General features: G+C 65.9%; 42 protein-coding genes and 5 pseudogenes. 20 read left to right on the top strand and 27 right to left on the bottom strand.

Annotation, left to right across the window (positions count from 1 at the left end; translation table 11 throughout):
• Window positions 1-13: 13 nt before the first annotated feature.
• Window positions 14-1093 carry an anti-sigma-D factor RsdA gene (locus tag ACNJ7E_RS32705; protein WP_418341862.1) on the top strand — a complete coding sequence of 360 codons (1080 nt, stop codon included), beginning with the start codon at window positions 14-16 and terminating at the stop codon, window positions 1091-1093.
• A 130-nt stretch (window positions 1094-1223) separates the two neighbouring features.
• Here the strand turns inward: ACNJ7E_RS32705 and ACNJ7E_RS32700 are convergent, their stop codons facing one another.
• Complete coding sequence (locus tag ACNJ7E_RS32700; protein ID WP_280780117.1) at window positions 1224-1526, bottom strand: hypothetical protein; 303 nt, start codon at window positions 1524-1526, stop codon at window positions 1224-1226.
• A gap of 286 nt (window positions 1527-1812) precedes the next feature.
• Between ACNJ7E_RS32700 and ACNJ7E_RS32695 the strand changes: the two genes are divergently transcribed.
• Window positions 1813-2457 carry a dihydrofolate reductase family protein gene (locus tag ACNJ7E_RS32695; protein ID WP_280780116.1) on the top strand — a complete coding sequence of 215 codons (645 nt, stop codon included), beginning with the start codon at window positions 1813-1815 and terminating at the stop codon, window positions 2455-2457.
• Window positions 2458-2743: 286 nt separating this feature from the next.
• Here ACNJ7E_RS32695 and ACNJ7E_RS32690 read toward each other — a convergent pair whose 3' ends face one another.
• From ACNJ7E_RS32690 to ACNJ7E_RS32680, 3 genes are all read right to left on the bottom strand, one after another.
• A complete protein-coding gene (locus ACNJ7E_RS32690) occupies window positions 2744-3298 on the bottom strand; it encodes a TIGR03086 family metal-binding protein (protein WP_280780115.1) in 555 nt (184 codons plus the stop codon).
• 308 nt (window positions 3299-3606) lie between these two features.
• Complete coding sequence (locus ACNJ7E_RS32685) at window positions 3607-4299, bottom strand: MFS transporter (protein WP_280780114.1); 693 nt, start codon at window positions 4297-4299, stop codon at window positions 3607-3609.
• Window positions 4300-4454: 155 nt separating this feature from the next.
• Window positions 4455-5282 (bottom strand): NADPH-dependent oxidoreductase, encoded by an 828-nt coding sequence (locus ACNJ7E_RS32680; RefSeq protein ID WP_418341861.1) that lies wholly within the window; start codon window positions 5280-5282, stop codon window positions 4455-4457.
• 181 nt (window positions 5283-5463) lie between these two features.
• Between ACNJ7E_RS32680 and ACNJ7E_RS32675 the strand changes: the two genes are divergently transcribed.
• Both ACNJ7E_RS32675 and tnpB read left to right on the top strand, forming a co-directional pair.
• The gene (locus tag ACNJ7E_RS32675; RefSeq protein WP_418341860.1) at window positions 5464-6210 is read left to right on the top strand and encodes an SDR family oxidoreductase; all 747 of its coding nucleotides are present in this window, start codon (window positions 5464-5466) and stop codon (window positions 6208-6210) included.
• A 647-nt stretch (window positions 6211-6857) separates the two neighbouring features.
• On the top strand, window positions 6858-8372 hold the full coding sequence (gene tnpB / locus ACNJ7E_RS32670; protein WP_418341859.1) for an IS607 family element RNA-guided endonuclease TnpB: 1515 nt from the start codon (window positions 6858-6860) through the stop codon (window positions 8370-8372).
• Between the two features lie 163 nt (window positions 8373-8535).
• Here the strand turns inward: tnpB and ACNJ7E_RS32665 are convergent, their stop codons facing one another.
• Genes ACNJ7E_RS32665 through ACNJ7E_RS32645 form a run of 5 tightly spaced genes read right to left on the bottom strand, consistent with a single transcriptional unit; the run spans window position 8536 to window position 12904 of the window.
• The gene (locus ACNJ7E_RS32665; protein ID WP_418341858.1) at window positions 8536-8919 is read right to left on the bottom strand and encodes a RidA family protein; all 384 of its coding nucleotides are present in this window, start codon (window positions 8917-8919) and stop codon (window positions 8536-8538) included.
• A gap of 58 nt (window positions 8920-8977) precedes the next feature.
• Window positions 8978-9742 carry an amino acid ABC transporter ATP-binding protein gene (locus ACNJ7E_RS32660; protein WP_418341857.1) on the bottom strand — a complete coding sequence of 255 codons (765 nt, stop codon included), beginning with the start codon at window positions 9740-9742 and terminating at the stop codon, window positions 8978-8980.
• Entirely contained in the window at window positions 9739-10674 is a 936-nt protein-coding gene (locus tag ACNJ7E_RS32655) for an amino acid ABC transporter permease (RefSeq protein WP_418341856.1), read from the bottom strand. The genes ACNJ7E_RS32660 and ACNJ7E_RS32655 overlap by 4 nt, the downstream gene beginning before the upstream one ends.
• An 11-nt stretch (window positions 10675-10685) precedes the next feature.
• On the bottom strand, window positions 10686-11609 hold the full coding sequence (locus tag ACNJ7E_RS32650; RefSeq protein WP_418341855.1) for a transporter substrate-binding domain-containing protein: 924 nt from the start codon (window positions 11607-11609) through the stop codon (window positions 10686-10688).
• Window positions 11606-12904 (bottom strand): alpha-hydroxy acid oxidase, encoded by a 1299-nt coding sequence (locus tag ACNJ7E_RS32645; RefSeq protein WP_280780107.1) that lies wholly within the window; start codon window positions 12902-12904, stop codon window positions 11606-11608. Before ACNJ7E_RS32645 ends, ACNJ7E_RS32650 begins: the two co-directional genes overlap by 4 nt.
• Before the next feature lie 123 nt (window positions 12905-13027).
• On the opposite strand from ACNJ7E_RS32645, the gene ACNJ7E_RS32640 reads away from it, so the two are divergent.
• Window positions 13028-14680 carry a PucR family transcriptional regulator gene (locus tag ACNJ7E_RS32640; RefSeq protein WP_418341854.1) on the top strand — a complete coding sequence of 551 codons (1653 nt, stop codon included), beginning with the start codon at window positions 13028-13030 and terminating at the stop codon, window positions 14678-14680.
• 53 nt (window positions 14681-14733) lie between these two features.
• On the opposite strand, the gene ACNJ7E_RS32635 is transcribed toward ACNJ7E_RS32640, so the two are convergent.
• From ACNJ7E_RS32635 to ACNJ7E_RS32625, 3 genes and pseudogenes are all read right to left on the bottom strand, one after another.
• Window positions 14734-15924 carry a YbfB/YjiJ family MFS transporter gene (locus ACNJ7E_RS32635; protein WP_418341853.1) on the bottom strand — a complete coding sequence of 397 codons (1191 nt, stop codon included), beginning with the start codon at window positions 15922-15924 and terminating at the stop codon, window positions 14734-14736.
• 41 nt (window positions 15925-15965) lie between these two features.
• Window positions 15966-16872 (bottom strand): annotated as a pseudogene (locus ACNJ7E_RS32630) (LysR substrate-binding domain-containing protein).
• A gap of 5 nt (window positions 16873-16877) precedes the next feature.
• A pseudogene (locus ACNJ7E_RS32625) lies at window positions 16878-17862 on the bottom strand (nitronate monooxygenase).
• 104 nt (window positions 17863-17966) lie between these two features.
• Here ACNJ7E_RS32625 and ACNJ7E_RS32620 point away from each other — a divergent pair.
• The 4 genes from ACNJ7E_RS32620 (at window position 17967) to ACNJ7E_RS32605 (ending at window position 22269) form a co-directional block, all read left to right on the top strand.
• Entirely contained in the window at window positions 17967-18836 is an 870-nt protein-coding gene (locus tag ACNJ7E_RS32620) for a LysR family transcriptional regulator (protein WP_280780103.1), read from the top strand.
• 840 nt (window positions 18837-19676) lie between these two features.
• A complete protein-coding gene (locus ACNJ7E_RS32615) occupies window positions 19677-19925 on the top strand; it encodes a hypothetical protein (RefSeq protein ID WP_418341852.1) in 249 nt (82 codons plus the stop codon).
• The gene (locus ACNJ7E_RS32610) at window positions 19922-21325 is read left to right on the top strand and encodes a sugar porter family MFS transporter (RefSeq protein ID WP_418341851.1); all 1404 of its coding nucleotides are present in this window, start codon (window positions 19922-19924) and stop codon (window positions 21323-21325) included. Before ACNJ7E_RS32615 ends, ACNJ7E_RS32610 begins: the two co-directional genes overlap by 4 nt.
• Window positions 21325-22269, top strand: a complete 945-nt coding sequence (locus ACNJ7E_RS32605; RefSeq protein WP_418341850.1) for a carbohydrate kinase family protein — start codon at window positions 21325-21327, stop codon at window positions 22267-22269. The genes ACNJ7E_RS32610 and ACNJ7E_RS32605 overlap by 1 nt, the downstream gene beginning before the upstream one ends.
• Window positions 22270-22946: 677 nt before the next feature.
• On the opposite strand, the gene ACNJ7E_RS32600 is transcribed toward ACNJ7E_RS32605, so the two are convergent.
• The 8 genes from ACNJ7E_RS32600 to ACNJ7E_RS32565 are packed head-to-tail and all read right to left on the bottom strand — an operon-like array spanning window position 22947 to window position 30632.
• The gene (locus ACNJ7E_RS32600) at window positions 22947-23888 is read right to left on the bottom strand and encodes an ABC transporter substrate-binding protein (protein ID WP_418341849.1); all 942 of its coding nucleotides are present in this window, start codon (window positions 23886-23888) and stop codon (window positions 22947-22949) included.
• A 51-nt stretch (window positions 23889-23939) separates the two neighbouring features.
• Window positions 23940-24647, bottom strand: a complete 708-nt coding sequence (locus ACNJ7E_RS32595; RefSeq protein WP_418341848.1) for a class II aldolase/adducin family protein — start codon at window positions 24645-24647, stop codon at window positions 23940-23942.
• Window positions 24644-25798: an LLM class flavin-dependent oxidoreductase gene (locus ACNJ7E_RS32590; protein WP_418341847.1), complete on the bottom strand. Its 1155-nt coding sequence runs from the start codon at window positions 25796-25798 to the stop codon at window positions 24644-24646. The genes ACNJ7E_RS32595 and ACNJ7E_RS32590 overlap by 4 nt, the downstream gene beginning before the upstream one ends.
• Window positions 25795-26901 carry an LLM class flavin-dependent oxidoreductase gene (locus tag ACNJ7E_RS32585; protein ID WP_280780096.1) on the bottom strand — a complete coding sequence of 369 codons (1107 nt, stop codon included), beginning with the start codon at window positions 26899-26901 and terminating at the stop codon, window positions 25795-25797. The genes ACNJ7E_RS32590 and ACNJ7E_RS32585 overlap by 4 nt, the downstream gene beginning before the upstream one ends.
• Window positions 26898-27941 carry an ABC transporter substrate-binding protein gene (locus ACNJ7E_RS32580; protein WP_418341846.1) on the bottom strand — a complete coding sequence of 348 codons (1044 nt, stop codon included), beginning with the start codon at window positions 27939-27941 and terminating at the stop codon, window positions 26898-26900. The genes ACNJ7E_RS32585 and ACNJ7E_RS32580 overlap by 4 nt, the downstream gene beginning before the upstream one ends.
• On the bottom strand, window positions 27938-28744 hold the full coding sequence (locus ACNJ7E_RS32575; protein ID WP_280780094.1) for an ABC transporter ATP-binding protein: 807 nt from the start codon (window positions 28742-28744) through the stop codon (window positions 27938-27940). Before ACNJ7E_RS32575 ends, ACNJ7E_RS32580 begins: the two co-directional genes overlap by 4 nt.
• Complete coding sequence (locus ACNJ7E_RS32570; RefSeq protein ID WP_418341845.1) at window positions 28741-29601, bottom strand: ABC transporter permease; 861 nt, start codon at window positions 29599-29601, stop codon at window positions 28741-28743. Before ACNJ7E_RS32570 ends, ACNJ7E_RS32575 begins: the two co-directional genes overlap by 4 nt.
• Window positions 29598-30632 (bottom strand): NrtA/SsuA/CpmA family ABC transporter substrate-binding protein, encoded by a 1035-nt coding sequence (locus ACNJ7E_RS32565; RefSeq protein WP_280780093.1) that lies wholly within the window; start codon window positions 30630-30632, stop codon window positions 29598-29600. The genes ACNJ7E_RS32570 and ACNJ7E_RS32565 overlap by 4 nt, the downstream gene beginning before the upstream one ends.
• A 258-nt stretch (window positions 30633-30890) precedes the next feature.
• On the opposite strand from ACNJ7E_RS32565, the gene ACNJ7E_RS32560 reads away from it, so the two are divergent.
• Together ACNJ7E_RS32560 and ACNJ7E_RS32555 are read left to right on the top strand one after the other, a co-directional pair.
• On the top strand, window positions 30891-31640 hold the full coding sequence (locus ACNJ7E_RS32560; RefSeq protein WP_418341844.1) for an IclR family transcriptional regulator: 750 nt from the start codon (window positions 30891-30893) through the stop codon (window positions 31638-31640).
• A 752-nt stretch (window positions 31641-32392) separates the two neighbouring features.
• Window positions 32393-33397: pseudogene (locus tag ACNJ7E_RS32555) on the top strand (ATP-binding protein); the annotation flags it as partial.
• Window positions 33398-33401: 4 nt separating this feature from the next.
• On the opposite strand, the gene ACNJ7E_RS32550 reads toward ACNJ7E_RS32555, so the two are convergent.
• Window positions 33402-33977 (bottom strand): TetR/AcrR family transcriptional regulator, encoded by a 576-nt coding sequence (locus ACNJ7E_RS32550; protein WP_280780091.1) that lies wholly within the window; start codon window positions 33975-33977, stop codon window positions 33402-33404.
• A gap of 134 nt (window positions 33978-34111) precedes the next feature.
• On the opposite strand from ACNJ7E_RS32550, the gene ACNJ7E_RS32545 reads away from it, so the two are divergent.
• The 5 genes and pseudogenes from ACNJ7E_RS32545 to ACNJ7E_RS32525 all read left to right on the top strand — a co-directional run.
• On the top strand, window positions 34112-35026 hold the full coding sequence (locus tag ACNJ7E_RS32545; RefSeq protein WP_280780090.1) for an alpha/beta fold hydrolase: 915 nt from the start codon (window positions 34112-34114) through the stop codon (window positions 35024-35026).
• Window positions 35023-36024 carry an NADP-dependent oxidoreductase gene (locus ACNJ7E_RS32540; protein ID WP_418341843.1) on the top strand — a complete coding sequence of 334 codons (1002 nt, stop codon included), beginning with the start codon at window positions 35023-35025 and terminating at the stop codon, window positions 36022-36024. The genes ACNJ7E_RS32545 and ACNJ7E_RS32540 overlap by 4 nt, the downstream gene beginning before the upstream one ends.
• 28 nt (window positions 36025-36052) lie before the next feature.
• Window positions 36053-36904 carry an alpha/beta fold hydrolase gene (locus tag ACNJ7E_RS32535; RefSeq protein ID WP_280780088.1) on the top strand — a complete coding sequence of 284 codons (852 nt, stop codon included), beginning with the start codon at window positions 36053-36055 and terminating at the stop codon, window positions 36902-36904.
• A gap of 43 nt (window positions 36905-36947) precedes the next feature.
• Window positions 36948-37766 carry an SDR family oxidoreductase gene (locus ACNJ7E_RS32530; RefSeq protein ID WP_418341842.1) on the top strand — a complete coding sequence of 273 codons (819 nt, stop codon included), beginning with the start codon at window positions 36948-36950 and terminating at the stop codon, window positions 37764-37766.
• Window positions 37751-38416: pseudogene (locus tag ACNJ7E_RS32525) on the top strand (NAD(P)/FAD-dependent oxidoreductase); the annotation flags it as partial. The gene ACNJ7E_RS32530 and the pseudogene ACNJ7E_RS32525, both read left to right, overlap by 16 nt.
• A 36-nt stretch (window positions 38417-38452) precedes the next feature.
• Here ACNJ7E_RS32525 and ACNJ7E_RS32520 read toward each other — a convergent pair.
• The 6 genes from ACNJ7E_RS32520 to ACNJ7E_RS32495 form a co-directional block, all read right to left on the bottom strand.
• A complete protein-coding gene (locus ACNJ7E_RS32520; protein WP_418341863.1) occupies window positions 38453-38866 on the bottom strand; it encodes a leucine zipper domain-containing protein in 414 nt (137 codons plus the stop codon).
• Window positions 38867-39063: 197 nt separating this feature from the next.
• Window positions 39064-40527 carry a benzaldehyde dehydrogenase gene (locus tag ACNJ7E_RS32515; protein WP_418341841.1) on the bottom strand — a complete coding sequence of 488 codons (1464 nt, stop codon included), beginning with the start codon at window positions 40525-40527 and terminating at the stop codon, window positions 39064-39066.
• Entirely contained in the window at window positions 40524-41915 is a 1392-nt protein-coding gene (locus ACNJ7E_RS32510) for an MFS transporter (protein WP_280780084.1), read from the bottom strand. The genes ACNJ7E_RS32515 and ACNJ7E_RS32510 overlap by 4 nt, the downstream gene beginning before the upstream one ends.
• A gap of 2 nt (window positions 41916-41917) precedes the next feature.
• Complete coding sequence (locus ACNJ7E_RS32505) at window positions 41918-43000, bottom strand: amidohydrolase family protein (protein ID WP_280780083.1); 1083 nt, start codon at window positions 42998-43000, stop codon at window positions 41918-41920.
• Window positions 42997-44583: an aldehyde dehydrogenase family protein gene (locus ACNJ7E_RS32500; RefSeq protein ID WP_418341840.1), complete on the bottom strand. Its 1587-nt coding sequence runs from the start codon at window positions 44581-44583 to the stop codon at window positions 42997-42999. The genes ACNJ7E_RS32505 and ACNJ7E_RS32500 overlap by 4 nt, the downstream gene beginning before the upstream one ends.
• On the bottom strand, window positions 44580-45284 hold the full coding sequence (locus ACNJ7E_RS32495; RefSeq protein WP_280780081.1) for a nuclear transport factor 2 family protein: 705 nt from the start codon (window positions 45282-45284) through the stop codon (window positions 44580-44582). The genes ACNJ7E_RS32500 and ACNJ7E_RS32495 overlap by 4 nt, the downstream gene beginning before the upstream one ends.
• Before the next feature lie 164 nt (window positions 45285-45448).
• On the opposite strand from ACNJ7E_RS32495, the gene ACNJ7E_RS32490 reads away from it, so the two are divergent.
• From ACNJ7E_RS32490 to ACNJ7E_RS32475, 4 genes and pseudogenes are all read left to right on the top strand, one after another.
• Window positions 45449-46222 (top strand): IclR family transcriptional regulator, encoded by a 774-nt coding sequence (locus ACNJ7E_RS32490; RefSeq protein WP_280780080.1) that lies wholly within the window; start codon window positions 45449-45451, stop codon window positions 46220-46222.
• A gap of 128 nt (window positions 46223-46350) precedes the next feature.
• A complete protein-coding gene (locus ACNJ7E_RS32485) occupies window positions 46351-47799 on the top strand; it encodes a carotenoid oxygenase family protein (RefSeq protein ID WP_418341839.1) in 1449 nt (482 codons plus the stop codon).
• A 147-nt stretch (window positions 47800-47946) separates the two neighbouring features.
• A pseudogene (locus tag ACNJ7E_RS32480) lies at window positions 47947-49176 on the top strand (aldehyde dehydrogenase family protein); the annotation flags it as partial.
• A 314-nt stretch (window positions 49177-49490) separates the two neighbouring features.
• A partial coding sequence (locus ACNJ7E_RS32475; protein WP_418341092.1) for an aromatic ring-hydroxylating oxygenase subunit alpha occupies window positions 49491-50541 on the top strand: 1051 nt, incomplete at its 3' end.

Here is a 50541-nt window from a genome sequence, read left to right as displayed (position 1 = left end):
GTGACGAGGGCAGGTGAGAGGTTTGGCTAGGGGCATCAAGCGCAACGGCAATCCCGATGCCGATCTCCCAGGAGACGACGCACCGGTGGACGTCGCGGCAGTGCGCCGCGACGACGCTTTGATCGACGCGATCGCCGGCGGCGGTCCCGTCGCAACGGATTCGCCGGAGCAGTACGAGCTCGCGCTTCTGCTGACCAATTGGCGCGCCGACATCGTGGCGACGCCGATGCCGACCGGGCCGCTGCTGGACGACGTGATCGCGGCGATCGACGCCTCGGACGCCCGTTCCGCACGCAGCGCTGCCCGCAGCAAGCTCCGCTTGTTGCGACCCATCGCAGGCGCTGCCGCCGCGATCGCGGTCGTCATGGGTGGCGCCACCATCTTCTCGTACAACGCCGCACCCGGCGATCCGCTGTGGAGCGTCAAGTCGGTCGTGTTCAGCCAGCAGGCCGATTCGACCGTCGCGCAGATCGACACCACGTCGCAGCTGCAGGAGGCCGAGCGGCTGATCGCCGCGGGCGACGCGGAGGCGGCGAAGAACCTGCTCGAGGGCGCCGCCGACCGTTCCGGCGGGGTACGCGACGCCGACATGCGCAACGAACTCGACGTGTGGCGGGCGAAGCTCGCCGCGGAACTCGAGAAGATCGCTCCCACCACGCCGCCTGCGACGACGACGCCCGGTACCACCACCACCGACACGCCGACGCAGACCATCGAACTGCCGGCCACACCCGGTTCCACGACGGCGCCGGGAATCGAGCCGTTGCCGGGAACCCTGCCGCCGGATTTGCAGCTTCCGGGACTGCCGCCCACGTCACTGCCGCCGCTACCCACGACGACGCTCACGGTCCCGCCCGAGACGTTGCCGCCCACCAGCCCTGATCCCACCATCACGATGGTCCCGCCTCCGCAGCCGCCCCTGCCTGTTCCGTCGGACAACCCGACCACGCAACCGCCCCCGCCGTCCGACATCCCGACCACACAGCCACCTCCGCCTCCGCCGTCAGACGACCCGACCACGCAACCGCCCATCCAGCAGCTGCCGCAGGAGCCTTCCTTTGCGCCGCTCCCGCCGCCCGCCCCGACCAGCTGAGACGGGCAGCATCACGCTGACCCACATCCTGATCGTCTGAGGCCTGGGCGACGAGTACCAGCTGTTCGTGTACCCCACCGCCCAGGGTCGGGGACAACGGCTGTTTCCCTACCGGCGGCGGATCGATTTCCTACTTATGTCGGCGTTCGGCGATCCGCGCCTGAGCAAGCGCGGTCATCACCCGCTCGGTCATCTCCGGCCATGGCGGTCGCCGCAACACCGCGATCGTGCCGATGACGGCCGCCGCGAAACCCGTGCAGACCCCGATCAACGCGTGCAAGCTCGCATCGACGGCAGGCGTCCACGTAGCACCCTCCGCACCGACTGTGTACATGCCGACCGGACGCTCACCTCGTCGACCCCAAGCTGTCCGCGACACAGTAATGATCACCGTGCCGTTACTCGCCTCGTACGGCTCGCCGAAGACCAGCATCGAGTCCTCCTTGTCGGGGCCGTCAGTCTACTGCGCGAACCGCGGCGATCGCCCCGATCAGCGCTGTCGATGTCGATGTCGAACTAGGCTGCGACTGTTTGGTGCGTAGTGGTGTCATCCATGAGTGCAGGAATGCCAGACTGGACTACTGCCTTTGGCAGCACTGCACCATTCGGAAGCGGATCGGCCAACGGAACACGATTTTCGACGTTCGCGATGAGTCCAGCCATCTCTTCCGGTCTGTCTATTTGTATCCCGGTCCATCCGATCATTGGAGGAGGCGCCCATGCCCCGCACCCGCATCCACAACATGAACATCTCCCTCGACGGCTACGCCGCCGGTGAGCACGTGACGTTCGACGCCCCGATCGGCGGTGCGCAACGGCTATTCGACTGGTTCGACGGACGCGTCATCCACGGGGTCGACCGGGTAGACGCCCCGATCACTCTGGACCGCGCCGTGACCAGCCTGTGGGGCCAGGGCATCGGCGCGGAGATCATGGGGCGCCGCAAGTTCGGGCCCCACAGCGGCGATTGGCCCGACGACGGGTGGCGGGGCTGGTGGGGCGACGAACCGCCATTTCACACACCAGTGTTCGTCATGAGCCACTACCCACACCCGAGCATCGACTTTGCCAACGGAACCAGCTTCCACTTCGTCGACGCGCCACCCCGTGAGGTGCTGCGCATGGCCCAGGAAGCAGCGAACGGCCAGGACGTCCGTATCGGCGGAGGACCCTCGACCGTGCGGCAGTTTCTGCAAGCCGACCTGATCGACTTCATGCACCTGGTGATCGTGCCCATCACCCTCGGGCGCGGCGTATCCCTCTGGGAGGGATTGAACGGCATCGAAGACCGCTTCACCGTCGAGACCGTCACCTCACCCAGCGGTCTCACCCATCAGCTCTGGAACAAGAACGGCCATGACTGAACCCGGTTCTTCGGCCAGTCGGGGATCCACCTACTACGGGATCGAGGTGGAGCGGCACGGAGTCGAACACAAGGAGCACGGCAGGAGCCGTTGACGAGCAAGGTGTTCGAGGATCGCTGGGTAGTTGGCGAAGACGTCACCGAAGTTGCAGGTCTGACCCTCAGCGGTCCCGGTGTAGATCGACGATGAGGACGGGGACGCGTTGGAGTAGCCGACAGCGCGCCGAGGGACGGGCGGTTCCGCAAGCGGATCCCCGGCGGGAGGCCCTCGATCGCTTGGCGTTGCGCTAGGGCCGCCGTCCGAACCAGTCGAGGAGTCGGGCCTGCTGCGAAGCGTCGGGAGGCAATGTGCCACTCGGGCCCTCGCCATACGCACCGAAGGCGAGCATGTCCTCCAGAAATGGTTCGACCACGCGCGACAGCCCGGCGACCACAGGCGGATCAAGAGTTTCATCGAGACCCGCCGCGCGGAGGAGGTCCCACGCGTGGACCACCAGGTCGACGAGCCGGAAGCGTAGGAACGCCTCGGCGGGGACGTCGCCGTTCGGGCCGGGAACCGGCTGTTCCGGTGGTGCGGCGGCGAAGGCCTCGGCCTGGTGTCGTGACGATTCGGCCACCGCGGCAACCGGGTCGACTCCGAGCTGGTCATCCGAGAGCATGTTCCGGGCCTGCTCACGACCGACGCCGGCAAGCAGGAGCGCAGTGAAGCGGTTTCCCACCACGACGTGCTCGACCAGGTCGCGCACCGAAATCTGTGACGGCGTGGGCAGGTCCCATGAGTCCACCGGCAGTTGGCGCACCACGCGCTCGAATTCGGCCGAGGCAGCGAGAATGAGTTCCACCTCTCGCACGGTAGCGGTCGTGGACTGGCTCCGGACAGGTACGTCGTGGCGGATGCCCTTCTCGGGAACGGCGTACGGCGATTCTCCTCACCAGGGCGGTGACCGAGTCTCTCGCGACGGGCATGTCGTGGGCGCAGATCGCCGAGCGTTCCCGGCCACGGCCCCCACGACATACTGAATCTGTCGACACGCGCGCCCGTCCTGCAGCGCCCGGATCACTGATCCAGACTCGTCCGTTGAGCGGAACGGGAAGCGCCGGTGGCTTCCCGCTGTCGATCGAAATTCTCTGGCTCCCGCTCACGCACGTCTCAGGCGCGAGAGCGTCGTTCGAGCATCAGAACGCTGATACTCGCCACGACCAGAACCACCGCCAGCGCGAAGAAGAAGTCGCGTGGGAGGAAGCCGGCGCCGAGGGCAGTCCCGACGATCAACGGGCCTGCGATTCCACCGAGGCGCCCGATCCCGAGGGCCCAGCCGACTCCGGTGGACCGCCTGCCGGGTGGATACAGCACAGTCGCCAGGGCGATGACGCTCATCTGCCCGCCCGTCACACACGTGCCCGTCCGGAATGCAGTTCCGAGAAGCGCCCAGGTGCTGCCGCCACCGATCACCCACCCCAATGCCGCGACGAAGGCCGCACCGCCGAGATAGACAATGCCGAGAGTGCGGAACGGGTTGGTCTTGTCCACCGCGGGACCGATGATGATTGCTGCCAGAATCCCGCCGATCGTGGTCAAGCCGGTCGAGGCGATAACGACGCGTGACGGTGCTCCCAGCAAGCCGACGATCGTCGGAACCCAGCTTTTGAATTGATCCCACGGGCAGCGGGTCGAGCAGTGCCACCGAGCCGACTCGCTCGGGCGTCTCCAGCGCAAGCTGGAGCGCGACGAGCGTGGGTCGTACCACGAGACGAAGGCACTGGCGGGTACGAGCACGACGCGCTCACCGCCCTCGCGCAGCTGATAGGTCAGTTCGACGTCACCGAACCGGGCACTGTCCACGGCGTCCCCTATGGATCCGCTCCATGAAGTCAGTTCCAGTGGAAGCGCTCACGAAGGGCCTCCGCGGCAGAAGACCCGGTGGGTGGTCCCGCAGAGCCACTCACCGGGTTTCGGACTTCGAACGGCCACCGTGCACCGGTGGCCGCGTCACACCTCTAGCGAAGGGGGAACCCGAGACGGACGAGCGATTCCTTCAGCCGATCCCGCCCGTTCAACCGTGTCGCGGACGCGAGTCGGTCCAGAACCCTGTCGATCCAGGAATGTTCGAGCTGCTGCGCCGAGTAGAAGGCAGCGATCCGCCCCTCGTAGGCGTCGACGTGGTCGCGCTGGGCAGGCAGGTCGTACTTCTCGTGGTGCAATACCGCAGCTCGGGGCAGGCGCGGCTTGATCTGGGCGTCGGCGTCCGGATGCGGCTGCCCGACGACGAGCCCGAACACCGCGAACACGTGGGGCGGCAGGCCGAGTTCCGCCGCGACTTCCTCGGGCTTGTTGCGCAGCGCCCCGATGAACACCGTTCCCAGCCCGAGCGACTCCGCCGCGGTCACGGCGTTCTGCGCCGCCAGGGCGGCATCGATGAACCCGATATAGCTGCTCTCGAGATAGTCGGCGCCCTCGATCGGCGCGCCGCGGTCGCCGGCGAGCTGGCGGACACGGGCGAAGTCGGCGAGCCAGACCAGCAGGACGGGGGCCTCGATGATGTGGGCCTGGTCGCCCGCCAGTGCGGCCAGACGAGCCTTGCTGTCAGCGTCGCGGACCGCGACGACACTCCACGCCTGGAGGTTCGACGACGTGGCGGCCGACTGCGCAGCCGACACGAGCACGTCGAGTGTCTCGTCGGTCAGCGGATCGGGCAGGTAGCGGCGGACCGACCGGTGCGAGTGCAGGGCTTCCAGAACCGGATTCCACTGCGCGGGTTCGGTGAGGGCGGGGTCCCAGTAGCGCTGCTGCAGCGCCGTGCGGGGTGCGATGTCTGCGATGGTCACCCGGACAGGAAAGCCGACCACCGTCCCCCACTCCAGTGTTAGGCGCACCGTGATTCCTGAGATCTCCCCGCGTTCTCGTCGACGCCCGCGAACGGAACGGGTGAACAGCCGCAACGACGCCGCCGATCGGCGACAATTCGGGGGCCTCCGACAGCTGTTCGGAACTACGTGATGCAAGGGAGTGGACGTGACGGAACGGGTGATCGTGGTGACGGGTGCCGGCTCGGGAATCGGGCGGTCGATCGCGACCGGACTGCTCGACGCCGGGCATCACGTGGTGCTGACTGGGCGGGCGCGGGAAAAGCTGGACGAGACAGCGCACGGTCACGAACACGCAGTCGTGGTGCCGGCCGACGTCTCGTCGCCGCAGTCGGTGCACAGCCTCTTCGCCGCCGTGGCCGAACGTCTCGGCCGCCTCGACGTACTCGTCAACAATGCCGGCACCTTCGGCCCCTCCGGCGCGGTGGACGAAATCGAACCGGCGGACTGGGACCGGACAGTCGCCACAAATCTGACCGGCGTCTTCCTCTGCTCCCGGGAGGCCGTGCGGATGATGAAAGCCCAGACACCGCGCGGCGGACGCATCATCAACAACGGCTCACTGTCCGCCCACACGCCGCGACCCGCGAGCGTCGCCTACACGGCAACCAAACACGGGGTGTCGGGGTTGACCAAGTCGATCGCGCTCGACGGACGCGACCACGACATCTGCTGCACCCAGATCGACATCGGGAACGCCGCAACCGCCATGACCGAAGGCATCGGCCACTCCGCCCGCCAACCGGACGGATCAATGCGAGCGGAACCCACCTTCGACCCGCGGTACGTCGCGGACGCAGTGACCCGACTGGTCGAACTCCCCTTGGACGTCACCGTGCCGACGATGACCATCATGGCCACCGGCATGCCGTACATCGGCCGCGGCTGACCGCGCGGCCGATCAGCGACGCGGGTCTGCCCAGTCGACCCGGGCGGCCAGTGCGTGTAGCGACCGTCTCCTGTTCGCGTTGGATTCCCCGACCCAGGCGATGCGTCCGTAGACGTATTCACGGAATTGCGGTCTGCCGGTTCATGCAGGGGCGCTGCCGGTCCAGGCTCGGCAGTTGCCGTCGGGCACGATTCTGGTGGGGTACCCGAGCGGTCGGCACCGTGTCTGCGGCTTCCTGTGGGTGCGGTGGTGGTGTATTGCCGGGTGACGTCCCCTGATGAGAGCCGACCTGGAAAACCAGGGCAGATGTGGCGACCGAACGCGAAGAACGTGGTCTGAGTGCGTCGAAGACGGTCATCGAGACCGGTTCCGGCCTGAACTGGAAACGCACCATGCTTCGCAGGCCGGTAACTGATCCGAGTGTGTAGACGATCGCCCCATCGAGCATCGGGACCGCCTCGCCGGTTTCGAGTTCGGGTTCGTCGAGGCAGTGCTGTCGGTGCACTGTCGTATCCTGCTCGTGTTTCAACGACGACGGGGGCCGATGAACTGGTGCGCGATATGACCGCGTTGTGCGCTCGCCAGCGTGGGTGGCGTGGTGCATGTCGCCGTGCCGCAGCTGACGTGACCGCTGCGGAGGACTTGGCGTGACCCCCACAGCGCTGCTCGCCGATCCCGGTGACGAGGTCACGGCGCTCGACCACGCTGCAGACCCGTCTCGATCGGTGATCCGTGCTTTCGTGGACGTTCTCGATCCCACCCCGGGGCAGATCGAGGCGTTGCGGTCGCATTGCGGGGCGCAGCGTTTCGCCTACAACTGGGCGCTGTCGCAGGTCAAGGCGAACCTCGACCAACGAACCGCAGAACGCTCCTATGGTGTTCCCGACGCGGAGCTGACCCCGTCGATGTCGTGGTCCGCGTACAGTCTGCGCAAACACTGGAACACCGTGAAAAACGACGTCACGATCAACTCCGAGACCGGGCAGCCGTGGTGGCCGGAGAACTCGAAAGAGGCCTACAGTTCCGGACTCGCGAACTGCGCGGCCGCCCTATCGAACTGGTCCGACGCCCGGTCCGGAAAACGTACAGGCTCGATGGGGTTTCCGCGGTTCCGAAGCAAACGGGCGTTGCTGTCCTGCCGGTTCACCACCGGCAGTTTCGGGTTGGTCACCGCCGGCGGTGACCGCCGTCATGTGCAGTTGCCTCGGATCGGGGCGATCCGGACGGGCGAATCGACCCGCAAACTGGCTCGCAAGGCGATCGCCGGGTCGGCTCGGATCCGGTCGGCGACCCTGTCGTATCGTCGGGGCCGGTGGCAGGTGTCTTTCTCCGTCGAAATCACTCTCCCCGTCAGGGCACTCCCACCCGCTGCCGCTGATCCTGGGTCGGTCGTGGGGGTGGATGTGGGGGTCAAGCACCTCGCGGTCCTCTCGACCGGTGAGAAGATCGAGAACCCGAAACATGCCCGCAAGCACGCGAAGAGATTGCGTCGTCTCGAGCGCCGTGCGTGCCGCCGGGTCGGCCCGGATCGTCGCACCGGCCGGCAGCCGTCCAGGCGTTGGCTACGCACCCAGGACCAGATCCGGGCAGTACACCCCCGCATCGCGGCCGGACGCCGCGATCACCTGCACAAACTCACCACCCGACTGGTGCGGGACTTCGACACCGTCGTCGTCGAAGACCTCAACATTGCCGGAATGACCCGCTCCGGTGGCGCCTACAAACGCGGGCTGAACCGGGCTCTGCAGGATGCGGGGCTCGCCGAGATCCGGCGACAACTGACGTACAAGACCGAGTGGACCGGCACCGGCCTGCACGTGGCGGATCGGTGGTGTCCGTCGAGTAAGACCTGCTCGAACTGTCAGGTAGTGAAAGCCAAGCTACCTCTGAATGTTCGGGTGTTCACCTGCGATGCGTGCGGATTCCGCGCGGATCGTGATCACAACGCTGCCCTCAACCTCGCTGCCCTCGCAGCGGTTGTTGACGGTGGTGCGTCTTCGGCGAGTTGCGGACGAGACGTAAACGAAGCCCGACAGAAACCAACCATACGACCCGCCGCCCGGCGGGCAGACGGTATCGCTGCGGGAACACCACCGAGTGGTGAACGTGACCGGGGTAACCCGGACACTCATGCAGAGTGCACTAAACGACACTCAGTATGAACGGTTTCCCCTGACGTGGTCGCGGCCGGCGAACCGGCCACACCACTCTCACCTTGCACCGTCGCACCTCGTGAGAATGCCACAGGATCTCTGCCGTGCGGGGCCCTATCGTCTTGATTTCGAATCGAGCGACTCCGTCAGTCGGAGTGTGCAATCGACCCAGTCAGCGGAGGCACAGGGCGACCACGTCGATTTCGACCAGGAAGTCACCGAGATGCGATCCGACGGTGGTCCGCGCCGGGTACGGGTGCGAGACGAACTGCTGATACGTCTCGTTGAAACCGGTGAAGTCTCGCGCTGGATCCTGCAGGTGGACGGTCGCTTTGACCACGTGCGAGAAGTCCGAGCCGCACGATTCGAGTACGGCTGCCAGATTTCGCATCGCCTGTTCCGTTTGTTCTTCGATGGTGGTGCCGACGAGTTCCCACGTCTCCGGGTGGTGGGGCGTCTGGCCCGCCGTGTACAGGACCCCGTCGGCAAGGATCGCCTGGGAGTAGTGCCCTGCAGGGCTGGGTGCGTGTTCTGTGCTGACCTGTTGCCTGTTCATGTGGTCCCTCAGTTCTGAATGTTCGTTGTTCTCGATCTCGGGCGGGCGGGTGAGGTGCTCACAGCACCTTCGAGAGAAACGCGCGGGTCCTCTCCTGCTGCGGGTTCCCCAGAACCTCGGACGGCGGGCCTGCCTCGACGACGACACCCTGGTCCATGAAGACGATCTGATCGCTGACCTCGCGGGCGAACCCCAGCTCGTGAGTGACCACGACCATGGTCATACCGGCTTCCGCAAGGGACTTCATCACGTCCAGTACCTCACCGACGAGTTCCGGGTCGAGCGCTGAGGTCGGCTCGTCGAAGAGCAGCAACTTGGGCTTCATCGCCAGTGCGCGGGCAATCGCGATCCGCTGTTGCTGTCCCCCGGAGAGCTCCCGCGGGTATGCCTGACCTCGGTTGCCCAGTCCGACACGATCGAGCAGCACGTGCGCCTCCGCTGTCACCTCGTCGCGGGGTCTGCCGAGAACGTGGATCGGGGCTTCGACGATGTTCTCGAGAACGGTCATGTGCGGAAACAGGTTGAAGCGCTGAAACACCATCCCGGCATTCAGCCTGGACCGTGCCGTCTGCCGTGGCTTCATCTCGTGAAGCCGGCCATTGCGTTCCGAGTAGCCGATCAACTGTTGATCCACGTACAGGCGGCCCGCATCAACCTTCTCGAGGTGATTGATGCAGCGCAGGAACGTTGTCTTCCCGGATCCGGACGGTCCGATGAGGCAGGTCACCGAGCCGCGTTCGACACTGAGGCCGATGCCCTTGAGGATCTCGGTGGCACCGAATCGCTTCCGGACGCCCTGTGCTTTCACCATGACGGTGTTCATCTCGCCCTTCCCAGTGCAAATCGACGGCGTGCGGGGGCTATCGACGCGGTGAACCCGCGCGCGTAGTGTTTCTCGAGCTTGTCCTGGAAGAAGCTCAGGATGGTGGTCATCAGGAGATACCACAGGCTCGCGACGATGAGCAGCGGAATCGTCTGGTAGTTCAGCGAATAGATGATCTGCGCGGAGTACAGCAGGTCGGAGATCGCCAGAACGCTGACGAGGGTTGTCCCTTTCAGCATCGAGATCACCTGGTTCCCCGTCGGCGGTAGCACCACACGCATGGCCTGGGGAAGAATGACCCGGCGCATCAGCTGAGTCTTGTTCATTCCCAGCGCCTGAGCCGCGTCGTACTGGCCGTTGTCCACCGATCCGATGCCACCGCGGATGATCTCTGCCATGTAGGCCGCTTCGTTCAGAGACAACCCGAGGAGGGCGGCCCCGAGTGGCGTGATCAGCGTATTGACGGAACCGATCATGAATTCGGGTCCCCCGAACGGAATTCCGACCGAGATGGTGGGATACAGGGCTGCGATGTTGTACCAGAAGATCAGTTGGACGAGGAGCGGAGTTCCCCGGAAGAACCAGATGTAGCCCCGGCTGATCGCATTGACGATCGGGTTGTCCGACAGTCGCATGACGGCAAGGAGCGTCCCGAGCGAAATCCCGGCGGTCATCGAGACGATCGTCAGGATGATCGTCAGAACTACGCCTCGAAGTATCTCCGGGGCAAAGAGATAGGACGACACGACAGTCCAATGGAATCGGTCGTTGGTTGCGACGTTCCACGTCACCGCCACGGCGACGATGAGCAGTGCCAGTCCGAACGTCTGTCGCACAGGATGTTTGAGCGGCACAACCGGAATGGACGCATCCGGGGGCGCCGATACCGCGAACGGAGGCGGGAAGGCGTCTCGCGAGGCCAATTGCTGCATGGTAGGTCTCCTTATTGAGCCGCGTTGACGCGCGCTCGAGTGATCATCGCGGACTCCGAACCGTATTTTCCGAGGACTTCCCTGTACGCATCGCTGGCGATGACGGCGTCGAGTGCTGCGGACACGGCGTCGACGAGTGCGGGTTCCTTGGTCACGCCGACGGCGACGGGGGTGTAATCGAATGTGTCCGACAACTCGAGGGCGGGATTGTTCGCCGTGGCGTACGAGAGGATCGGGGAATCTGCCAGCACGGCGTCCTGCCGGCCACTGGTCAGCGCAGAAATCGCCTGCCGGGTGTCCTGGAACTGGCCGGTCAGGATCGGCGGCTTACCGGCGGCCGCGCACTCCTGCTCATAGGCCGGGATGTTGACGGTGAGCTGATACGAGCCCGTCAGGACGCCGACCCTCTTGCCGCAGAGGGTGTCCTTCGTGACGGGCTCCCCTCCCTTCGCGACGACGATGGCGTTTCCCACCTGCATGTAGTCGACGAAATCCATTGCCGCCATCCGCTTGGTGGTGGGCGTCATCGAGGACACCGTCATGTCGTAGCGTCCGGCTGCGATCCCGGGAATGATGGAGTCGAAATTGACGACCTTGATGTCGACGTCCACGTTCAGGGCCTTTCCGATGAGTCTCGCGATGTCGGGGTTCGTGCCCGTCATGTATCGTGTGCCCTCCGAATAGAACTGGGTGGGAGGTTCATTCGTCGGGATCGCCACCCGCAGTGTGTGCCGTGCGATCACCGAGCCGGGCAGCAGTGCGACGGCCGCTTCGTTCACCGCGAGTGACGGCGTGGTGTCGCCCTCGACAGGAGCCGAGGCCGGCGGGTCCGCAAATTCCTCGAGCCGGCCGCAACCGACCGTGGAGAAGAGGAGGGCGGCGAGTGCTCCGGCACACAGGAATCGGTGAGAGTAGCCTCCGGGACGACTCGTCATGACGAGGACTTCTGCTTCGGTGTGGCCGTGTGCGGTCCGGTGGACGCGTGCGTCGAGCGGGCGAAGGCGGCATGGCGGTTCCGAACGAGGGACGGCCCGTTGTCCTGCAGTTCCTTGATGCTCGAGACCCCCAGCAGCATCATCGTCCGGGTCATCTCCGCCGCGAAGATCCGCAGCACGTGCGCGACACCCTCCTGGCCCGCCGCCGCGAGGCCGTACAGGTACGGGCGACCGATCGCACACGCATTCGCCCCCAGCGCCAGCGCCTTGATCGCGTCCGAGCCGCGGCGGATGCCGCCGTCGACGATGAGCTCGACCCGACCGTTCACGCGTTCGACGATCTCCGGCAGCACGTCCAGCGGGGAGGCCATGTGATCGAGTTGCCGGCCGCCGTGGTTGCTGACCTGGATGGCGTCGATCCCGATGTCAGCGGCGATCGCCGCGTCGTCGGCGCTGACGCACCCCTTGAGCACGATCGGACCGCTCCATCGGGAGCGCAGGTCGCAGAGGGTGTCCCAGTCGGTGGGCTCGTAGGAACCCGACAGCAGGGTTCGCCACATATCCGGCGTGCTCGCCAGCGGCCCCTCCGCGATGGTCCCGTCGAGATTGGGGAAGGCGATTGCGTCGTTGCGCAGAAACCTCCACGCCCACAAGGGATGTAGTGCCCCTTCGATGACCGTCCGCGGTTTCAGGGACGGGGGTGCCGTGAAGCCGTTGCGGTAGTCGCGTTCGCGATGACCGATCGCTCGGCAATCGACGTTGACCAGCAGGGCCTCGTATCCCGCGTTCGCTGTCCGGTCGAGCATCGCCTGGAGCATGCCCTTGTCCGCCATCGGTTCGATGTTGAACCAGCGACGAAGGCCCGGGGTCTGTGTGCTGACCAGTTCCATCGGCGTCGTACTCAGGTGCGCCAGACCGTACGGGACATTCGCGGCGAGAGCAGCACGCGCCGCACCGAGTTCGCCCTCCGGGTGAAAGAGGCGTGTTCCCCCGGTGGGAGAGAGCATCAAGGGCATGGCAACCGGCGTGCCCAGGAGAGTCGACGCCAGGTCGAGGTTCTCCACCGCGCCCCACCGTGGCACGAACGACCAGTCGTCGAACGAGGAACGATTGCGGCGGACCGACGCTTCGTCTTCGCCGCCGCCCTCGATGTAGTCGAAGATGCTCAGCGGGAGACGCGCGGCGGCCATCTTTCGTACGTCTTCGATGCTGTGGCATCGACGTGCAAGCCGCTGCGGCACGGACCGAGCGGGGCCCTCGACCTTCACTAACGACCTGATATCTCTGAGTTTCATCGGGACTCCTCGAAGTGGTGCTGACACCCGGTGCGCGGGGTGGAACCAATAGTGATCCAGACCTCACCTGGTTGATATGGAGGAGTTTCCAAGCTGTGAACTACTGCTTGTAAGATCTTCCAAATGCATTTATCGGAGGAGTTGCCGCGGCACGGAGACGCGACACCTGTGCCGATCGCGCTGTCGGTCTGGACCGACCTGGTGCAGGAAGATCTACTGCACGCGAATCCGACGGCAGAGAACCTCCGCCGCCCCGTCGCCGACGTGCAGCTCTACGACGCACTCGACGACCAGGCGAACGTCAGAAACACCGTCGTCCTTGCGATGGGGGTGTCCTGCGGGTCGGCCGGATTCGAGCGAGTACTCGTCCACGCCGCCGACGGCGAGGCCGCCGCCGTGATCGTCAAAGCACGAGGAACACCGATCGAGGACCTGCGGGCCGCGTCCAGTCGTCACGACGTTCCCGTGCTCGTCGTCGGAGACGACGCGGATTGGACACGACTGATCGCGATGGCACGCACAGCGGTCGCGGGTGCTGCGGTCGATTCGGTATCGGGCGTGCGTCTGGGCGATCTGTTCGCCTTCGCCAACGCCGTAGCCTCGATAGCCAATGGAGCCGCCAGCATCGTCGATCCTTCGGGCCGCATCCTCGGATACTCCACGGTGCCGGGCCAGCCGATCGACGACCTACGGCGCGAGACGACTCTGACCCTGCAGGAGCGGACGCCCCCAGCCCTCGACGCCGATTTCAAGGTCGTCTACTCCTCCACCGCTGCACTGTTCGTGCAGTCGCCCAGCGGGATCGCGGACCGGCTGGCACTCGCGGTCCGGGCGGGCGGGGAACTGCTCGGATCGATCTGGATCATCGATCCCGGAGGTGAACGCCGCCAACCGGCCCTCGATGCGCTCGACAGGCTGGCTCCACTGGCCGGACTGCACATGCTCCACGCCCGATCCGCTTCCGACTTCACCGAGCGACGCAACGCCGACCTCATGCGGACATTGATGGACGATCCGGCCCAGGCCTCGTTCGCTGCCGCGCAACTCGGTCTCGAGTTCACCGACGGATTCGCCATCGCGGCGTTCGCCCTCGCCCACCCGAACGCCGGCAGCCTCGACGCCATGCGCGAGCAACATCGGCTACTGCAACTCGTGACCGTTACGTGCAACGTCCAGTTCCGCAGTGCGTACAGCGCCCTGATCGACTCGGTCGTGTATGCGCTGCTGCCCTGCGCGGGCGACTCTCCCCGGGCAGCCCACCGTCGCGTCATCCGTGACATCGGCTCCTACGCGACGACGATCAGCGCGCATCCCGTCGTCGCGGCAGTGGGCGGCATCGCCGCGCAGATCAGCGAGCTACCTCGATCCCGCACCGAGGCGGTGCGCACATTGCAGTACCTGATTCACCAGCAGTCGGTCACGCGAGAGAATCCGACACCTCGAGCCCCGGCAGCGGCTGTGTTCGAGGACTATTGGACCGAGCTCAACCTACTGGAGATCGGTAAGTACATCGCCGAGAAGCATCTCGACAAGTTCGACGTCATCGATGCGATTCGGGCGTACGACGCCACGCACCACACCGACTTTCTGATCACCCTGCGTGCGTACTTCGATTCGAACGCGAACGTGTCCAAAGCGGCGGACCGAATGCATGTCCACGGCAATACCATTCGGTACCGGATTACCCGTATCACCGAAGAGTTCCAGATCGACTTCGACAATCCGACCACGCGGCTATGGCTGTGGCTCCGACTCGTTTCGACAGACCTGATGTGAGTGGACGCATGCGGGTCGGGTCCCGCCTCGCACACCTGCTTTCGACGCCCTGCTCATTCGCCCGTCGCGCGCTGACGAAACCGGGTGATCAGTAGCGCGGCGGCGAGTGCTGCCGCCAGGACGATGCCCGAAGCGACGAGCAATGCCAGGTGGTAGCCATCGGAGAGCAGTGGCGTGACGATGAGCGGGCCCGCGATCTGACCGAGGCTGTATCCGGTTGTCAGTATCGCGACGGCGCGTGGGAACTGGAGGTGAGCGCCGATCGTCAGCGACATCTGACTGATGCCGAGGAATGTTCCTCCGAACAGGAAGGCGGAGATCAGGGCGGGCCAGATGCCGTCTGCCACCGCGGGCAGCGCGATACCGGCGGCCTGAACGACGAGGGCGATCACCAGCAGGATCGGGCGGGACCATCGTCGGCCGAGCGACGCCCAGAGTGGAGCGGACGGTAGCGCCGCCAGCCCGACGATCACCCAGGCGCCACTGCCGGCGAAGCTGCCTGCGGTGTGGTCGATCGCTGCGACGAGAAAGGTGCCGGCGATGATGTATCCGACGCCCTCGAGGGAATAGCTGATGAAGAGCGCACTGAACCGGCGGTGACCCTGCTTGGCCGACCGTCTGCGTTCGGCCGCCGGCGTCGTCGGAGCGCGTTCCGGTGTGAGAGTCCACGCCGCGAGGGTGCAGATCAGGGTCAGCAGTGCGGCCGCCCACCACACGGATCCCCACGTGCTCATCGATCGCAAGAGGAGGACGACGAGCCCGGAGAGGGCAATACCTGCTCCAATTCCGCCGAACGCCCAACCCGACAGGTGTGCCGCGTGCCCACTCAGAGTGGAGTGCATGGCGCTGACAGCGATGACGAAGACCATCGCACTGGTAGCACCCGCAACACAACGCAGTACGGCCCAGGCGGTTTCGTTCGATGTCACCGGCATGAGCGCCAGCGTGGCGGTCAGGATCAGCAGCGAGACACGCATGGCTGCCGCCGAGCGCACCAAGGCGGGTAGGACGATTCCGGCGAGCGCCCCGACGAGGTATCCGAGATAGTTCGTCGTCGCCAGAGCGGCGCCCGCCGACGGTGTCAATCCTGCCTGGGCCTCCATCAGTGGGAGCACAGGCGTGTAGACGAACCGTCCGATGCCCATGCTGGCCGCCAATGCGGCCCCGACCTGACCGACCGTGACCCACGGCGATGTAGGCGTGCGGAATGCGGTCAGCTCGCCGGCGCTGTCTACTGCGTTCATGCATTCTCTTTCAACAACATTCGGTGGGCACGCAGGTCCCTCTAGCGAGCCACGGATTTCAGGGAAGCCGGGCGGCTGGACTCGTGAGTATGGAACAGGAATCGCGACATGGCCGGGGTCATGGTGGAGTCCGTGCGGCGGATGAACAGGGTTTCCGCGCGCGAGTCGGCCGGTCCGAGGTGATGCACCTTCAAGGCCGCCGCCAACGGCGACGTGGTCACCACGCCCAGCGGCAACAGGGTCACGCCCATCCCCGCAGCCGCGCAGCCGCGCAGCCGCGGATGCCCTCGAGAGTTCCGAACTCGAGGACGTCCGGGCTCGGCACTCCGTGCTGCTCGAAGAGCCGCTCCAGGCGGGCCCGGTAGGCGCAGCCGGCCCGCAGGACGAGAACCCTGTGCCGCCGGCCATCGGTCATGACGGAGTCCAGATCGGCCACGCGAACGCCGCTCACCAGCACGAGTTGCTCGATGAAGACCTGCTCGGACACCAGGTCCGGGTGCCGCACCGGTCCGCAGACGAACGCACCGTCGAGTCGGTGCTCGATCACCTGGGTGGTCAGCGCGTCCGTGGTGTCGGTCGCCAGGGTGAAGTCGACCCGGGGGACTCTTCGCTGAACGCTGCCAGCACCCCGGGAAGCCGCAATCCCGCGGTGGTCTCCATGGAGCCGATCGCCAATCGTCCGCCCGGATCTCGATCGTCGCTGACGACCTGCCTCACTTCCCGCACGAGCTGAGTGATCTGCTCGGCATAGGGCAGGAGACGTTCGCCGGAGTTCGTCAGGGTCACGCCACGGGCATGGCGGCGGAACAGTTCCACTCCGAGTTCGTCGTCGAGCGCGCGGATCCGTGAGCTGATGTTCGACTGAACCGTCAGAAGTTCCTTCGATGCCCGGGAGATTCCGCCTGCGCGGGCCACGGCCAGGAAGAAGTTCAGATCGCCGATATCCATGGGAATTACCGTGCTTCACTCCACAGGTCCCGAACGATCTCCCCTGCGGGGGCCGAACGGGCACTGCGATAGCCGACACCGGCCCAGAGGGCGAGGCCGTGCGGGTCGCCGGCGGCGCCTGCTGCGGCACGCAACCCACTGGTCAGCAGGTGCACCTGCGGATATGCCGCCACCGCGTGAGCATCGAAGTCGGTGATGAAGTCATTGACCAGGCCACGCGCGGGACGGCCGGAGAATGCGCGAGTGACGACGGTGTCGGTGAAGCGGGCGTCGTGCAACGCGGCCCGGTGCGCGGGTTTGGTCCCTGCCTCGTCGGCGTCGAGGAGAGCGGTTCCGATCTGGACGGCGGTGGCACCGGCCGCGAGTGCCGCCGCGACGTCTGCTGCGGTCGCTATCCCACCCGCCGCGATGATCGGAAGGTCGATCGCTGAGCGGGCCGCCTCGACCAAGTCCCTCGTCGAACGTGGGTCCGGCTCGGCGTCGGGGTCGAGCGTCGCTCGGTGCCCGCCCGCGTCCACTCCTTGCAGACCTATCGCGTCGACGCCCACCCGAGCGGCCGAGCGCGCCTCGTCGACATCGGACACCGTGGCCACCACGGCGCTGCCGGCGTCGTGTAACCGATCGACGACGTCGCGCGGCGGAAGGCCGAAGGTGAACGACACCACGGGAACGGCACGCTCGACCGCGAGGTCGACCTTGGCGTCGAAGGCGTCGTCGTCGAAGTCGACGACCGCCGGCAGCGACACCTGCCTGCGCTCCGCGAGCGGCTGCAGCAACGACCGGTAGGCCTCCACCGCGGCACGGTCGGCCAGGGGGCGGCCGGGGACGAAAATATTGAGTCCGAACCGCGTCGACGGTCTTGTACCCGGCCGCAAGGAAACCGAGGCCACCGGCGGACGAGACCGCGGCAACGAGCTCGGGCGTGCTCGGTCCTCCTGCCATGGGCGCCCCGATGATGGGAATTCGGAGGCCGTCCTCGAGATCGAACACCAGGATCCTTTCGGTCGATGTGTGCGTGGTCTTTCCGTTCTCATCGTGCACCGCCGCATTGCGGAGCGGAAATGCTTCTTCGGCCGGATCTATGCTTGGGAGTTATGTCCATCGAACTGCGGCATCTGCGGGCGGCCGTTGCGATCGCCGACGCAGGCTCGTTCACCGCGGCGGCGAACGCACTCCACATCACCCAGCCGGCGCTCACCCGGACGGTGCAGCAGCTCGAGACCTCGCTCGGCGTGCGATTGTTCGACCGGACCTCGCGGGCACTTGCCCTCACCGAGGACGGTGCCGGGTTCGTCGAGAAGGTGCGCGTCATCCTCGGCGATCTCGATTCCGCGGTTGCGCTGTACACCAACCGATCCCTCGTCCTCGGCTTCAGTTGGCTCCTGCCCGATCCGTGGGCGCAGCAGGTGATCGACGACGTCGAGAAGAATTCCCGCGCCACCGTCGTTCCGCGTCGCTACGACGACCCCATCGCCGCACTGAACAACGCCACCGTGGACGCCGCCGTCGTCCGCCGGGATGTTCCCGGCGACGATTTCGTGCAGCACCCGCTGTTCGAGGAGCAGCGGATTGCGGCGGTCTCGACGGCGTCGCCGCTCGCGACCCGAGAATCGATCGACTGGGCCGAGTTCGGAACGCTTCCCCTGGTCATCAATACCCTCAGCGGCACCACATCCGAAGATCTGTGGCCGAACCACGACGGCCCGGTGGTGACGTGCTCGAACTTCGACGACTGGCTCGAATTGATCGCCGCCGATCGGGGTGTCGGCACGGTTCCCGAAGTTGCCCGCCGGCGGGTAACCCATCGGAACGTCCAGTTCATCCCGCTGGTCGGTGCGCCGCCCGCGGTCGTGAGGTTCGTGTACCGCCGCAACCGGGTGACACCGCTGCTGCGGGCACTGCGGGACGCCGCGATCCGGCACTCTCCGCCACCCGGCAGTGCCGCCGTCGGTCAACACGACTGACCGTCGCCGGTGAGCAGGCGAAGCCGGGCGACTCCCCGCTCCAGTTCTGCATTGCGGGATCGCAGGACATCGATCCCCTTTCGTAAACCATTGCGGGCCACGCGAGCGACTCCTGCATCCGCGTACGTAGACGAGCATGGCGAGTTCACGTTCGAGGTCTGCTGCGGTTCGATCGCCCACTGTCTCATCCTGCCCGAGTGGGCGGGAATCAGAGCGCGCCGCACGACAGACGCGAGAGGCACCGTCAGTCCGGCTTCCGTCGCTCGTCAAGGAAATCGGCATCGCCGGGTCGTTGTTCACGTTCGTCGTCGGCGTGGCGGCGCTTGTGTTGGTGTGGACGAAAGGTGCCGAAACGCGGGGCCGTTCCCTCGAGGTGCTCGAAGACGGCGTCACGACCGGCGAGATCTGCATCGGGATGCGCTGAGAGTGCCTTCGCCAACACCAACGAGTTGTGCGGGCTGAGGCTGTGGGGTGGTGGCCGCCCCGCCGGCCACATCCCGTTCCGGGCCAACAGTTTCACGCGCACGCCTGACGCTTTCGTGGAGACAGTCGAGCCCCCGCAGACTCCGCCCCTCCAGGCAGCGCGCGCCCGGAACTCTGGCTCGCCCCGGCGTGGAGGTGATCGCACTGCAGGCCGCCAAGCCACTTCGGCGTGTTGTTTTGATCTGCTTATTGGTGTCCGAATGTATGTGTTTAGGCCCGTATATGTTGACATGAGAGCCACGTCACAGCTATAACTGTCCGCAAGCTCATCGATACAGCGACGCAGGATCAGGCAGGGCCGCCTCGATCGGTCGCCGCCTCGGCTACGACAGCGAACCGCTAGGAAAGGCGCGTGACATGAAGTTCGTGGCCACAACCTCGTGCCCTACGGGCATCGCTCACACATGCCTGGCGGCGGAATCGCTGGAGCAGGCTGCCGCCCGCAGCGGTCACGACATCCGTCGAGACGCAGGGCGCTTCTGGCTCCGAGCCACTCGACCCCGCGGTCGACGGGCGATGGCGTGGGTGCCCAACCCATCGCACTGTGCGCGGAAATCCTTCTTTTCCAAGATATTTCAACCGCAAGAGGAAGTAGACATCTCGTGAAACCCATAGTTGTTCGGAGTGCCATAGTCGCCGCGACCGGCGGGCTGCTCTTCGGATTCGACACCGCCGTCATCTCCGGTGCGGAGGAACAGATCCAGCAGGTGTTCGCGCTCAGCGATGCCAAGCTGGGCTTCACCGTCACCACCGCACTCATCGGGACGATCCTCGGCGCTCTGGTCGCCGGCCGGCCGGCAGACCGGTACGGCCGCAAGAAGGCGCTCTACGTGATCGGCGTCCTCTTCGTTCTTGGCGCCCTCGGGTCTGCCCTGGCCCCGAACGTCGAAGTTCTGATGCTGTTCCGGTTCATTGGTGGCATCGGCGTGGGTGGTGCCAGCGTCTGTGCACCGATCTACACCGCCGAGATCGCCCCCGCGGCCAACCGAGGACGCCTGGTCGGGCTGGTGCAATTCAACATCGTGCTCGGCATCCTCATCGCCTATGCATCCAACGCCGTCATCCGCGCGGCGGTCCCCGGCGACAATGCTTGGCGCTGGATGCTCGGCGTCATGATCGTTCCGGCACTGGTGTTCGTCCTCATGCTGCCGACCGTTCCCGAAACGCCACGCTGGCTGGCCGCCAACGGTCGATGGGACGACGCGACCGCAACGAGCAAGCGCCTGTGCGCCACCCAAGCCGACGTCGACTTCCAGATGAGTGAGATCCGGGAGTCGCTGGCGGCCACCGCGAACATGACGAAGGTGCCGTTCTTCACGCGCGGGCACCGCAAGGTGATCCTGCTCGCCGTCGCGATCGCCGTCTTCAACCAGTTGTCGGGCATCAACGCGGTCCTGTACTACGCGCCACGGGTCATGCAGGAGGCCGGCGCCAGCACGAACGCCGCGTTCCTGATGAGCGTCGGGGTGGGCGCGATGAACTTGGTCGCCACCATGGTCGGGCTGAGCCTGATCGACCGGCTCGGCCGGCGCAAGCTGATGATCGTCGGCTCGATCGGCTACCTGATGTCCCTGGGATTCCTTGCCGCCGTGATGTTCTACTACGAAAATGCGCGCGGTGGCGAGTTCACCTCTACGTCGTCGATACTGGTGCTGATCGGGCTGATGGGATTCATCGCCGCCCACGCCGTCGGCCAGGGCTCGGTGATCTGGGTATTCCTCTCGGAGATCTTCCCGAATCGGATCCGTGGTCAGGGGCAGTCGCTGGGCAGCCTGACCCACTGGGTATTCGCCGCGATCACCTCGTTCGCCTTCCCGCCGATCATCGGTGCCCTCGGTGCCGGCGCCGCGTTCAGCATCTTCTTCCTCGCCATGGTCGGTCAGCTGATCTGGGTGCTGAAGGCGATGCCCGAGACCAAGGGTGTGCCGCTCGAGGAGATGCAGGCCGAGCTCGGCGTCGCACTCGACCACGGCCCGGACCAGCCGACCGCGGTACGGGCGCACTGATGACCAGCGTACTCAGCCTCGGCGAAGCACTGATCGACGTCGTCACCAGGCCCGGATTCACTCAGGAACACGTCGGCGGCAGCCTGCTCAACGTCGCGGTCGGACTCGGCGCACTCGGCCACCCGGCCAGCATCTGCTCCCACTGGGGCAAAGACCCCCGGGGAAATCTGCTCAGACAGTGGGCAGAGTCCGCCGGCGTGCAGATCACGCCCGGAACCGACTCCGCACACAAGACGTCGGTCGCGTTCGCCCGGATCGACGCGGACGGACACGCAAACTACGAGTTCGACCTGAACTGGGCGGTCCCGCAACTGCCGGACCTGGAACCGTTCGGGCATCTGCACACCGGCAGCATCGCCGCCACCGTCGAACCAGGCGGCTCGACGGTGGTCGTCGCCGCCGAACGGATGCGGCTCCTCGGTACCGTGTCATACGACCCGAACATCCGTCCCGCACTGATGCATTCGCCCGACACCGTCGTCGACCGCGTCGAGCACCTGGTCTCACTGTCCGACGTGGTAAAGACCAGCGACGAGGACCTCGACTGGCTCTACCCGGGCGTGCCGGTCGAGAACATCATGCGGCGGTGGGTGAAGACAGGACCAGCAATGGTGATCGTCACCCGCGGATCCTGGGGCGCCTACGCGCGACTGGCTCACAACCGGGACATGCTCCACATCGACCAGACACCGGTCACCGTGGGCGACACCGTCGGTGCCGGGGACTCCTTCATGGCCGGACTACTCTCCGGACTACTCGACGCGGGCCTGCTCGGCTCACCCCAAGCACGGGATCGACTCGCGGCTGTGGACTGGCCCGATGTCCAACCCGCACTGCTCCGCGCGATACACACGAGTGCGTTGACGGTCAGCAGATCCGGCGCGTACGCGCCCTCCCGGGCGGAAGTGCACGCCCTTCATGCGCTCGACCCGGCCCTCACCTGAACGATCGTCGCGGTCACCGAGGACACCATGCATGATTACCGGCGTTGACGCACAACCCCATTCACGAGAGGAATCACCCGACGTGCAACGGTTGTTCATCCGGCACAGCCACACCCCCGCCACCGTCCGCGGCGAACTCGGCACCCGCGTTCCCGGCCTGGGGCCGCAGTCAAGGCGAAGCCCGGCTTCGACCCCGAAGCTGACCTTCCAGGTCGAACCTGAGGTGATCGCCCACACCCGCAACGCGTGCGAGCGCGGCGCCGCCGCACGGGCGCAGTGGCAACTCGCATTCGACTCGTGGGCAGCGGCCAACCCGCAACGCAAGGCCCTCTACGACCGGGTTACCGCCCGCGAACTGCGAACGATGTCGCCCATGGCCTCTGCGGTTCAGGCAAGAACTTCGATTGCGAGTGCGGTGCAGATTCTGTCTTCGACGGCGAGTTGGATCCTGAGCGAGGACTTCGCGACTTCGAGCGCGAACTCCGTGCGCCGAGGTGAAGGTACACGATGCCCGACACCCACAGGACATAGGCTTTGTTCCACCGCTCATGGTGAGTGTCGGCGAGTCGAACCAGGTCAGCGCAACCCGTCGATCCGCCGCCTCGTACGGGTTTGCGCGTCGCGCCACGTGAGGTGCCGGGCGAGTTCGCCGCCCGGAACCTGACGCCGCGAGCTACCTAGACGGTCGAGCGTGCGGTGCCGACGAACTCTCCGATCCACGGAACCACGGCGTCGCGCACCTGAATCGGTCGTGTAAGCAACCCGTTCGACAGCAGCAGGTCGGCGGCGCGTTGCTGTTCGTCCAGGAATTCCTCGGTGACCGGGTTGATGCCGAACGGCCGTCCGCGCAGCGCTGCCTCCCACGCGTCGAGACTTGCTGTGCCACCTCGCCGCTCCACGTCGTCGACGAAGTACTGCGCGGCCGCGTGGGGATTCCGCTCGATCCATTCGTCCGATTCCTGCAGCGCCTCGATGATCGCGCGCAGTTGTTCCGGGTTGTTCTCCGCGAAATCTCGGCGTGTGAACCACAGCGACGGATGGCTGAACAGTCCCTCGGTCTCGACGAGAGTGCGCAGCTCGGTATCCGCTTCGATGTCCGTCAGTCCCGGGTAGGCGCCGACCCAGGCATCGATGGCGCCGCCGACGAGTTCGGCTCCGCCTTCGCGCACGTCCGTGTCGACGGGCACGATGTCGGACCAGGTCAGTCCCACCCGGTCGAGCGCGAACAGCAGCAGCGTGGTCTGCCAGGACCCATGGGCGATCCCGACCCGTTTCCCCCGCAGATCGGCGACGGACTCGATGCCCGAGTCCGCCTTCACGACGAGTCGGCCGTTCTCGACGCGGGGACCGGAGATGCCGATGTAGACGAGGTCACGGCCGTGGGCCAGGCCGGTGATCGGCGGGGTGAAGCCGGTGCCGATGACGTCGTATCCGCCGTCGTCGAACAGCCAGTCCGAATGCAGGGTCGGAAGGGCATTGACGGGATCGACAGGCGGCTTCGACGGGAGTTCACGAAGGTCGACCCATTCGATGTCCGGTAGCCGGCGTTCGAGCATTCCGGTGTGCCGGAGCACGAAGAGCGAATTGTTGTGCGGGAAGTATCCGACGCGCACTGTCATGATCTCTACCTGTTCTGTTTTGGTTGCCTATGGGGACGGGGGACGATGGTGTTAGATGAGACCGCGGCGGCGTGCCTCGTCGGCGAGACCCGAGCGCCCCCACTGCACCGCGAGATTCGACGGATCGAATTCGACGGACCCGCCGAGCGACTCCGCGATCGCCTGGAACTGGGCGCCTTCCTCGAGTAGTACGACGAACTTCGCGAGGTCTAGCAGTCCGCTCCGACCGATCACGTTGACCCCGCCGTTCGCTTCGAAGATGGCCACCAGATCCGGGTCGTGTTGCAGGCGTTCGAGAATGAACTCGCCCGCCGATCGGGACCGGTCGATGTGGGGCGGAATCTCGCGGGAGAGCGTCAGGCGCTGCGAGGCCGCGTACCGGATCGGCAGAGTGCGGTGGGTCTGCGCCCACCCGCCCAGCCACGGGGTGTGAATGTGCACGACGCTGGTGATCTCGGGGTGCTGCCGGAAGACGGCGGCGTAACCGGTGACGAATCCCGCAGAGCCGTTGCCCGAGAGCACCTCACCGTCGAACGTCGCGACCACTGGTGACACACCCGGATCGTCTGCCCACGGGCCGGGGTCGTTGAGCGCGACCGCGATCTCGGTGCCCGGCACGCGTTCGACGAAGTTGACCGTGCCGTTGGCCGACACGGTGCCGGTGCTCCGGAAGACGGTGAACGCCTTGTCGGCGTCGCGGCGCGCGGCGTCGACGAACGTGGCGATCTGCGGGTCCAGTCGGTTCTCGGTGGTAGTCACAGCGTGTCCTGTCCGGAAGTGATGGGTGATGTGCGTTGCAGCAGGGGAAGTACTTCTTCGCCGACGCGGTACGCCTCCTCGAGGTGGGGATTGCCGGCGAGGATGAAGGCGTCCACGCCGAGTGCGCGTAGTTCGTCGAGACGTTCGGCGACCTGCTCGTAACTGCCGACCAGGCCGAATGCGGGGCCGCCTCGGATCAGGCTGAAGCCGCACCAGACATTGGGCTGGACTTCGAGGTCCCGGTAGCCGGTGATGTGTTCGGGTACCCAGCCCTTGATGCGGGCCGCCCCGACGGAATCGCCCTGCGCCGCCCGGTTTGCGGCATCCTTGTCGACGAAGGCCCAGCCCTTCTCGATCTCCGCCCAGGCCGCTTCTTCGGTGTGGCGGGCGACGATGTCGATCCGCACAGCGAACTTGGGGGTGCGCCCGAGTTTCGCGGACTGCTCTCGTACGCCGTCGAATTTTTTCCGCAGGTCTGCGTACGGCTCGAGCCAGGACAGGTAGTAGTCCGAGTGCGTGCCCGCGGCGGCGACGGCTGCCGCGGACGAGCCGGAGAAGTACACCTCGGGGAACGGTTGTCCGGCCAGACCAGGAGCCAGGGCCGCACCGGCGGTGCGGAAGAACCGGCCGTCGAAGTCGAATGGCTCTCCGTCCCAGACCCCTCGGAGGACGTCGAGGAACTCGGACGTGCGGGCGTAGCGGTCGTCGTGATCGACTTTGTCTCCCCACCACAGCTGAGGGCCACCGCCGCCGCCGCTGATGATGTTGTAGACCAGCCGGCCTCCGGTGGCGCGTTGCAGGCTCGCGGACATCCTGGCCGCCTGCACCGGGTGCAGGAACCCGGGCTGGAAGGCGACCATGAATCGGTACGTGGTGGTCTCGGCGGCCAGCGCGGCCGCGGTGGCCCAGGGGTCTTCCGTCATCGGGAAGGACGGCAGCAGACCGCCCAGGAACCCGGCCGACTCGGACGCCTTCGCCACCGCGGCCATGTGGTCGATGTACCCGTAGCCGTCGAGTTCCCCGCCCCGGATCGCCGGAGCGATATTGCCGGGTCGGTGGCCACCCGCGTCGCCGCGGTTGTAGCGCCGCGGCGTGCGCAACGACGCGTGATCACCTTCCATCCCGATGCGCCAGTAGAAGTCGACGCTCATGAGTGCGCCTCCTGTGTGGCGAGGGTGCGTCCGGCGGGATCGACCAGATGCAGAAGGTGCTCACCCGCGCGATGGAGTTCCTCGATGTGCGGGCGTCCGGCCAGGACGAAGCCGTCGGCGCCGCGCTCGCGGAGCGACGACAGTTGCCGTGCGACGTCCTCGTAGCTGCCGACGAGTCCGATGCTCTGCGGGTGGCCGAGGCGGTCGAAGCCCGCCCACCGGGACTCGCCCCGGTCGAGGGCGCGGGGATCGTCGATGCCGGGGCCGGGGTGGACTTCCCGCCACAGGCGCTCGACGCGTGCCCACGCCTCGTCGGATGTCTCCCGCGCGATGACCGGTACCCGCAGCAGCGTCCGCACCGATCGCCCGTGCTCACGTGCCAGGGCTGCCAGGGTCTGCGCGGGACCCTCGAAGCCGGATTCGGTCAGCGCGAACTGATGCACGTCACCGTGGCGGGCCGACAACGCGAGGGCGTCCTTACAGTCCCCGGTGAGATGAACGACGGGGAACGGCAGTCCGGACAGGATCCCCCGGAAGCCGCCGTCGATCACGTCGTAGTAGTCGCCTGCGAACTCGTACCCGGTGCCTCCGAACCCACCAGGAAGGATCTCCTCGTCGTTCCACACCCCGCGGGCGACCGTGAGGAATTCGGCGGCGCGGGCGTAGCGGTCGCGGCCGGTGACCCGATCGCCGCGCGAACGTGCGTCTGCGGGATCGGTCTCCACCGCCAGGCGCCACTCCAGCCGGCCACCCGAGAGCCGTTGCAGGGTGGCCGACATCTTCGACGCGTAGACCGGGGTTCCGAAGGCGGGGTGGAATTCCACGGCGACCCGTGCGTGGCGTGTCTGCCGGAGTGCGGCCGCGGCCACGATCCAGGATTCCTCGCCCGACGGGTCGTATCCCGCGACCACACCGTCGACCCCCGACAGTTCCGCGGCGTGGATCACCTGGGCGAGTTCGTCGAAGGGGCCGAATCGGCCGGGACGCAGATCGGTGGCGACGCTGTGCGGGGTCCCGACCCCGAAACCACCGCGAGTGCCGAGTTCGGTGGCGACCCTGCGTCCGTCACCGCGAGTCGGTAGTTCCCAGTAGAAGTCGGTCACTGCGGTGCCGCCTTCTCGGCGTCGAGCTGCGCGCGTGCCTGCCGGAGCGGTTCGTGCGCAACCCACGAGGCGAGGTCGAAATCGTGGGCGAGGAAGCCGTGGGCGTAGAGGAACTGCTTCTGCACACCCAGCAGATCCACCCGCTCATCGGACAGGCTCAAGTGAAGGCCGGTGTGAAAGTTCTCGCCGTATGCGGCGACGACGCCTTCGGGTCCGGACTGGGTTTCGGTCTGGAACACCGCACGTACCTGTTCGACATTCGCGGCCGCCCAGTCGGCGGCGCGCAGACTCTCGGCGAGAAACCCGATCACGATGTCCGGCCGCTGCTGAAGAAGGTCTTCGTGCACGGTGACCGGTCGCGGGGTTCCATTGTTGACCCGGACGCGAAGGGCGTCGGTGGAATCGAGGTCCACCGCCACCACCAGTCCGTGCTGTCGCGCCACCTCCTGCGCCCGGGCACCCTTGACGTAGATCGCGTCGACGTCACCGGCCAGCAACGGCTCCACGCCCCAGGTGGTGTTGCGATCAGGGTTGGCGGTGCGAACCTGCGGGGCTGCCGTCGTCGGGACCTCGACGAGATGCACCTCGGCGAACGTGAGACCGCCGAGTCGCAGAGCGGAGGCAAGACCGTGCAGCGCCATGGCGCGCGGGAAGCTGCGTGCACGATCGGCGGCCCAGGCGGGGATCCCGATGCGGAGTCCTCGCAGCCCGGTGGCGTCGCGGACCTCCGAATCGCCGCGCACCAGGATGGCCTGGGCCTCGTCGATCCAGGTGAGACCGATCAGCCGTGTCGGGGATCCTTCCGCCCGCGCGGCGAGAGCGGGGACGTTGCCGCCTTCACGGATCAGGCCCGGCAGCTGGTGATCGAAATGCCGCACTGCCAGTTCGGGGCCCGCGTCCTGCAGCACACCGAATTGCACCCCGGCCGTCTCCGCGGTGCGCCCCAGCCACCCGAGGTTGTTCGCGAGGCCGCTCGCGGTGGGCACCGGGCAGCGGGTGTACCAGAGCGTGTCGATAGCACTGCCAGTTGTCACCGTCATGAAATGTCCTGTCTGGTAGAGGAATGGCGACCTACGCCCAGCTGGGCGAGGAAGGTCGCCCGGTAGCGCAGCGCCTCGGGGTCGTTGCGGTCCCGCGGGCGTGGGAGGTCGATGTCGACATCCACCGCGAAGCCGCCGTTGTCGAGGATCAGGACGCGGTCGGCCAGCCGGACGGCTTCGTCCACGTCGTGGGTGACGAGCAGAACGGCGGGGCGGTGGCGGGCGACGAGGTCGCCGACGAGATCTTGCATCTGCAGCCGCGTGAGGGCGTCCAGCGCCGCGAACGGCTCGTCCAGCAGCAGCAGTTCCGGTTCACGAACGAGGGCACGGGCGAGCGCGACCCGCTGCGCTTCGCCACCGGAGAGGGTGGCGGGCCACGCACGTTCCTTGTCCGCGAGGTTCACCTCGGCCAGCGCGCGACGCGCGTTGTCGCGGGTGAGCTGTGCACGCTTCTGCCCCACCGACACATTCGCCAGAACACGCTTGGACGGGATCAGCCGCGGCTCCTGATACACGACCGTGCGTTGTCTCGGGACCAGGACGTCGCCGCCGTCCGGCGGTTCGAGTCCCGAGAGCAGTCGCAGCAGGGTCGTCTTTCCGGTGCCGCTCGGGCCGAGCAGGACGACGAACTCGCCGCGAGTGATCTCGAGGTCGATTCCGGAGAGTACGGTCTTGTCGCCGAACGACTTCCGCACCGCGGACAGCGACACCGCGAGGGGCGACCCGGTTCGTCGTTCCGCCGCGGTCGTCGCGGTGCGTTCGCGCGGCGCCAACGGTGGCAACGGTGCTTCTGCGGCGCTCATCGGGTCACCGACAGCTGCCGCCACGGCATTGCGAATTTCTCGATCACGCGAACCACCGCGTCGAAGACCAGGCCGAGGATCGCGTACATGACGATGCACAGGACCATGTAGTCGGTGCGGTTGTACTCCTGCGCGAGCGTCACGAGGTAACCGATCCCTTCTCGGGTACCCACCTGCTCTGCCGCGATCAGGCCGGTGATGCTCAGCGACAGGCAGATACGCAGACCCATCAACACCCCCGGTAGTGCGGTCGGCAGGATTGCGCCGAAGACCAGTCGCCAGCCGGTGAGCCCGAACCCGCGGGCGGCCTCGACCATCTTGCGGTCGACTCCCCGCACTCCGAGGTAGGTGTACGCGTACATCGGGGCGAGGGTGGCGACCGTGATGAGGACAACCTTGAACGTTTCGTCGATACCGAACCAGGCGATGAACAGCGGAACGAGCGCCAGGAAGGGTACGGCGCGGTTGATCTGCATCGTCGAGTCGATCAACTCCTCCCCGAGTGCGGAGAGGCCGGACAACACGCCGAGGACGAGCCCGATCAGGACACCGCACCCCACACCCAGTGCGGCCCGCTGCAGCGACGCGAGGCCGAAGTCGAGTAACTGACCCGACTGATACAGCTCCACGAACGCCTGCCACACCGCGGGCGGCCCGGCGAGGATCTCCGGGCTCAACAGCCCCGACGACGACCCGACCGACCAGGCGGCGACGAGCAAGGCAGGTACGAGGAACCGCAGGGGAATCGAGATCCATCGAGGCCGCTCACGGGTTCGGCGATAGCGGGGCGTCTCCAGCTTCGGAGCCGCAGGCGCGTCGCTGCGCACCGAACTCGACAGGGTCACCACCGCAGTCACTTGCCCTCGGCCGAGGTGGTGTCGAGCGCCGCCGGGAGATCGAAGATCACGTCACTGCCCTTCAGCGGCTGTTGAATCACACCGTTCTCGGCGAACAGCGCCGAGATGGACTCCAGGTCGAGGGCATCGGCTGCGGTCGGGTACCGAAAGTTCGTGATCTGGCCACCGAGCGCAATCGCGTCGTCGAGTCGCTGACCCGACAGTGCCCTCGGGCCGGTCTTCTCGAAGACGTTCTCGAATGCGGCCGGATCCTGCTGCTGCTTTTCCGTGAGCTGCTGCGTCACTTCGAGGAACTTCTCGACCACGTCAGGATGCTCCTCGAGGACCTTCGTTCGGCCGGCGATGATGGTGCTGTCCACCGAACCGATGCTCGCTTCGGTGGCGATCTCGACCGCGCCCTTCGCCTTCGCCTCCTGGTACGGGATCAAAAATGACGCCCAGGCGTCGACCTGACCGGTGGAGAACGCCGAGGCGGCATCCGCCTGCTGCAGCGGCACACGCTCGACGGAGTCCACAGGAATTCCGGCCTGGGTCAAGGCCTTCAGGGTGATGTACTCACCCTTACCGGCCGGGTTGACCGCGATCCGCTTGCCGGGCAGATCCGCCACCGACGTGATCCCGGACTCCGGTCTGGCGATGATGCCTGCCTGATCCTTGTTGTAGGGGTCGGACGTGGCGAAGATGCGGACACCGACATCCTTGGAGAGGGCACCGACCACAGGACTGTAGGCGCCGGTCTGGATGTCGAGTTCACCGGTGTTGAATAGTTTGAGGTTGGAACTGAATCCCGGTGTGGTCTTTACCCATTCGATCTTGGCACCCAGCGGAGCCAACGCCTCGTCATAGGTTCCGTCACGCTTACCGACGGCGATCGCACCGGAGTTGCCCGGATCGAAAACCTTCAGCGTGAATTCGGCGCCGGAACTGGCGCCTCCCGAGGAATCGGAGGATCCACACGCCACCGCCAACCCGGCAAGCGGGATCAGGGCGAGCGCTGCGGCGGCTCGTGGCAATCGGCGAATGCGGGACATGTGGGTAGCTCCTTCAACGGATGAATCGTCAGCTGTGACGACCGTTGACGCTATGTTCTCCGCGTCCGAATTCCTCCGGTTTGTTTTCTACAGATCGGAAACCTTGACAACGTACAGAAACGCAGTTCGGCGAGTTTTCCCGAAAATCCCGGTTGAACCGGACCTTCATTTTCCAGTTGATGGAAAGTAGGGTCTCCAGCATCCGGGCGTGAGAGCGCCCCCACATTCGGCCGACGGCCTCCACAGGAAGGATTGCTGGTGACCGACTCACGTGCCCCGGGAGTGCAGACGGTGACACGTGCGCTGACGATGCTCACCTGCTTCGACGGAGGTGAGGAGCTGGGCGTATCGGAAATCGCCAAGCGTCAGGACCTGGCGGTGAGCACAACCCACCGCCTACTCCAATCGTTGGTCGATGCCGGCTTCCTCGACAAGGACAAGACGTCCAACCGCTACCGGCTCGGCAGCGCGCTGGCCGCCTACGGACAGATCTCGTACCGCCAGCACCGCATCTACCTCTCCGAGCCCTATCTCGAGCAGCTGGCCGCGACGACAGGTGCGTCCGCGTCGCTCGCCATGCGACACGGCCACGACGTCGTCCTCCTGGGATTCAGCCGCTGGAGAGAGACAGACGGACACGTACTGCAAGGGGTGCGGCTACCGCTGCACGCCAGCGCACTCGGCAAGGTCTTCCTCGCGTGGTCCGACACCGACGACGAAGACATCGCATCACTGCCCCGAACGGCGACCACCCCACGCGCCATCACCGACGTGGCCGGCATCCAGGAAGAACTCGTCCGCACCCGCGAACGCGGATACGGTTTCAACGACGAGGAATTGACCCCCGACTTCCGCACGATCGGACTGCCGATCCGCGACTGCGACGGAGTCGTTCGTTTCGCGCTCGGCCTGCGCGGGCCCACCGAACTCATGATCGACGCGCGCATTCCATTCTTCGTCGACCTCGCCCGCGTCACCGCCGACGAGATCGCCGCAGTCCTGCTCTGAAGCGACGTCGCTGAGAGGTTGTCGCACATTAAGTCATCCCCGGCGTCCTGGTGACGGCCGAGACTGCAGCGAGGCACGCCGACAGCCACCACCTCGGATATACCCAGGACTCCTCGCATTGCACCCTGCGTCCCGAACCCCTGCGGTCGGAACGCGTCTGCGGTAGCGTCGTCTGCCTTCTCCCCGATCCTCCCCGGCGTCTGCTGGGCATGCGCACTGCCGGAGCCGGCCCGAGCCCAAACCCGAGACGTGGGCGCACTGCTGCCGGGTCGGTCAGTGCCGCGTAGTCCTCGACAATCTCACCGGTGACGGCGGTCTGGGTTTTCCTGCAGACCAGCACCCGGACGTCGCGACCGTCAGAGCCAGCCATCTACCGGTCTGTTGCCCCTATTTCGGTGACCTTGATGCACCTCTCGTTACATAGCGCGTCGACACCCTGGCGTTGCGGACCAGCCCTGCTGGTGCATGGCTCGGGTGGCGCCGACGGGGTAACCCGGCGACGGCCTGTGCGGCGAAGGCTTCGTTCCGTTCGATGGTGTCGATGTCGCCGGAGGTACGAATCGCGCTCCGAGACGAAGGCCACTTCCACGGTGGTCGCGACGACAAGTCGTGGCAGGATGCTGCCGAGGGTGATCTCATTCCTTGACGGACACGTCACACCGGTGACCACCCCCACTTTTCGCAGCCGGCGCCTTGATCACCTTCTGCCGTGTTCGAATCTCCGGCATCCCACACCTCCACGTACGTCTCAGGTGGCCCAGTTCGTGAGGATCAAAAACACAGCCGGTGCCGAATCTGCGGGAGCAGGGGATTCCCGACGATGTGTCCGCCGTGATCGCGCGGGCGATGTCCTGGACGCCCGATCAGCGTCCGGCTACCGCCTCCGACTTCGGGGAGGAATTGCGACGGCTCCAATATCACCACGGCTTTCCGGTCGACGAGATGGCTATCCGCGCGGACCCGATGCAGAGGTGAATACGAAGGTCCGTTCCCGAGGACCGGTGTCGCGCGGCCGACGTCGGTCCGCGGCTCCCTCCACGCCGGGTAGGACAGGAAGTCTGCCCCTGGAACTGACCGGTTTCACCGGCCGCCGACACGAACTCACCGAAACCAAGAACCCTGCTGACCGGCTCGTAACACTGACGGGGATCGGTGGGGTGGAGAAGACGCGCCTGGCACTGCAGGTGGCGGCACATGTACACCGCAACTACGCCGACGGTGCGTGGCTGGTCGAGTTGGGCGAGCTCCGTGACGAGTCGTTGCTGGTCGATGCGGTGGCCAGCGCATTGAGGGTGCAGGATCACTCCGCGAGGCCGTTGCGTGAAGTCCTGGTGCAGTTCCTGGAGACGCGGCAGCTACTTCCGCTGTTCGACAACTGCGAACATGTCGTGGACGCGGCGGCGGAACTATCCGAGACCCTCCTGCGCCTGTGCCCTCGGCTGCGGATCCTCGCCACCAGTCGCGAACCGCTCGACATCCGAGGGGAGGTGGTGCTCCGGGTCCCGCCGCTGGGCGTCCCCGATCCCGAGCGGAAGCCGACGTTGCGGGGGTTATCCAAATACGATGCGGTCACATTGTTCGCCGCCCGCGCCGCTGCCGCGGTTCCCGGATTCGAGCTCACCGACGAGAACGCGGTGACGGTGGCGGAGATCTGCCACCGCCTCGACGGGTTGCCGTTGCCGATCGAGTTGGCCGCGGCCCGGTTGCGGGCGATGTCGCCAGAGCAGATCCTAGAGCGGCTGACCGACCGATTCACTGCATTCAGTTTTCGATTAGGCGAAACGCGTTCGCGAGCCCGGCCGCGAGGATCTCATTGGACAGCGTCGGGTCCGACACCGCCCGCGACAACTGCAGGGTCCCGATCAGGCTCGACATCAGGCCGATCGCTACCGTTCGCGCCGCGGCTGTGTCATCGATGTGGGTACGACTGGCAACGACAGCGATCATCGCCTCGAGACCATCCGTGAACGATTCCTGCACAATCGGTTTCGACCGACTGATCTCGCCGAGCAGGGCAGCGGAGGGACATCCGTTCTCACGCTGGTCACGATGACTCACCGACAGATAACCCTCAATGTAGGACTGCAACGAGTGACCGTCGTCGGGTAGCGCCCGCAGAGCATCCAGCTGCTTCGTCAGCTGATCGGCCAAGACCACCGCGACGAGTTCGTCCTTCGACGCGAAATGCGCGTAGAACGCACCGTTGGTCAGCCCGGCGTCGGACATCAACGCACTCACGCCGGCCCCGTCGATCCCATCCTCCTTCAGACGTCGACCCGCCGCCTCCACCACCCGAGCGCGCGTCTGCGCCTTGTGCCCGCTGCCATATCTCGCCATGTCGATGATCCTCCATGCTGCCGCGTCCTTGCCCTACCGAAGTCTATCCGATAACCTTACGACCATAATAGTATGAGCGTAATTCAATCGGGCTCTCATAGGCCAGGCTCACTTCCTTCGGATAGAGGACAGACATGGCAACCAACCACGGCGCACCAGCCGACACCCGCACCTGGACCACGGTGCCGACCAAATCCGTCCTCGCCGGCGGCGTGAACTTCGCTTACCGTGAGCTCGGCCCCACGGGAGGCGTGCCCGTGGTGTTCCTGCACCACTTCGCCGCCGTTCTGGACGACTGGGACCCCCGCATCATCGACGGCATCGCCGCTCAACACCACGTCATCACGTTCGACAACCGCGGCGTCGGCGCGACCGACTCGAAGGTCCCCGCCAACCTCGAGCAGATGGGACGTGATGCGGCCACGTTCATACGAGCACTCGGTCACGACAGCGTCGACCTACTCGGCTTCTCCCTCGGCGGTGGGGTAGCCCAGATGGTCGCCCTGCAGAATCCGACACTGGTTCGGCGAATGGTGTTGGCAGGCACCGGCCCACGGGGCGGCGGCGGAATCGACCACATGCGCAGGATCGTCGGACGCGCCTATCTCAAAGCCGCCCTTGCCCGCAAAGATGCCCGACACTTCCTGTTCTTTCCACGCACGACCGAAGGCAAACGCTCCGCCGACGCCTATTTCGCCCGGCTCGCCGAACGTGCCATCGACCGAGACACACGCATTTCGATGCAGGCCCGCCTCGCGCAATTGAAAGCAATCATGGGCGGCGGGCAAGCAGCACCCGACGACCTGTCACAGATCACCGCGCCAGTGTTCGTCGCGAACGGCGACAACGACCTCATGGTCGCCAGTGAGCACTCCGCCGACCTCGCGCGGCGTCTTCCCAATTCGCAGTTGACCATCTACCCGAGCTCGGGACACGGCGGCATATTCCAATACCACCGCGAATTCGTCCCGGAAGTGCTCGCATTCCTCGGCGATGAGCCGCACACCGCCGCCGCGTCCTCCGCGACCAACACTGGCGATCAGTCGTGAAAGCCTTCGCCTTCGCTGCGTACAAGCGGCCGCTGCAGGAAACGACCGTGCCGGAACCGATCGTGGGCGACCATGACGTACTCGTCGAAATTCAGGCAGCCGGCCTCAACCAGCTCGACGAGAAGATCCGCATCGGCGAGTTCAAACAACTGCTCCACTATCCGACGCCGTTGACTCTCGGACACGATCTGGCCGGTACCGTCATCGGAGTCGGCGCCCGCGTTCGACAGTTCTCCGTCGGCGACGAGGTCTACGCGCGCCCCCGCGACGGCCGAATCGGCACCTTCGCCGAACGCATCGCCGTCCACGAGGACGACCTGGCGCTACGACCGACGTCGATCAGCGTGGTCGACGCCGCCTCACTCCCCCTCGTCGCGCTCACCGCCTGGCAAGCTCTCGTCGACAGAGCGAATGTGCAACCCGGGCAGAAAGTTCTGATCCACGCCGGTGCGGGCGGAGTCGGATCGATCGCGATCCAGCTCGCCAAGCATCTCGGGGCGAGCGTCGCCACCACTGCCAGCGGACGAAACACCGACTTCGTCCGAGAGCTCGGCGCCGACGTCGTCGTCGACTACCGCACCGAAGATTTTGCAGACGTTCTCGACGGGTACGACGTGGTCGTCGACAGCCTGGGTGGGGACAACCTCGAAAGATCACTGCGCGTGCTCCGGCCGGGCGGCAAGGCAATCGGTATCGCCGGCCCACCCGACCCCACGTTCGCCCGGACCGCCGGCGTCAATCCGATCGTTCGTCTCGCGATCACCGCCCTGAGCCGCAAAATACGCAGACAAGCCGCGAAAGCGGGCGTGAGCTACGAATTCCTTTTCATGCGTGCCAGCGGTGAGCAACTACGCCGCATTGCGGAACTCGTCGACCACGGCGCGATCCGTCCGATCGTCGGACGAACGTACCCCTTCCACGAGACACCGGAAGCACTCACGGCCCTCGCCTCGGGTGGCATCCGCGGCAAAGCCGTCATCACCCTGCCCACCGCCTGAACCCAGCGAATCGCCGGAGAACACCCCCATGAGCACCCAGAGCAATCGCGCCACCTACGCATCAGCCCCGACAAAGACCATCACCGCAGGCGGGAACACCTACGCCTACCGCGAATTGGGACCGAAAGACGGTATCCCCGTCGTCTTTTTCGTCCACCTGTCCGCCAACCTCGACAACTGGGACCCCCGGATCGTCGACGCGATCGCACGGAACCGCCACGTCGTCACCTTCGACAACGTCGGTGTCGGCGCGTCCACAGGGAAGGTCCCGGACACGATCGAGGCGATGGCCGCCGACGCCTACACCTTCATCACCGCGCTCGGCTTCGACACAGTCGACCTGTTCACCTTCTCGATGGGCGGTTTCATCGCCCAAGATCTGATCCTCGAGCACCCGCACCTGGTCCGCAAGCTCATCCTCACCGGAACAGGACCACGCGGAGGCAAGGACATCGACAAGGTCTCCCGAACGACCTACGTCGACATTCTGCGCGCAACGCTCGTGCGGGCCGACCCCAAAGAGTTCCTGTTCTTCAACCGCAACCCTGCAGGCAAGACCGCTGCGAAGGCATTCATCGGGCGTCTCCACGAACGCAGCACCGACCGCGATACAGCCGTCGGAATATCCGTTTTGCGAACACAACTCGCCGCCATCGAGAAGTACGGGCGCTCCGCCCCGTCGGACCTGTCACGCATCACCGCCGACACCCTCATCGCCAACGGCGACCATGACCGCATGGTCCCTACCCCACTGTCCGAAGATCTACGACGCCGCATCCCCGGCTCCGAACTGATCATCTACCCCGACTCCGGCCACGGCGGAGTCTTCCAGTACCACGACAAGTTCGCTCCCGTCGCTGTCGAGTTCCTCAGTCTCTGAACACTTCTCGGTACACACGCCCTTTTGGATCGGAGAACACCGCATGCCTTCAGTACTCGTCACAGGAGCCGGCCGAGGAATCGGTCTGGCCGTCACCCACCGCATGAGCGAAGCCGGGTGGACCGTCTACGCAACCGCCCGCTCGGAGTCGGCACTCGCCCGCCTCGACCAGCTGCATCACGTCCACGCGGTCCCGCTCGACATCACCGATCGAACGGCGATCGCGGCACTACCACGACACCTTCCAGCACGGCTGGACGCAGTGGTCAACAATGCCGGCATCATCGTCAGCGGACCGGTCGAAGGCCTCGCGATCGAGGACCTCTCGCGTCAACTCGACCTCAACGTAGTCTCGCAGATCGCCGTCACCCAAGCCGTCCTGCCGGCGATCCGAGCAGCACACGGCCGCATCGTGTTCATGTCCTCGGTCAGCGGCCTGATCACCACCCCCGGCACCGGCGCGTACAGCGCATCGAAATACGCGATCGAATCCCTCGGTGACGCACTGAGAATCGAACTGCGTCCGTGGAAGATCCCCGTCTCACTGATCGAACCCGGACCCATCCGTACCGACATGTGGGAGGGAATGCTCGACGACCACGACGCCATGACCGCGAAACTGAGCCAAGAAAACAGAGAACTCTACGCAGCGCACCTCGCCGGCAGCCGCAAGCTCCTGCGGCGAATGCAAAAGATCGCAGCTCCGCCGAAACGCGTCACCAAAGCCGTCCACCACGCTCTGACCTCACTGCGCCCCAAACGGCGCTACATCCTCGACACCGCCAGCCGCGTCCAAAAACTCGCCGTAGCAGTAACGCCAACACCGGTCACCGACAAACTCCTCGCCGCAGTGACGACGTGACCTCACTTCGGACAGATCGGGTGGGCGAGAAGTCCTACCACTCCCACACGGTGATCCTGGCCATGGGTTCGGCGGCCCGCTATCTCGGCGTCCCCGGTGAGCAGCGACTGATCGGGCGGGGAGTGAGCACCTGCGCGACCTGCGACGGCTTCTTCTTCCGAGAGCACGACATCGCGGTGGTCGGTGGTGGCGACTCGGCGATGGAAGAGGCAATGTTCCTTACGCGGTTTGCACGGTCCGTTACGATCATTCACCGCCGCCAAACCTTTCGCGCCTCGAAGATCATGCTCGAGCGCGCACGCACGAATCCGAAGATCCACTTCGAGACCGAAGTCGAGGTGGCTGAGGTGCTCGGCGACGGGACAGTGTCCGGACTTCGCCTCCGCGACGTCCACAGGGGCACCACACGCGACCTCGCGGTGACGGCCGTCTTCGTGGCCATCGGTCACGACCCGAGAAACGAGCTGGTGAAGGGCGTCGTCGACCTGACCCCCACGGGCTACGTCGAGGTGTCCCACCCCGGAACTCACACATCGGTGGACGGCGTGTTCGCCGTCGGCGACCTCGTGGACGACCATTACCGCCAGGCCGTCACGGCAGCGGGGACAGGGTGCCGCGCCGCGATCGACGTGGAGCGCTGGCTGGGCTGACCACGCCGGTTCGATGTAGCGCAGGAACGTTGGCGATCACTTCCATTGACAAGTCCAAGCTCGAGGCCATCCATTTGCCAGCACCCGTTGGGGGCGGCGCACTCGAAACTGCGGCGTGAACGGGGCTTCTTGCGTGGCTGAGGAACGATCTGGCCACACTCCCGTAGTACCCGGTACCCGGTACACTGTCGAGCGCGACGGGGTCGGGTCGAGTCCCTGGGCTTCGAGGCGCCACACGATCGAGATCGGGCCGTTGTCGAAGCCCTCGTCGTCGAGTTCCGTGCGGGCACGCACGATCGCCTCACGCACCTCGGGTCCGGTACCGGTCGGGCTGTGGTGTGGCCGGGTCGAGCGGGTGGTGAACACTGCGGCGCCCTCGGTGCGGAACCTGCCCACCAGGACGTAGAAGGTATTGCGGGAGATGCCCTGCTCTCGGCACAGGCGGGACACGTTCACCCGCGGTCCCGCCTGCGACGGCCGAGACCGTGGCCACGATGTCCGGATTCATCGAGAACCCTTTTTCCACCCAGGCCCGATTGTCACGGGCACGGGTCGTCAGTGTCCTCGATGTCCTGAGACATCAACCGTCCTGCATGTCCTGAACTCAGACACAACCATCGGTGATTGACAAGTGCTCACAAGGTTCGTCAGAAGGGGTAGGTCGGAAGAGTGGATTGTGCCGTCACCCACTGGGTTTCGGTGAACGTCTCGAGATTGGCTACGATGCCGCCGATTCGGCCACCGTTGCCGGAGGATCCGGTGCCGCCGAAGGGAATCACGGCCTCGTCGGCGACTGTCTGATCGTTGATGTGCACCAGCCCGGTCGGAATCCGCTCGGCCAGTTCGAGTGCGCGCATGGCGTCGCGGGACAGGATTCCCAGCGACAGTCCGTATTCGCAGTCGTTGGCGATCGCCACCGCTTCATCCAGCGTCGCGAACGTCGTCACCGGTGCAACCGGTCCGAACACCTCGTCGGCAAACGCCGGCGCAGAGGTCGGGACATCGGCGAGGACGGTGGGTCGGTAGAACAGGTCCTCGTAGCTACCGCCCGCCGCCAGTCGCGCACCGGCGTCGACACTGGCCCTGACGAGAGAATGCACTCGGTCCCTCTGTTTCTCGTCGATCAGCGGTCCGAGGGCCACCTGCTCGGTGAACGGATCGCCGACGGTCAGCCTGTCAGCACGTTCCACAAGGGCTGCCACGTAGTCGGCGGCGATCGATTCGTGTACCAGATGTCGCCCGGATGTCATGCAGATCTGGCCCTGGTGCATATACGAGCCGAATGCGCCGACCGACGCGGCCTTCTCGATGTCGACGTCGTCGAGCACGATTAGCGCGTTGTTTCCTCCCAGTTCGAGGTGGGCTCGTTTGAGGTGCCGCCCGGCGAGTTCGCCGATTACCCGGCCCGCGGCGGTCGATCCGGTGAAGGCGATCACGCGTACACCGGGATGGACCACCAGGGCCTCGCCGGTGTCGGCGCCTCCTGGCAGCACGCTCAACAGCCCCTTGGGGAGACCCGCCTCCTCGAAGATGCGGGCGAGCACGACACCACCGCAGAGCGTGGTGCGCGGGTCGGGCTTGAGGACCACCGCATTTCCGAGCGCCAGCGCCGGGGCCACTGCCCGGATCGCGAGGATGATCGGGAAGTTGAACGGCGCGATCACGCCGACCACTCCCACCGGGATGCGCCGGGAGAAGCTTATTCGCGGCTGCTCCGACCGCAGCACCTCGCCGTACGGATGCGCCGCCACGGCGGACGCGTTGTAGCACTCCTCCGCCGCCACGTGAGTCTCCAGTCCAGCCTTGGCTCCGATGCCGCCGCTCTCCCGGATCACCCACTGCTGAATTTCCTCGGCGTGCTCCTCGAGCAGCCGTCCCGCCCTCCTCAGCACGGCGGCGCGTTCCGTGAACGGCTTTGCCGCCCAGGCTTTCTGTGCCTCCACGGCCTGGGCGACCGCGGCATCGACGTCCTCGGGCGTGGCTCCGCCGACCGTGCTCAGTTGTTTGCCGGTGGCCGGTTCGATCACGGGAAGGTCCGGCCCGTGACCGGGTACCCAGGATCCCGCGAAGACGGCGGATTCCCAGACTGGAGTGGCGAGTAGCTCGGTCATCGTGTTGTCATCCCTTTCGTTTCTGAAGAAGCGCTTTCGGTATCCCGTACCACCAGTTCGCGATCCGGTGGCAGGTCGGTCGGCTGGCCTGTGACCCGCGATCGGGCGTGTACGGCGAACACCACTGCGGAGATACCCACCAGCACACCTACGAGCGCGTACACCGTGGCCGACGAGAGCATTCCGAGAAGATATCCGGCGGCAATCGGGGACAGGATACCGACGACTCGTGCCACGCCGAGAACGAATCCGAATCCGGTGGTGCGCACACGAGCCGGGAAGGCTTGCGGAATGACCCCGTAGTAGCCGCTGACTCCGGCGTTGAACATGATCCCCAGCGCCAGCGCGGCGACATAGGGGGCGGAACCGGTGGCGATCGAATAGGCCATCACCGCCGTCGCGACGGCCGCCAGCGCGAGCACCACCACTGTGAGGGGCCGGATGCGCGTGATCCCCGTGAGCAACCCGAACCCGACGCATCCGACGATGCCGCCCAGCGGGAGCAGCAAACCCACGTTGATGCCGGTCTCGGCGGAGCCGGTGGCCTGGGTGATCAGTTGCGGGGTCCACCCGAGGATGAAGTAGAATCCGGCCATCAGCGCAGCGAACCCGATCGTGAGCAACACCGTGGAGCGAGCGGTACCCCGCGTGAACAGGTCCGAGTAGCGGCCTTGTACGGGTGGCGGTTCGTCGGAGACTGCCGCCTCGCCGATCTCGGACAACGGACGTCCCATCCGCGAGGCAAGTCGGTGCAGTCGCCGAACGGATTTGTCGTCCCGGCGGGTGACGAGGTAGTCGAGCGATTCGGGCACCACGGCGACGGCGACGGCGAGAACCACCGCGGTAGCGGCGGCGCCGAACAGGAACACCGCTCGCCAACCGTGGGCAGGGATGAGGTCGCCTGCCAGGAGTCCGCCGAGCACACCTCCCGCTCCGTTGGCGGTGGCGAACAGTGCCATGGTCAGTCCGAGCCGGCGTCGCGAGGAGTACTCGGCGATGATGACGCCCATCGTGGCCATCACACCGCCGATCCCGACGCCCGTGATCACCCGGGAGGCCAGGAGGTGTTCGAAACTGCCGGCCACTCCCGAGTACAACATTCCCGTCGCGGCGACGGCGAGGCTGCCGAGCGCCACGATTCGGCGGCCGTAGCGGTCGGCTATCGGTGCCAGAATCAGCGAACCCATCGCCATGCCCGCGGTGGATGCGCTCAGTGCGTAACCGAGCGTGCTGGGCGAGATACCCCATTCGTCGGCTACGTAGTGCGCCGAGAAGGACATCGCGATCACGTCGAAGCCGTCGACGACCATGACGGCGAGACAGACTGCGATGGTGATGATCTGGAATCGGCTCATGGCCGAGTCCTTGATGTCGTCGAGAATGTTCACAATCAGCTCCCGAGAGAAAGCGAGTGAGGTGCGCCCGCGGTTGTGGGTGTCCGTAGTCCGAATACGTCAGTGGCGATGGTTTCGAAGAACGCCTTCTTCTCTTCTTCGGAAATCGGCAGGGTGTCCTGTGCTCTCACCTCTTCGGCGACGAACTGGTACGGGTAGTCCATGGCGTACATCACTCGGTCGGCTCCCACCACCTCGCGTGCGAAGAGAATGGCGGGCTGCCAAGGCATTCCGCTGGTCGTGAGCCAGATGTTGTGCCGAAAGTACTCACTGGGCTTGCGTTGCAGCGGACGGATCGCGTCGTAACGGCCGGCAGCGACCTGAGCGGCATGCATGTAGTCGATCCGGTGAAGCCAGTACGGCAGGGCCTCGCCGAGATGCCCGACCACAAGTTTCAGCTTCGGGTACCGGTCGAACAAGCCGGAGGTGATCAACTTCAGCAGGTGCATGCCGGTCTCGACACCGAACCCGAAGATCGCGCCGTCCAGGCCGGACTTCTGGAGAGGACCGATCATTTCGTTGTTCGGCGTGTTCGGGTGCAGGTACACCGGGACACCGAGGTCCTCGGCGGCCTCGAAGATGGGCTGGTACTTCGGCTCGTCGAGGTAGCTTCCTGCTATGTGGGAGTTCGCGATGATGCCACGAAGTCCGAGATCGCCTACGGCACGATCGAGTTCCCGGACTGCCGCGTCGGGATCCTGGAGGGGCAGCGCGGCGAGCGCAGAGAACTGGTCCGGGTGACGACGACACGCATCCGCGAGGCGGTCGTTGGTGACTGTGGCGATCTCGCGGGCTGCGGCGGCGTCCAGGACGTTGGTGCCCGGGGAGGTGAGCGCGAGGATCTGGTGGTCGATGCCGGTGGCGTCCATGTCGGCGAGCCGTTCGTCGCCCAGGTCCTGCAGCCGGCGGCGCACGGCAACCGGTTTCGGGGCACTACTGCCCAAGTAGAAGCCCATGAGGGATTCGAAGCCGCGGTCGCCCGAGCTTCCCGAGTCGAGCAACCTGCGGTACAGATCGAACAGTTCGGGCGGGGCGTATGCCTCTTCGGTCGCGATCCGCCGGTACCCTGTGTCGGTCACTCGTCCGTCCCTTCGATCGAATGCGGTGTGGTCCTGCGGAGGTGATCCCAGCGGGCGATGCCCGGCAGATCCGCCGCGGCATCGGCGAACCTGATGATGGCGTGCTCCTCGGTACACGCACTCAGCGAGTACTCACCATGGGTGCGGCCGAGGCCGGACTGTTTGATTCCTCCGAACGGCGCCGACGGGACGGATGCGCCCAGCCTGTGCACGTTGACGAACGTGCTGCCCGACTCGATGCGCCGCGCGACACTCCGGGCGTGGTCGAGGTCCTGCGACCAGACCGAGGAGGCGAGACCGAAGTCGGTTCCGTTGGCGGCGGCGACGGCCTCGTCGTCGCTGTCGAACGGCAGGATCGGGATCACGGGGCAGAACTGTTCGGTGACCACCAGTTCGGCGTCCGGGTCGAGTCCGGTGACCACGGTGGGAAGCACGTAGTAGCCCTCGTCCCACCGTGCGGAGCCCGCGATCCGCCCCATGCTGCGCACGTGTGCGCCGGCGGCACGGGACTGGTCGATCAACCGGTACGCGCGGCGGTACCCGTCTTCGGTGGCGAGCGGCCCGAAGTCGGCGGTGGGGTCGAAGCCGTCGCCGACGACGATCTGTCCCGCCAGGTCGGTGTATGCGGTGACGAACTCGTCGAAATGATTGCGATGCACATAAATTCGCTTGACGTTGAAGCAGATCTGGCCGGCACAACCGAGGCTGCCTGCAACCAGCTCCCGGACCATCGACTCGTCGACAACGGCGGATTCGAGCACCACCGCGGGGTCGTTGCCCCCGAGTTCCATGGAGACCTTCTTGACCGTCGCCGCACTCGACCTCATCACCTCACGCCCGCCGGCGATCCCGCCGGTGAAGAACACACCCCGGATGTCCGGGTGCGACGTCAGGGCCGAGCCCGCAGTTGTACCGTCTCCGGGGACCACTGTGAGCACACCGTCGGGCAGCACGTCCGCCAGCGCGGTGAGCAGGGCGGTAAGACCGAGCGGGGCGACTTCGGGCGGCTTGACCACCACGGTGTTACCTGCGACCAGGGCAGGCGCGATCGCGGTGAAGGCCAGGTGAACGGGGGTGTTCCACGGGGAGATCACGGCGACCGGGCCGAGCGGAACCCGTCGGACCAGCACCTCGGCGGCACCGCCCGCCCCGGGAGCACCGCCGAGATCCACCACCCGTTCTGCGGCCCCGGCATAGGAGGCGAATTCACGCAGAAGGCGTCCGGCTCCCCCGGCATCGCCCCGCGATTCGCCCAGCGTCTTGCCGATCTCGAGAGTCAGCAGCGTTGCGATGCGCTCGACGAGGCCGTCCGCAACTCCTGCAGCGCCAGTCATCAGTTCCGCACGGCGGTCCGCCCCGAGGTCACGCCAATGAGGAAATGCCTCACGAGCCGCCGACACGGCCCGGTCGACGTCCCCGGCCCCGCAGCGTGCGTAGCGGCCGACCACCTCGCCGGAGCGGGCGGGATTGATCACCTCGCCGTAGGTGAGCGAGGTGGGGACGCGCGAGCCGGACGGATCGGCGGTCCTCCACCGGTCGGGTATCTGCTCCCGGAAATCGGCGGCGGCCGACGGTGTGCTCACGACTGCCAGGCCTCACCGGTGACGGGGTGGGCGTAGTGGAACCCTACGACGTCCGTGTTCGGGAACAGCTCGTAACCGGGAACGATCTCGTCGGGTCCTACCGGGTCCTGCGGAAAGGTGACGGTGGGAATCACCTGGCTCATCGGCGGGGTCTGCGACCAGCCCCTGCCGTAGTCGGCGTGCCAGAACGGCCGGTAGTCGAGCCGCTTGATCTTCCACACCCCGTCTTCGCGGACGTACTCGTTCTCGTACAGTGCCCCCTCCCACCACTGCTCGTACGAGGTCTTGCCGGGAAATTCATCCCGGACGGACTCGTGCACGCCGGCCTGCATGATGCAGCGGAACCGACCGTGCGCGGCAGTGCCGTCGGGATCGACCGTCACGACGTCCTGCAACTGCGGATGATCGAGAAGAAACCCGCGAACCGGGCCGTTGTGGCCCTGAGTGAATCGCTCCCGGAAGCGCTGCAGGTAGAGGCGTTCGATCCCGGTACGGCCCCGGTAGATGCCACCGCAGAACACCGCCTCGGCGTCATCGCTGAACAATTCGGTCACCTCGGAGTACAGGCACTTGTCCAGGTAGTAGCCGTACTGGTGCTGCAATCGCCGCACCGCCAGCTCACCCTCGAGCACGTCGACCCGCCGGGCCAGGCGCGCGACGGTGTCTTCTATCCGAGGGGCGAGAATCATCGTCTCGGTCATGGTCGTCCTCTTTCCCGAAGGGCTGGCACCCCGGCCCCCGAAAGCCGTGGACCGGCGCACTGGCATCATGTTCATGTGATGGTGATCACCGAATTAACACCGCGAAGCGGAGCCGACTCAAGGTTGCGACCTGCCGATTCCGTCATGTGGGACAGTGCGGCACGATGACCCAGCTCAACCCCCGTAAGGAAACGTCGACGTCGGCCGAACTCGCCCTGAGGGCAGTACTCCTCATCGCCCAGCGCGGACAACTCACGGTCAGCGAGGTCGCCCGGGAACTGGACGTCGCGTCGTCGACGGCGCATCGCATTCTCACCAATTGCCGCCGCACAGGCTTCGTGCGGCAGGACAACCATGGCGGCCCTTACGTGATCGGTCCGGCGATGCACGAGATCGCACTCACGGTGACCGGTTCCCGAAACCTGCGCGAAGCAGCAGGATCGGTATTGGAGGAGTTGCACGCGGACATCGAGGAAGCAGTCGCGTTCTACGTTCTCGAGGGCAAGTACGCACGAGTGGTCCAGAGTCTGCCGAGTACGCGGATGCGCCCCCCGGCACAGGCACTGGGAAAGCTGTTTCCCGCGCACTGCACCGCCGGCGGCAAGGCCTTGCTGTCGCAGGAGTCGCCCGAACAGCTGCGGCGGCGGTTTCCGGGCGGACTGCTCGCCCGGTACAGCGAGCGGTCGATCACCGACTGGACGGCGCTGCTCGAAGACCTTGCCAGGGTCCGTCAGCGCGGTTGGGCCGTGAGCGTCGGCGAGTTCGAACCGAACATCACCGGAGTGGCCGCTCCCGTCGTGCTCTCCACAGGCGCTGTCGTGGGGGCGGTGGTGCTGTCGGAACACGGATCGCGGCTGCACACGCGGTCGGAGATCGAGGCGCTGGCGCCGCGTGTCATGGAAGCCGCAGACACGATCACCGCGCGGATGCGGAACTGAGCGTCGACCCTCCGCTGCGTTCCACATGACGGAATCGGGCGACCGGAACCTTGGCCCGCCTTCGGGACTGGTGATTGCGTGTGCGGGATCGCGAACGATCTCGCGTCCGGAATCCACAGGAGACACTCATGGTCCGCTTCCCCGTCACCGAAGACCCGTTCGAGGCTCCGATGCGAGTCGAGGCCGATATCACCGACCTCGAATGCACACAGGGTGAGGTCCCCGAGCACCTCGACGGCACGTACTACCGCGTGGTGGTGGACCGCCACTACCCCTCGTTCGTGGACCACGATCTCGCGCTGTTCAACTCCGACGGCATGGCGATGTCGTTCTCGTTCCACAAGGGCCGCGTGGACTTCCGATCCCGATATGTACGGACTCCCCGCTTCATCGCCGAGGAGAAGGCCGGCAAGTCGCTGTTCGGCGCATATCGCAACAGCTTCACCGACGACCCATCGGTGGCCGGGATACGGCGCGGGCTCGCGAACACAAATGTCTTCTTCCACGGCGGTCGGCTGTACGCCTCGAAGGAGGACAGCCCGCCCATTCTCCTCGACCCCGTCACGCTCGAGACGCTTGGCGAATACGACTTTCAGGGCGCGCTGACCGCGGAGACCTCCACCGCGCATCCCAAGATCGACCCTTGCACCGGTGAGATGGTGTTCTTCGGATACGCCGCCAAGGGCGAGGCGACACCGGACATCGCCTACTACGAGGCGGACTCCGGCGGGCAGATCATCCATGAGACCTGGATCAAAGCCCCCTACTCGTGCATGATCCATGACTTCGCGGTGACGCAGAACTACGTCGTCTTCCCCGTCGTGCCGCTGCGAAGTAGCAGCAACTGGATCGAACAGGGCAATGCCCAGTTCTTCTGGGATCCCGACGAGACGGTCTACCTCGGCGTCCTCCCACGCAAGGGCTCGGCGAAAGACCTCCGCTGGTTCCGTGGTTCCAACCGCTTCGCCAGCCACATCATGGGCGCCTTCGACGACGGCCGCTATCTGCACATCGACGCCCCGGTAGCCGAGACCAACTTCTTCCCGTGGTTCCCGGACATGACGGGTGCACCCTACGACCCCGAGCGAAGCAAGACGCGACTCTCGCGCTGGACCATCGACCTGTCGGGCACGTCGGAGGGATTCACGGAGCGCCGACTTATGGACGCGGCAGGTGAGTTCCCCCGCATGGACGACCGGCGAGAGACCCTGGACTACAACTGGGGCGTGCTGGCGATCAACGATCTCCCTGGTAGTTGCAGGTCAGGTGGCGGGTTCCGGTGGGTCGGCACGGTCGACCTCCCCACCGGACGCGGCCGCTTCTACGATCCCGGCGAGAACTCGACGGTCAGCGAGCCGATCTTCGTCCCCGGCCATCCAGACCAGGCCGGCCAAGGCCAGGGATATGTGTTCGTGGTGGTGGCGCGCCGCGACCTGATGCGCAGCGACCTGGTGATTCTGGACGCCCAGCACGTCGACCGGCCGCCCGTCGCGACGCTGTCACTGCCGATCCGCATCAAGTCCGGACTGCACGGCAACTGGGTCGGCGCCGACGAGCTGGCGGGCCGAACCGTGTAATCCCGAGACAGCGGATCGAGGCGCCGGAGGCGCACACCTACTCGGGAGCCTGGTCGTCGGGCTCGACCCCTTCCACCTGCTTCCGCTCGGACGAGTTGCCCGCGATGCCCTTCGCCTCGCATTCGGCCACCAACCGGTCTTCCATGCCATCGACGAGGTCTGCGATCGCTGGTGCTCCGGGAAGCGCTGATCGTGCCGACCCGGATCACCTTCATCACGCTCCTTCCGGGGTTGGAAACTCATGTGGCCGCCGAGGAGTGCTACAACGCACCCGCACTCGCCGCACACCCGTATGGCGAGGTGCTGCGTTCGGAACAGCCGAGATTGAGCACCTCGCGCCGAATCCCGGTGGGTGTGGTGTGTGTGATCGCTCCGTTCAATTTTCCGATCATTCTGTCGATCAGAGCGGTGGCGCCGGCGCTCGCGCTCGGCAACGCAGTTGTTCTCAAGCCGGACCCGCGCACCGCACTCTGTGGTGGGTCGTGCTCGCCCGGATCTTCGAGGAGGCCGGTCTCCCCGAGAGTCTGCTGAGCGTACTTCCCGGCGGCGCCGACACCGATGAAGCCCTGGTGGCGCATCCCGACGTTCGGGTGATCGCCTTCACCGGCTCCACTGCGGCGGGCCGGGCAATCGGCGAGCTGGTCGGACGGCACCTCAAGCGCGCGCATCTCGAGCTGGGCGGCAACAATGCTGATCGCGCTCGACGACGTCGATATCGACAAGGCGACCTCGGTGGGGGCATTCGGTTCGTTCATACACCAGGGGCAGATCTGTATGACGTCCAGGCGGCATCTGGTCCAACGAGTCGATCACCGCCGACTATGTCGCTGCTCTCGCCGAACGCGCAAACAAACTCCCCATCGGCGATCCGTTCACCGAGCAGGTCGCTCTCGGTCCGCTGATAGATGAGAAACAACGGAACCACGTCCTTCCCTCGTCACTGACAGTGTGGCGATCAGGGCACAGCTGGCAGCAGGCGGCACTCATGACGACCTCTTCTACCGGCCCACCGTTCTCGCCGACGTCCCGACCCACACACCGGCATTCGCCGACGAGGTGTTCGGCCCGGTGGCACCGGTGACCACCTTCTCCCCCCTCGATCAGGCAGTGGCAATTGCGAACGATTGCCAGTACGGGTTGCCACTCGGCATCCTCTCCAACAACGCCATGCGAGCACTCGAACTCGCCGAACCCATCCCCACTGGGTTGGTTCACATCAATGATCAAACCGTCGCCGACGAAGCAGTCATCCCGTTCGGCGGCACCGGACCCTCCGGCAATGGCGCGCGCATCGGCGGCGTCGCCGCAAATCTCGATGCATTCACCGAAACACAGTGGCTAACAGCGCAGTCCACCCTGACTATTTATCCGTTCTGATAATGCTGCGCCGGCCGACCCAGCACGGCGGCCGGCGCCGCGACGGGCGAAAGCAAGTCGACCAAAGAACCCTCGACAGCATTCCCCCGGAAATCCCACCGACAAGGATCCGCAGGGACAGACTCGAGAAATGTTCACCCACTGACGGGCTGACTCCGGTTGCCCGAGGGCGACACAGAGGTAGCACCACACGAAACCTTCCGGCATCCGGAAATGGGCCTCGCAATGCGCACGGGGCATCGACACACTCACGTGAAAGAACTTATACGGCCGCCTTTCTCGGCCAGTACACGAACCTGCTAGTGGAGGAAATAATGTCCACGATCGCCCGCAACCAGTGGTACGTCGCAGCCTACGGCCGTGAGGTCGGACGCGAACTGTTCTCGCGCACCATCTGCGAGGAGCCGATCCTGTTCTGGCGGACCGAGGCCGGCGAGGCCGTTGCGATGAGCGACCGGTGCGTGCACCGCCGGTACCCGCTGTCCGAGGCACCGAGCCGGCTTGACGGCGACAAGGTGGTCTGCGGCTATCACGGTTTCACCTACGGCAGCGACGGTGGCTGCGTGTTCGTGCCCGGCCAGGCGCGCGTTCCCCGCACCGCCCGGCTGAAGTCGTACCAGGTGGTCGAGCAGGACTCGTTCGTGTGGGTCTGGATCGCCGACCCGCAGAACCCCCAGCAGGGCGACCCCGCCCGCATCCCCCGCGCACCGTGGATGGATTCCCCCGACTACACCGTGGTCAGCGGCATGGAACCGATCGACTGCAACTACGGCCTGCTCGTCGACAACCTGATGGACCTGTCGCACGAGACGTACCTGCACGGCGGTTACATCGGCACCCCCGAGGTAGCGGAAACCCCGATCACCACGGAGATCGACGAGGACCGAAACGTCATCTACGTGTCCCGGCACATGGACGACGCCGAGTGCCCGCCGTTCTACTCCAAGTCCACCGGCATCGAGGGACGCATCACCCGCTGGCAAGACATCGAGTACACGCCCCCGTGCCTGTACCTGCTGCACAGCCGCATCGCCCCGATCGGCGCACCGCTGCCCGGCGACGACGGCTCCGACCCGCACGCGTTCCACAGCGAGATCGTGTACGCGATCACCCCGTCGACGGAGAATTCCACCCTCGACTTCTGGGCCGTGGCCCGCGACTTCGCGGTCGGCGACGACGCCGTCACGACGTTCCTGGCCGAGAACAACCGGACCGTCGTGATGCAGGACGTCGTAGCGCTGAACATCCTGCAGAAGGCGCTCGACACGGAGAAGGACGGCTACCAGGAGCTGTCGATCAACATCGACGCCGGCGGCCTCGGCGCACGCCGGATCCTGAAGAAGCTGGTCGACGCGCCGCAGGCCG

This window comes from Rhodococcus mengyinensis, assembly GCF_048381435.1.
GTDB classification, from domain to species: Bacteria; Actinomycetota; Actinomycetes; order Mycobacteriales; family Mycobacteriaceae; genus Rhodococcus_F; species Rhodococcus_F opacus_D.
The sequence above is the reverse complement of the archived record's forward strand: the minus strand, read 5'-3'. Positions and strand labels throughout refer to the sequence as shown.

Coding starts and splice junctions, on each gene's coding strand:
- ACNJ7E_RS32700 (WP_280780117.1), bottom strand. CDS start 1,526: ATGCTGGTCTTCGGCGAGCCGTACGAGGCGAGTAACGGCACGGTGATC.
- ACNJ7E_RS32695 (WP_280780116.1), top strand. CDS start 1,813: ATGCCCCGCACCCGCATCCACAACATGAACATCTCCCTCGACGGCTAC.
- ACNJ7E_RS32665 (WP_418341858.1), bottom strand. CDS start 8,919: ATGAACAGGCAACAGGTCAGCACAGAACACGCACCCAGCCCTGCAGGG.
- ACNJ7E_RS32660 (WP_418341857.1), bottom strand. CDS start 9,742: ATGAACACCGTCATGGTGAAAGCACAGGGCGTCCGGAAGCGATTCGGT.
- ACNJ7E_RS32655 (WP_418341856.1), bottom strand. CDS start 10,674: ATGCAGCAATTGGCCTCGCGAGACGCCTTCCCGCCTCCGTTCGCGGTA.
- ACNJ7E_RS32650 (WP_418341855.1), bottom strand. CDS start 11,609: ATGACGAGTCGTCCCGGAGGCTACTCTCACCGATTCCTGTGTGCCGGA.
- ACNJ7E_RS32645 (WP_280780107.1), bottom strand. CDS start 12,904: ATGAAACTCAGAGATATCAGGTCGTTAGTGAAGGTCGAGGGCCCCGCT.
- ACNJ7E_RS32640 (WP_418341854.1), top strand. CDS start 13,028: ATGCATTTATCGGAGGAGTTGCCGCGGCACGGAGACGCGACACCTGTG.
- ACNJ7E_RS32635 (WP_418341853.1), bottom strand. CDS start 15,924: ATGAACGCAGTAGACAGCGCCGGCGAGCTGACCGCATTCCGCACGCCT.
- ACNJ7E_RS32620 (WP_280780103.1), top strand. CDS start 17,967: ATGTCCATCGAACTGCGGCATCTGCGGGCGGCCGTTGCGATCGCCGAC.
- ACNJ7E_RS32615 (WP_418341852.1), top strand. CDS start 19,677: ATGAAGTTCGTGGCCACAACCTCGTGCCCTACGGGCATCGCTCACACA.
- ACNJ7E_RS32605 (WP_418341850.1), top strand. CDS start 21,325: ATGACCAGCGTACTCAGCCTCGGCGAAGCACTGATCGACGTCGTCACC.
- ACNJ7E_RS32600 (WP_418341849.1), bottom strand. CDS start 23,888: ATGACAGTGCGCGTCGGATACTTCCCGCACAACAATTCGCTCTTCGTG.
- ACNJ7E_RS32590 (WP_418341847.1), bottom strand. CDS start 25,798: ATGAGCGTCGACTTCTACTGGCGCATCGGGATGGAAGGTGATCACGCG.
- ACNJ7E_RS32580 (WP_418341846.1), bottom strand. CDS start 27,941: ATGACGGTGACAACTGGCAGTGCTATCGACACGCTCTGGTACACCCGC.
- ACNJ7E_RS32575 (WP_280780094.1), bottom strand. CDS start 28,744: ATGAGCGCCGCAGAAGCACCGTTGCCACCGTTGGCGCCGCGCGAACGC.
- ACNJ7E_RS32565 (WP_280780093.1), bottom strand. CDS start 30,632: ATGTCCCGCATTCGCCGATTGCCACGAGCCGCCGCAGCGCTCGCCCTG.
- ACNJ7E_RS32550 (WP_280780091.1), bottom strand. CDS start 33,977: ATGGCGAGATATGGCAGCGGGCACAAGGCGCAGACGCGCGCTCGGGTG.
- ACNJ7E_RS32545 (WP_280780090.1), top strand. CDS start 34,112: ATGGCAACCAACCACGGCGCACCAGCCGACACCCGCACCTGGACCACG.
- ACNJ7E_RS32535 (WP_280780088.1), top strand. CDS start 36,053: ATGAGCACCCAGAGCAATCGCGCCACCTACGCATCAGCCCCGACAAAG.
- ACNJ7E_RS32530 (WP_418341842.1), top strand. CDS start 36,948: ATGCCTTCAGTACTCGTCACAGGAGCCGGCCGAGGAATCGGTCTGGCC.
- ACNJ7E_RS32515 (WP_418341841.1), bottom strand. CDS start 40,527: ATGACCGAGCTACTCGCCACTCCAGTCTGGGAATCCGCCGTCTTCGCG.
- ACNJ7E_RS32495 (WP_280780081.1), bottom strand. CDS start 45,284: ATGACCGAGACGATGATTCTCGCCCCTCGGATAGAAGACACCGTCGCG.
- ACNJ7E_RS32490 (WP_280780080.1), top strand. CDS start 45,449: ATGACCCAGCTCAACCCCCGTAAGGAAACGTCGACGTCGGCCGAACTC.
- ACNJ7E_RS32485 (WP_418341839.1), top strand. CDS start 46,351: ATGGTCCGCTTCCCCGTCACCGAAGACCCGTTCGAGGCTCCGATGCGA.